We start from the raw sequence: 56,234 nt of genomic DNA on the forward strand, positions 1-56,234 counted from the left end.
ACTTGAAAAAGTAACAATCGGTAAACGTCAGGATGGGTAAGCAGGCTGCCTGTAATGGCAGAGCGTGCTATCTTATAAGCCTTTATTTTTACGAGGATACGGAGCCCGTATGGCTGCCAAACGAATTCTGCTCGGCATCACCGGTGGCATTGCCGCTTATAAAAGTGCAGAACTGGTTCGTCTGTTGAAAAAGGCCGGTCATAGCGTGCGGGTGGTGATGACCCGGGGCGCGGAGGCCTTTGTGACGCCACTGACGTTCCAGGCGCTCAGCGGCGAGCCGGTGCGCACCTCCTTGCTGGATCCGGAGGCCGAAGCGGGTATGGGGCACATTGAGCTGGCGAAATGGGCCGATCAGGTGGTCATTGCGCCGGCCTCCGCCGATTTCATTGCCCGCCTTGCCCAGGGCATGGCCGATGATCTTCTCACAACCCTGTGCTGTGCCACCGAGGCGCCGATTGCCGTGGCCCCGGCGATGAATCAGGCGATGTGGGGCAATCACCGCACCCGGCGGAACATCCGGCTGCTGCAGGAGGACCCTCAGATCACTCTGTGGGGGCCGGATCAGGGCGAGCAGGCCTGTGGTGATACCGGCCCGGGCAGAATGCTGGAGCCCCTGGTGCTGGCCGGACTCATAAACAGCGACGGGCGCGATGGTCCACTGGCGGGAAAGCGGGTGGTGATCACCGCCGGCCCGACCCGCGAGCCGATCGACCCGGTGCGTTACATCAGCAATCACAGTTCTGGCCGGATGGGCTACGCCCTGGCTGCAGCGGCCCGGGATGCCGGCGCTGCGGTGGTGCTGGTCAGCGGGCCGGTGACAATTCCGGTACCGCCGGGTATTCAGGTTCGCAACGTGGTCACGGCCGAGGACATGTTGCGTGAATCCTCTGCCGCCGTTGATGAGGGTTGCGACGTGTTTATCGCCAGTGCGGCGGTGGCTGACTATCGCCCGGAAACCTGTGCCGGCGACAAGATCAAGAAGTCCAGTGACCAGATGGTGTTGCCCCTGGTGCGCAACCCCGACACGCTGGCGACGATTGCCGCGCGGACGGACGCGCCTTTCGCCGTTGGTTTTGCCGCGGAAACGACCGATGTGGCCCGGTACGCGCGAGATAAAATGCAGCGTAAGAAGCTCCGAATGATCGTGGCCAATGACGTGTCGGTCCCGGGACTGGGTTTCAACAGCGAAAATAATGCGGTCACCGTATTCTGGCCGGAAGGCCAGACATCGATCGGGCCGGAAAGCAAGCAACAGATCGCCGATCGCCTGGTGGCGTTGATCGGTGAGCATCTCGACAGGGCGGCGGACTGACCGATGTTCGCGGCCCGCCTATGCGATAAAGGATGATTCATGACCAGAAAAAAACTGCAGGTGCGGGTCCTTGATGACCGCATCGGACAACAGATTGCGTTTCCGGAATACGCCACCGATGGCTCTGCCGGTCTGGATCTCCGGGCCTGCCTGGACGAGCCACTGACCCTGGAGCCGGGCCAGACGCAACTGATCCGGACCGGACTGTCCATTCACATTGGCGATCCTGGTCTGGCGGCCATGATTCTTCCGCGCAGCGGCCTGGGCCATAAACACGGCATCGTCCTTGGAAACCTGGTCGGGCTCATCGACTCGGATTATCAGGGCGAACTGATGGTGTCCTGCTGGAATCGAGGGCAAACCACCTTCACCGTGGAGGTCGGAGAACGCATCGCCCAGCTGGTGCTGGTGCCGGTTGTGCAGGCTGACCTCGAAGTGGTCTCCGAGTTTGATAGCAGCGACCGTGGCGAAGGCGGTTTTGGTTCAACGGGCACCCACTGAGCCGGCTCTGGCCGAGACGACGGCTATACTTTGCAAAAAATCCTTGTCCAGGATGAAAAAATACAACTGCAGGATGGACTATGAAGCTGGGTAAGAAGAAGACGTCCGACGCGTCCGGTGATGAAAAGCCAACGAAAAAGAAGGCCGCGAAAACTGGCAGGAAAAAGGCGTTGGGCGGGTCAGGGCTCAAGCGCCTCGATTCTGTTGCGACGACCCAGGCTCTGGTTGTCATCCTCGCCGGCGTTGTTGCGGCGGCCCTGATCCACTTCTTCGCCGTTCAGCCTGCGGCAACGGAACGGTTCGCAGCCCAGAAAGCCGTGGAAGCCGATGCGGCGGCGCTGCGGCTGAACCAGTATCTGGAACTGATGCAGGCCAGTGTCAATGGTCTCGCCACCCGGCCGGATGTTCTTGCCGCGTTGACCGGACCCGGTGGCAATGCTGAAGCCGAAGCGAGCCTGGCCGCGGCCCTGCCCGGTATTCAGGCCGTGCATCTGTTCCCCTACGGTGACATACCCCGGACCGCCAGCAACGAAGGCTTGCTGGGGTTCGCCGGACTGGAACTGGCCCGACGGGCGGAAACCGGCAAGCCGCTTCATCCGGATGCCTTTCCCCGCGACAACCGCTGGTTGCTCCAGATGGCCACGCCGGTCCGAAATCTGGCCAATAACGCGGTGGTCGGCAGCCTGCTGGTGATTTTTGAGGCTACCCGACTGCAACCTCTGCTGACGGTCGTCAATTCAGACCTCGGCGGTCAGCTGGCACTCACCCAGAGTGTGGGCGGTGCGGCTCGGACTGTGGTCAGTCAGGGCAGTGCCTCGGGCCCAGCGGAAACCCGGTCGCTGAACAATCCGGACTGGTCGGTGGCCTACACCCCGGCGAGGGGCGCGACTGCGCCGGTGGACCTGGTGATGGTGGCCGCGCTGGTGGGGGGGCCTGTACTGGTTGCGGCTATTCTGGTCTGGCTTCTGCTCGGCGGCGCCCAACGCGGGCTCCGGCAGGACATTGCTGCCCTGATCCAGTGGGCGCACAAGGTGTTCGGGGGCGAACGGGTTAAGTTGCCTGCCTTCAAGTGGGACATGGTGGCGTCCACCGGCGAGGTCCTGTTCCGGTTGTCTCAGCTCGTCGACCGGCGCATTGTCAAAGCGGTGGAAGCGGCCCGGCCGAAGAAGACAGCCGGCCAGAAACCGGCGAAGGCACCGGCGGACGAGCCGTTATTTCAGGACAAGGACATGCCGGATATCGACATGTTGGATGGGGACGAAGATGTTCTCGGTTTTGGCAGTGGCGACAACACCGTGTTTGGCTCCAATGCGCCGGAGGTGGAAGAAACTGCGGGGCCGGCCTTGGAGCTTTCACCGGATATTTTCCGGGCTTACGACATCCGGGGCATTGTCGGTGACACCCTGACGGCCGACGGTGTTCAGGTGATCGGCCGGGCCATCGGTTCGGAAGCCAGCGAGCGCGGAATCAATGCCATCTGCGTCGGTTACGATGGCCGCCATTCCAGTCCCGAGCTTGCGGATGCCCTGGCACGCGGGATCATGGCAAGCGGCTGCGACGTGATCCACGTCGGGGCGGTGCCGACTCCGGTGCTCTACTTCGCCACCCACGAGCTCCAGACCGGCTCCGGCGTAATGGTTACCGGCAGCCACAATCCCGCCAATTACAATGGCCTGAAGATCATGCTCGGTGGCGAAACCCTGTCGGGTGAAGCGATTCAGAAACTGTATCAGCGTATCCGGACGGGGAATTTCGCCAGTGGTCAGGGTGGCCAGTCCACTGAGGACGTCCGCCGGGCCTATCTCGACCGGATCGTCGGTGACATCGCCGTGGCTGCTCCGCTCAAGGTGGTGGTGGATGCCGGCAACGGCATCGCCGGTGAGTTGGCGCCGATGCTGGTAGAGGAGCTGGGGTGTGAGGTGACCCCGCTCTATTGTGAGGTGGACGGTGATTTCCCGAATCATCATCCTGATCCGGGCAAACCGGCCAACCTGGCGGACCTGATTGCCCGGGTGAAGCAGGAAGGGGCGGACATTGGCCTGGCTTTCGACGGCGACGGCGACCGTCTCGGCGTGGTCACCAACTCCGGCAAGATCATCTGGCCGGACCGCCTGCTCATGCTGTTCGCCCGGGACGTGGTGTCCCGCAACCCCGGGGCCGATGTGCTTTACGACGTCAAGTGCAGCCGGCGCCTCGCCGGTGTGATCTCGGAGGCGGGTGGTCGTCCGATCATGTGGAAAACCGGCCATTCCCTGATGAAGGCCAAGATGAAGGAGACCGGTGCCCTGCTGGCCGGAGAGATGAGCGGTCACATCTTCTTCGGTGAACGCTGGTACGGTTTCGATGACGGTCTGTACTCGGCGGCCCGCTTACTGGAGATCTTGGGCATTGAAGACCGGCACAGCGATGAGGTGTTCGAGGATTTCCCGGAAGATATCAGCACGCCGGAGCTGAATGTCGAGGTGACCGAAAGCAGCAAATTCGCGATCATTGAACGTCTTGGTCAGGAAGGCGACTTCGGCGACGGAAACATCAGTACCATAGACGGTATCCGTGTCGATTACGCCGACGGCTGGGGGTTGTGCCGGGCCTCCAACACGACACCGGTACTGGTTCTGCGATTTGAAGCGGAAACCGAACAGGGTCTGGAGCGGATCAAGGGGATTTTCCGGGAGCAGCTGCACAAGGCGGCCCCGGACGTCACAGCGGATTTCTGAACGCTGCCCAGACAACGTTTAACTAAGGATCAATAGGCAACAAGATGGCGTTGGATCGTGATACAGCAATGCAAGTGGCGTCGGTTCTGAGTCGGGGCCTGCCGTATATTCAACGGTTTACCGGAAAAACGGTGGTGATCAAGTACGGCGGTAACGCCATGGAGAATGAGGAACTGAAAAGCAGCTTTGCCCGGGATGTGGTGCTGATGAAGCTGGTCGGAATCAACCCCATCGTTGTCCACGGCGGCGGGCCCCAGATTGGTGAACTGCTGGAGCGCCTGAATATCAAGTCCCGCTTCGTGAACGGCATGCGGGTCACCGATGCCGAAACCATGGATGTCGTGGAGATGGTCCTCGGTGGCCAGGTCAACAAGGAAATTGTGTCGCTGATCAACGCCCAGGGCGGCACTGCCGTGGGTCTGACCGGAAAGGACGCCAACCTGATCCGCGCCCGGAAACTGGAGGTGGTCGACCGTTCTCCCGAACTGGAACGTCCGGAAATCATTGATATCGGGCACGTGGGCGAGGTCGCCAGCGTCAACGTCGATGTCATCGACATGCTCACCCGCAGTAACGTGATCCCGGTGATCGCGCCGATCGGGGTTGGCCCGGACGGTGCCTCCTACAACATCAATGCCGACCTGGTTGCCGGCAAGGTTGCCGAGGCGATGAAGGCGGAGAAGCTGATCCTCCTGACTAACGTGTCCGGACTGAAGAGCAAGGAAGACAAGGTGTTGACCGGCCTGACCGCTCAACAGGTCAATGACCTGATTGAAGACGGCACCATTCATGGTGGCATGTTGCCAAAAATCCGCTGCGCCCTGAACGCGGTCGAGAACGGCGTTCGAACCTCACACATCATCGACGGCCGTGTTGCCCACGCGTGTCTGCTGGAAATCTTCACCGACGAGGGTGTCGGTACCCTGATTTCCCGCAACTGATGCCATTGCCTTAGGAGTCTTGGGATGAAGCGCCTGTTCACGTTGCTGGTCCTTGTGGGCCTGGTTGGTTTTGTGGCCTTCAAGGGCGCGGTCTGGTGGTTGGCAGATCAGCGCCTGGCTGAGATGCGAACCGCACTGGAATCCTACGGGGTGCTTGAGCGGGGAACCATGAGCTCGGGGGTGGACGGGCGCCTGGTGCTTTCCGGCAGCAGCTGGCAGGACTTCCGCCTGACCCGTGCCCTGGAGATCGGTCGGGTGGAGCTGGATGCGGGCTCACCGGTCGATCTCGTCATGGCGCTGGCGGATCCCGCGTCGTTATCCGGGAGCTGGTCGTTGCAGGCCGAAGGGATCGGTCTCGTGCTTGAGGCGACCATGTTCCGCAACTGGGTAACCGCCGAGGGTGAGAACAGCGCCGGTGAGCCGGCCCTGTTCGTCCTGTCCTGTGCGCCGGATCCCCGTCAGCGACTGGGCAGCGGGGATCTCATGCGCATGGGCATTACCGGTCTGGGGGGCGAGTTCCTGCTCCAGCAGCGCGCCAGAGGGCTGTCTATAGAGTTGAATACGGCGGGTACCGGCAGTGTGGAGCTGGACTGGCCCGGTGCCCGGATCAACCTTCTTGATCTCGAAAGTCTGCCAGAGAGCAGCGCCGAGCCGATGACGGTCACGCTTCGCGACGGTGGCCTGATGCGACGGGTCGCGGCCTATTGCGCCCGTGAAGCCGGCCTTGAGCCGCCGGAATGGGCCGGTCGGGTGCTGGCGGCGTTCCGCGAGGGCCTGCAAGCCCGGGGATTGGTCGCCAGTGATCAGTTGCTGGCGCTGTACCGCCAGTGGTTGCTTGAAGGCGGCGAGTTGACGGCAACGCTGGATCCGGCGGCTGAGACCATGGGCATTCCGGTCTACCCGGCCAGTGGCGGGGATGACGGCACCGAGTGGCAGGTGGCCTACAATGGCGCCAGGGTACCGGATGTGTTTCTCCGTGAAGCGCCCTTGATTGCCGAGGCGCCGGCTGACGAGGGAGCCGGGGCGGCCGCCTCGGAAGAGAATCCCGATGTGGAAGGGTGGTATGCTGGCTCCATCAAGACCGCCGGGCAGTGGATTGATCGCAGGGTCCGGGTGACGCTTTCCAACAACAACGTGGTGGAGGGGCGTCTGGTCAGTGTCAGCGACCGTGAGCTGGAAGTTGCCCGGGTGGTCGCCGGAGGAGAAGTGGCCTACCCGATGCTGGTTCGCGCTATCACGGACCTCGAGGTCTGGCGCCGCGGCCGCAAGTAACGACCCTTAAACGGGTCTGAGGAACACCTATGTCTCAGTCTGCAGTCAATACCGCGTCGGTGCCCGGCATTAAGGACATGCTGGCGCGCCTCATATCCCTGCCGTCCATCAGCAGCGCTTCCGCCAACTGGGATCACAGTAACGAGCCGGTGGTCCGGACACTGGCCGAGTGGCTGGAGCCGCTCGGCTTTGCCGTCGAGATCCTGGAAGTGCCGGGTATGCCGGGCAAGTTCAATCTGATCGCGACCCTCGGGAGCGGGCCGGGTGGCCTCGTACTCTCCGGCCACACCGACACTGTGCCCTACGATGACAAGCGCTGGCAGAGTGACCCCTTTACCCTGACCGAACGGGACGACCGCTGGTACGGCCTGGGCACCTGTGACATGAAGGGGTTTTTCGCACTGGCCATTGAGGCCGCCCGGGAGTACGCCGGAATGACCTTGAAGGAGCCGCTGATCATTCTGGCGACCGCCGACGAGGAGAGTTCCATGAACGGCGCCCGGGCGCTTGCCGAGGCTGGCAAGCCCAAGGCCCGCTATGCGGTGATTGGTGAGCCCACCAGCCTGAAACCGGTGCGCATGCACAAGGGCATCATGATGGAGCGCCTGAAGTTCGAAGGCCAGTCCGGCCATTCCTCGAACCCGGCTCTGGGCCGCAATGCCCTCGAAGGCATGCATGAGGCCCTGACCGAGTTACTGGCCCTGCGCAGCCAATGGCAGCAGCAGTACCACAACCCGAACTTTGAAGTTCAGGTGCCAACGCTGAACCTGGGGTGCATCCACGGAGGAGATAATCCCAACCGTATCTGTGCCCAGTGTGAGCTGCACTTTGACCTCCGGCCCTTGCCGGGCATGGACATGGAGGCCCTGAGGCAGGCGATCCTGAACCGGGTTCAGCCGGTTGCCGAACGCCGCGAGCTGGGGATGGTTTTCGAGCCCCTGTTCGACGGCGTGCCTCCCTTTGAAACACCGGCCGATGCGGCCTTGGTGAAGGCCTGTGAAAAACTGACCGGACACACTGCCCATGCCGTGGCGTTCGCAACCGAGGCACCCTGGCTGCAGAAGCTGGGGCTGGAGACGCTGGTTTTGGGGCCGGGATCCATCGACCAGGCTCACCAGCCCGATGAGTTTCTGGAACTGTCCCAGCTGGAGCCGACAGTCCGGATCCTGAAGGGGCTGATCAGACAATTCTGTCTTTAGACTGCCTGTAACGACTGATTTGGAGAGCGGGTTGAAATCGAACGACTGGCTGCACGGGTTCCGCCACTCATCGCCCTACATCAATGCCCACCGGGGTCGGACGGTGGTGTTGACCATTCCGGGTGATGCCATTGAGCACGGCAATTTCATCAACATCATCCATGACATCGTATTGCTGAGCAGTCTGGGTGTGAAACTGGTGGTGGCCTTCGGCGCCCGTCCCCAGATCCAGGCCCGACTTGACGGCGCTGGCGTGGAGTCGACCTTCGCACGGGGGCTGCGGATTACGCCTGAGCAGCACTTGCCCATGGTGATGGAGGCCATCGGCGGCCTCCGGGCCTATCTGGAGAGCCAGCTGTCCATGGGGTTGGTGAATTCGCCCATGCACAACGCCCGGATCCGGGTCAGCAGTGGCAACTACGTTGCAGCCCGACCGGTTGGCGTGCTCGACGGTATTGATTTCGGCCATACCGGCAAAGTCAGGCGGATCGACGTGGCGGGCATTGAAAAACTTCTGGAACTGGGGAACATCGTGCTGCTGCCGCCGCTGGGCTACTCCCCCACCGGCGATGTTTTCAACCTGTCCTACGAAGATGTGGGCAGTCAGGTCGCGGCCGCATTGCAGGCCGAAAAGCTGATCGTCTTCATCGACGATCAGGGCCTGCTCGAGGAAGACGGTTCCCTGATCCGCGAACTTTCGGCACGGCAGGCATCGGAACGCCTCGCCGCCGGCGCCGTGACCGGTCATGATGCGTCGCTGTTGCGGGCGGCCTGTGATGCCTGTGTCAAAGGTGTTCGCCGGGCCCATATCATCAGCTATGTTGATGACGGCGCACTGCTGGAGGAAATGTTCACCCGGGATGGCTCAGGAACCCTGGTCAGCGGAGACAACTACGAGCAGATCCGGCAGGCCCGGGTTGAGGATATCGGCGGTATCCTGGAGCTGATTCAGCCGCTGGAGGAGCAGGGCATTCTGGTCCGCCGGTCCCGGGAAATGCTGGAGACCGAGATCGACCGGTTTGTGGTGGCTGAACGGGACGGCACGATCGTCGGTTGCGCCGCCCTGTACAGCTACCCTGAGGAAGAGAGCGGAGAGCTGTCCTGTTTTGCCGTGGATCCATCCTACCGCCGGGCGGGCCGGGGTGATGAGATTCTGGCCATGGTTGAAAAACTGGCGAGGACGCAGGGCCTCCGTAAACTGTTCGTGCTGACTACCCAAACCGAGCACTGGTTTCGGGAGCGGGGTTTTCAGACATCCACCGTGCAATCCCTGCCGGGACCCAAGCTGGCCTCCTACAACACCCAGCGCAACTCAAAAGTCTTCTACAAACCGCTCTGACAGCGCGGACAGTCGACGTGAGCGCTCGGTTTCCGGGCGCTTGGACAGCGCTTCCACCGCCCGATAGAACGCCTCGAAGTCATGGTTCTGGTCTCTGAGCAACTGACGAAACCCCGGGACATGCTGATTGTATTGCCTGAACAGCGCGAGGTTGGCGTTGTTCAGGCTGGTCGGGTTTTCGCCGAACGGACCGGGCTGGGTCCATTGACTGGATAATTCCAGATAGTCCTGAAGCAGCTGTGCCAGCAACTCGGCTTTTTGTTCGCGCAGGGTCTCCACCGGAAGACGGTCCCGCTGTTGGTAAAGTGACTCCAGTCGTGTGGTGGTCGTTTCCACCAGCGCCAGGGTCTGGTTGCGCTGCTGCAAGCGCTCGAATGCCCGCTGGAACGAGTCGGGATTGCCCTGACGATCAGACCACAGCTTCAGACCCTCGAGTTCGACGGCAGTCGCAAAGCTTTCGTTAAAGGCGGTGTCGTCACCGATGTAAACGACCCGGTGTGCCAGTTCGTGGAACATCAGGGCGACCATCCGGTCGTCGGACATACGGGTAAAGCCGGAATGCAGCGGGTCGTCGAACCAGCCCAGGGTCGAATAGGCCGTCACCCCGCCGATGAAGGTATCGTAGCCGGTTTCCCTGAAGTCGGCCTGTTCTGCCACCGCGTCGTCGAGCTCGAAATAGCCCCGGTAGGCCTGGCATCCAAGCACCGGATAACACCAGCGGTGGGGCTCCAGGGAGAACTCGGGCACCGCCACCAGATTAACCACCACCCATGGACGGTCCAGGGCAACGTAGTCGGTGAAAGCGTCGCCCACCGGCAAGCTAAGGGCATCGCGGGCAAACCGCCGGGCCTGCTGGCTGGTGGTCAGTTTCTGTTTCAGGTCATCGGGTGTGGTGCCGCGGGCAATGAGCCCGTCCACCGAATCCCCGTTCATCATCAGGGACAGGTGACCGCTCACCGCCTGGCTGTAGTAGCCAATGGTCGTACAACCGGTAACGCCGGTCACCAGTAGCAAAAGAAGATATATCTGACTAAGCTGTTTCATGGGTCAGGATATTATAGTGGCATGGGTTACCTGCGGGGGACCAAGCCGATATATTACAGACATGGTTCCCATAGTTGCAGGTGGCATTTGCCACTGAGTCCAGGGATGAAGGCCTGATTCGGTGGCGGCGAGCGCCGGCGAGTGATGGCCATTGCGAATGATCAGGTAGTTCATGGATCCGAGAGAACGTCGTAGTAGTCCCCGTAAACCCATCAAGCTGGCGGCCCAAATTGATCTGGGGAATGGCGAAACCTGGCCCTGTCAGATAGCGGATTTTTGCCCGGAAGGGCTGTTCGTTCGCTATTCGGGCGATACCTCCCGCAAGCTTGATCGGGCGTTGATGTCCGGCAACCCGCCGGAATTGGTCGTGCGTTTCCGGGGTCTCGACGGTCTTCGCCGACACGAGCTGCACGTCAGTATCGTCCGGCGAATCGATGGTGCCATGGGCGTCAACTTCACCCGCTCGAACCCCGCCGCCGTCGATGCCATGCTGCAGCAGTGCGGCAGCTCCCGCAACCAGGACCGAGCCTCGCTCAGAGCCCCCAGTGATCGCGTCCAATATGTCCTGCACCAGTCGGCCAAGGCGGTCATCCAGTTCATTGAACCGCTAATGGACAACTGTTTCGTGCAAATGGTGGCCGGACTCAAGGAGGCGGCCCAGAAAGCTACGAATGACCAGCAGGCTAACGAGTTCATGGATGCCTCCGGGCAACTGCAGGCCCGGCAGCGAGTGATTTGGCACCAGATGGCCCGGACCCTGGAGTCGCCCTTGAAGCCTGCGCCGAAGGGCTTTCCCGGTTCCGAGCTATCCGTGGTGGACAAGGGTGAGTTCGAAGACTGGCTGACCATCCGGGTGATGGTGACCAAGGCCGACACCCAGTATCGCGGCGACCTGCTTCAACTCAAGCTGCGCCTGGACAAGCTGGGCATTGCCAATGCCACTGGCCATCACAATCCGCTCGGGCCCTCGCTGGTCTGTGAGTCGTTCCACGCCGGGCTGAGTCAGCTGAAAGCGACCCGGGAGGTGGAGAAGGTCTGCCTGAAGGTGTTTGAGCAAATCGTGTTGCAGCAACTGGGACCCCTGTATGAGGAGCTCAACAATATCCTGATCCGACAGGGTGTGTTGCCGGACCTCGACCTGAGCAAGTACCTGAGCGACCAAGCCGCCACCCGGCCGGAGTCCAAGCCCGCCGAGGCCCCGGCGCCGAAACCGGAGCAGAAGCAGAAGGTGCAGGTCCCGGAGCAGTCCCGGCCGAAGAAACCGACACCCGGCTCCATCCGCCCCAAGGCCTCCCGCGCCGGCGGCGAGTTCCGCGGCTACGCCCAGGCGGCGCAGACCGCCTTTGCCACAGTCCGCAATCTGCTTAATACCCTGAGCGCCAGCCGGGTTGCCCAGGGCGATGCCGAACCAGTGGCCTTTCCGCCGAATGCCCGGCCACTTTCGACCGGGGAGCTGCACCGGGAGCTGCAGCAGTTGCAGGTGCAGGCCGCCGCTCCCGATGCCGACACGGTGACACTCAAGGAACGGGTGGTGGAAAAGGTGCGGGCCAGTGGCGACAACAGGCTTGATGAGGAGCAGCAGGGCACACTGGATGTGGTCGACCGGTTTTTCCGGTCGGTGGTCGAGAGCCCGAAACTGAGCGAGTACGCCCAGGAACGCATGCGCCAGCTGGAAGTGCCGGTACTCAAGGTGGTGATGCGGGATCCCGCGTTTTTCGACGACCAGGACAGCCCGGTCCGGGGCGTGATGAACCGGTTGGCACAACTCGGTGTGAAAGGTGGCCGGATCAATCCGGTCGTGCAGCGCAGGGTGGATGAGCTGATCCAGCGTATCGCCACGGATTTCGAACAGGATACGGGGGTGTTCGAGCAGACCATGCAGGAGCTCGATGCCCTCATTGATCGCCAGAACCTGGTCTATAGGCGCAATGTCGAACGGGTGACGGCGGCCGCCGAAGGCGCGCAGAAGGTGGCCGAGTCAAAACAGGCCGTTGCCGATGTGCTGAACGAGAAACTGGCCGGTCGCAAGGTCCCCAAGGCCGTCCTCAGCCTACTGGACGGCGGCTGGCGCGACCTGCTTTCACTGACCTGGATCCGTCAGGGGCCGGACAGCCAGCTCTGGCAGGACTATCTGTCGGTTATCGATTCGCTGCTGGCCTTTGCCGTCGACCCCCGCAGCACCATCAACCTCCCGGAGCTGTTGCGGGTGATCCAGGACGGGCTGGCGTCAATCTCCAGCAACCACATGCCGTCGTCCCAGATTCGGGATGAATTGAAGCAGTTTCTGGTGCGCAGCCCCGACAAAGTCCCCGACCTGGTGGAGGTGCCACCGGTACAGCCCGATAAGAAAGACACAAAGGTATTGTCAGAGCGTGAGCAGCGCAGCCTGCAGCGCTGGGTCAACCGGGCTCAGCAGTTACGCACCGGTGACTGGCTCCGGGATCAGGAAAAGCCCGACGAGCCCCAATACATTCGTCTGGTGTGGATTGCCCGGGGATTCAGTCGCTTCGTGTTTGTGAATCACCAGGGCATGCGCGTGGTCGAGTTGGAACTGGACGCGCTGGCCCGCCAGATGCGCAAGGGCATTATCGTTCCGGACAATCAGTATGAGCGGCCCCTGGTGGATGAAAGCATCGACCGGATGGTGCGCAAGGTCTACGACCAGCTGTCCTGGGCTTCCACCCACGACGAGCTGACGGGGTTGCTGGGGCGCCGCGAGTTCGAGCGCATGCTGGATCAGCAACTGGCCCGGCGGGAAGACGAGCGGACGCTGGTCCGGCTGGACCTGCGCCGGTTCCGTTTGCTCAATGATACCGCCGGCTATCAGGCGGGCGACGCGACCCTGAAAATGGTGGCGGATCTCCTGGGGCGGGCCGTGGAAGATGGTATGCCCCTGGCACGCCTGGCGGGCAATGAGTTCGCCCTTCTGGTGCCCGCTGAAAACGCCTTGCAGATGGCTCGTGACCTGGTCAGCTCGATCGAAGCCGCAGAGTTCAGCTTTGATGGCCGTACCTACCGTTTGTCGGCGAGTGCGGGTGTGGTTCCGGAGTTGCCTGCACTGGCCAGCGCCGAGCGCTGGCTGAGGGCGTCGGAGCAGGCGCTGGCGGCAGCCAAGCAAGGAGGGCACGGCAAGGTTGCGGAATATTCGCTGGATGCCGGCGATCAGGCCCGTCAGGAGCAGATCGCCGCCAAGGTGGCGGGTCTGAGTGATCTCAACGAGGAGCGTATGCTGTTGCGCTGCCAGAAGATCATACCCCTGCATGCCCAGGCGTCGATGTCGCCCCAGTACGAAGTACTGATCAGCATGTACGACGATGCCGGCACCCTGATTACCGGCCGCGATTTCGTGCGCATGGCGGAACGGTATGACCGCATGCAGGCGGTGGATCGCTGGGTGGTCGGGCACATGCTGGACTGGTTGCAGGCGAAAGCCCCGGATCCCCGGCACATGGGAGGGATTTGCATCAACCTGTCCGGCTACTCCCTCAATGACCAGTCGTTGCTGGAGTTCATTTACGAGAAACTGAGCCAGAAGGACGCGCCCATCGAGCGGCTCTGGTTCGAGCTCACCGAGGCGTCAGCCATCAACGATGTCGAGGCGGTGGCGGATTTCATGCTGGAGATGAAGGAGCTGGGGTGCCGCTTCTGCCTGGGCAATTTCGGCAGTGGCCCGAGTTCGTTCCAGTTCATGCGCTCGCTGCCGGTGGACCTGATCAAGATCGACAGCACCTTTACCGGCCAGCTCAACTCGAGTGAGACCGATCGGGCGATGGTGCAGTCGATGGTTGAAATGGCGCATTACATGAAGCGGGAAGTTATTGCCTCCCAGGTTGAATCCCGTGACATTCTGGATATGCTGGCACAGCTGGGCGTCGATTACGCTCAGGGCTTCGTCGTCGAGAAACCCCGTCTGCTCGACAGTCTCATCTGATTTCCGGACCCAATCTGTATGTCCAAGCGCCACCCGATTATTGCTGTTACCGGTTCTTCCGGTGCCGGAACCACCACAACCGGCCAGATCTTCAATCGCATGTTTGCCAGCGAGGGACTGAGTGCGGCGATGGTCAGTGGCGACAGCTTTCACCGGTATAACCGGGAGCAGATGGCCCGGCTCGCCGCCAAGGGCCAGTTTGGCGAGCGCAACCACTTCGCGCTGGCGGCCAATCACATCGACAAACTCGAAGCCCTGTTTTATGACTACGCCCACACCGGCAATGGCCGGTATCGTCAGTATGTGCACGATGAAGACCGGGAGCTGATGGCCGCCGGTCACAAGCCGGGCACGTTCACTCCCTGGGGGCCGCTGCCCGCCGACACCGATCTGTTGTTCTACGAGGGGTTGCACGGAGGCGTGGTCAGCGATGCCTACAACATCGCCCAGTACGTGGACCTGTTGATTGGCGTGGTGCCGATTGTGAACCTGGAGTGGATCCAGAAGATTCGCCGGGACACCAACAAGCGGGGCTATAGCCAGGAAGCGGTGGTGGAGACCATCATCAACCGGATGGACGACTACGTTCACGACATCGTGCCGCAGTTTTCCCAGACCCACATCAACTTCCAGCGGATTCCGCTGGTGGACACGTCCAATCCCTTTGTCGTGCGGGATGTGCCGACCGAGGACGAAAGCATGCTGGTGATCCGGTTCCGGGATCCGTCCGAGGTGGATTTTCCGTACCTGCTGCAGGTCATCGCCAACAGCAGCCTGTCCCGTCACGACACCCTGGTGATACCGGGAACAAAAATGGCGCTGGCCATGGATCTGCTGGTGCGACCCATGGTTCAGCGCCTGATGGCCCGTAAGCCCTTCGCCTGAGGCTCGTCAGGCCGTCAGTCGGCCGTCCCGGAAGTCCTGCAGCGCCTGTTCGATCTCCTCGCGCGTGTTCATCACAAACGGGCCATACTGCACTACCGGCTCACCGATGGGCTTACCGGCAATCAGCAGCAGCCTGGCGCCGTGTGTGCCCCCGGCGATGGAAATCCGGTCACCGTCCCCGAGCACACTGGCTGCGTTGCGTTGCAGGCTCTCACTGCCCAGGCTGGCCTCGCCGTCGTAAAGGTACAGCAGGCCGTTGTGGGTTGCCGGCACCGGCAGGGTTACACGGGCGTTGCTATCCAGGTGAATGTCCGCGTAGACCGGCTGGGTGCTTCGCCCTGTCACGGCACCGTGCCGGGTGGCACCTCCAATCTCCATCGTTCCGGCAATGAGTTTCAGTCGGCCACCGTCAAAGTCAATGTCGGGAATGTCCTCGGGCTGGATGTCACGGTAGCCGGCTTCGATCATCTTTTCCGACGCCGGCAGGTTCAGCCAGAGCTGGAAGCCGCGCATCACGCCTTCCTCCTGCTGAGGCATTTCCGAGTGGATGATGCCGCGCCCGGCGGTCATCCATTGCACGCCGCCATTGCGCAAATCGCCTCGGTTGCCCAGATGGTCCTCGTGCAGCATGTGACCCTCGATCATGTAGGTCACCGTTTCGAAGCCGCGGTGCGGGTGCGACGGAAACCCGGCAATGTAATCCGCGGCCTCCGCAGATCCGAATTCGTCCAGCATCAGGAAGGGATCCAGACGCAACGAGGGCTGTTGGCCCAGTGAGCGCTTGATCCGAACCCCGGCGCCATCGGATGTCTCGGCGCCCGGTATGATCTGCCTGAGAGTGCGTTCAGTCATGACTGACCTCCTCCGATTATGGAATAGTTGCCGGTTCAGGCGGTCAGGGTCTCGATAGCCCGACTGGCCTGGTTCAGGGCCGTCTTTTTCTGGTCATCGCCCATGTTCAGACCTTCAGCGTAAACAAAGTGCAGATCCTTCAGGCCAAGAAAACCGAGGAACGAACGCAGGTAAGGCGTCTGCGAGTCATTCGGCGTGCCGGCATAGATGCCACCGCGGGCTGCCAGGATATAAACCGGGCGATCCTCAAGCAGACCAACCGGGCCATTCTCAGTGTAGCGGAAGGTAACGCCGGCACGGGCAATGTGATCAAAATAGGCCTTCAGGACGGACGGAATGCCGAAGTTGTACATGGGCACCCCCATGACCACCACGTCGGCCTGGTTGAGCTCATTGATCAGTGAATCTGAATAATTGACCACCCGCTGCTGGTTGTCGCTGCGGTCGTCCTGTCCGGTCAGGAATGCGCCGAACCGGGAGGCATCCAGATGCGGAACCGGCTCTTGGGCCAGATCGCGATGGGTGGTGCGGATCTCGCCATGGGTCTGTTTCAGCTGTTGCAGAGTATGCTCTACCAGCTGGGAGGACTGACCGTCCTGGCCGAAGATGCTTGCGGTGATGACAAGTACGTTTTTCATGTTCAATCCCTCCGAGGGTGATCCGAATGGTATGGAGGTATTGAACTGCGTCGGGGGCAAAGATGAAATCGGAGAATCTTGGAAGGTTTGTTCAGAAATTTTGACGATTGGACCGCGCGCCCTTGAGGGCGCGCCCGGCCCGGTATGAGGCGCGTTATTCCACGTTCCGGGAGTAAAAGATCTCCAGCATTTCCCGGCGCAGCCGGTCTTCGATGGATTGCGCTTCTCCTGGCTCAAGATCGCTGGCGTTAACGCCGAACACGTAGTTATCGAGCTTGAAGTTCTTGAGCATCATCTTGGTGTGGAACAGGTTTTCCTGGTACACGTTGACATCAATCATCTGGTAGGCGTTCTGGGTGTCTTCCGTCAGATAATTCTGGATCGAGTTGATGTCATGGTCGATGTAGTGCTTGGTGCCATCAACGTCGCGGGTAAAGCCGCGAACCCGGTAATCCACGGTGACCACGTCAGAGTCGAAGCTGTGGATCAGGTAGTTCAGCACCTTGAGCGGGGAAATCAGGCCGCAGGTGGACACGTCGATGTCGGCCCGAAAGGTGCTCACGCCATCGTGGGGGTGACTCTCCGGGTAGGTGTGCACCGTCACGTGGCTCTTGTCCAGGTGGGCGACAATGGCGTCCGGCAGCGGACCGGGCGATTCTTCGTTATCCGGTTCTTCCCCGTTGGTCAGCTCGTGCTCGGCAATCAGCATGGTAACCGAGGCGCCATGGGGCTCATAGTCCTGACGGGCTATGTTGAGCACATTGGCGCCGATGATCTTGACGACGTCGGTCAGGATCTGGGTCAGCCGTTCAGCGTTGTACATCTCGTCGATGTAATCTATGTACGCCGCGCGCTGTTCTTCGGTCTGCGCATAACAGATATCGTAGATGTTAAAGCTCAAGGATTTGGTCAGGTTGTTGAAACCGTGCAGCTGGAGTTTGGTTTCCATGCTCAGCCCCTCCGTAGAATGGAGATGAATGACTGCAGAAATGCTTTAGTGCGTTCTGCCGAGGCCGCCACCGACTACTGACCCGGTTGTATACCTTTTGCGCAGACCGGCGGAGAGGGTGCGTATTATGCACACCGCGAGTGACGTTGAATAGTCTTGGTGCATCATTTTAGCATCCGTGATTGCCGATGCATCCGGACCGGTGCGCAATGCCCGCGGCCGGTCCTCTGGCAGCCGGTCAGGGGGATTCCCGAACCGGGTTATTCGGCCTCGCGGATTTCATGACTGTGAGTGATTTCAACACCGGCCTGCTCGAGCATGATCGAAGCGGAACAGTACTTTTCAGCGGACAGGCTGACGGCGCGTTTTACCAGGTTTTCCTTCAGGCCGTGCCCGGTGACGACGAAGTGCAGGTGGATCTTCGTGAAGACAGCGGGGACGGCGTCAGCGCGCTCGGCGTCGAGCTCGGCGTGACAGGCCGTCACATCCTGCCGGCTTTTCTGCAGAATGCTCATGACGTCAAAGGACGAGCACCCTCCGAGGCCCATCAGCAGCATTTCCATCGGGCGCGGGCCGAGGTTTTCGCCGCCATGATCAGGCGGACCATCCAGCTGAACACTGTGGCCGCTGCCACTGGTGACTTTGAAGCTGGCATTTCCGGTCCAGTCAACGCTTGCTTTCATTGCGGGTACTCTCCGTTCCATCAGGCTGGTGTGCCGGTCGGCCCGGCAGTCAAAGTTGGTATAGTTGGCCGGATGCTAGCATAGTCCCAGGTTCGGGGCAGCCGGGTAGAAATTGACCGAATACAACTTGTGGACGGTTTCCGGTTGCCCAAATCAGGCCTTCTTGTTATAAGTTGCGCTGTTTTTGAATAAAAATGAACGAACCCGCAGGGAAAGCCGGGTGCATAACAAACATCGGGACCCGCCAGTTTTTGAGGAGGCACGACTCGCATTATGGCCACTATCGTCAAGCCGGTTGAGCAGAAAACCAAACATCTCGACTATTTCCTTTCGCAGTGCCACCGCCGCCGTTACCCAGCCAAGAGCACGATTATCTATGCGGGTGACAAGAGCGACTCCCTGTTTTACATCGTCAAGGGTTCCGTGACAGTCATCATCGAGGACGATGACGGCCGGGAAATGATCATGGCCTACCTCAATGCCGGTGACTTTTTTGGCGAAATGGGTCTGTTCGACAACATGGATTCGCGCAGTGCCTGGGTGAAGGCCAAGACCGAGTGCGAAGTGGCGGAGATCTCCTACACCAAGTTCCGGGAAATCGCCCAGCAGGATCCCCGGGTGCTGTACTTCATTGGCGAACAGATGGCGTCACGCCTGCGTCAGACCACGCGTAAGGTCGGCGATCTGGCGTTCCTGGATGTGACCGGTCGGGTGGCGCGCACGCTGCTGGACCTGTGTAAGGAACCGGACGCCATGACCCATCCGGACGGCATGCAGATCAAGATCACCCGTCAGGAGATTGGTCGCATCGTGGGGTGTTCCCGGGAAATGGTGGGCCGGGTCCTGAAGACCCTGGAAGATCAGGGACTGGTGCGGGTCAAGGGCAAAACCATGGTGGTTTACGGTACCCGCTGATCGGCGAGTGCATGCCCTGTAAGGCCGGGTTCCGTTCTGGGTTGCCCGGCCAGCGACCGACCTCCCGAGTGGTAGCTGACAAGCTCCCGCACCGCGTCAGCTTCCCCTCCCTTGCACCAACTGATCGAACAGCTCACCGCCCCCATAATTGTCCCGGTCCGGCGCGTCAGTCGACGATGGCCACGGACTTGACCTGCATCCAGACGCTCTGACCGGTTTCAAGTTTGAGGGTGTGCACGGCCCGGCTGGTCAGGCGGGCCAGGAAAGGTGTTTGACCGGCCAGAAGCCGAATCATGGTGGTGCCCGGAGTCAATTCCGAGGCAACCTCGTCAATGACCGCCGGAACGAGATTCTGGATGCTCTGCTCGGTCTGTTCGGCAAGCGCCAGGCTGATATCCCGCGCCAACACCTGAAGCCGAATGGCCTGGCCAATAACCAGGTTGTCTTCGGCCCGGAGCCACAGGCGTCCACCCGGGAAGTCGGCGCGGCACAGGTGCCATTGCTCGTCCCGGGCCCCGATGTGGGCATCGATAATGACCCCGGCGTCCTGTTCCAGGCCAAACGGCTGGTCGGTTCGCGCCAGTGTTTCCTGCAAAGGGCCCTGGGCAATGATCCGGCCCCGGTCCATCATCACGATGTGGTCCGCAAGCCGCGCCACTTCGGCGGTGGAATGGGAAACGTAGAGGATGGGGATGGCCAGTTTGTCCCTCAGGGCTTCGAGGTAGGGCATGATGTCCTGTTTGCTGGGTCGGTCCAGCGCCGACAGAGGTTCGTCCATCAGCAGCAGCTCAGGGCTGGTCAGAAGCGCGCGGGCAATGGCCACCCGCTGGCGTTCGCCGCCGGACAGGCCCTCCGGCATCCGGTCCAGCAGGTGTGACAGCCCCAGCCACTCGGTCGCCTCCTCAAAGCTGATCCGTCGCTGCGCCGCGGGTATGCGCCGGTAACCGTATCCAAGGTTGCGACGTACGTTGAGGTGTGGGAACAGGGACGTATCCTGGAATACGTAAGCCAGCGGGCGTTGGTGAACCGGGCGCAAGCCAGTCCGGCTTTGCCATTGATCACCGTTGACAATCACGCTGCCGTCGGCGGGCTGTAGGCCCGCAATACAGCGCAAAAGCGTGGTTTTGCCGCACCCCGAGTGTCCAAAAAGTGCGGTAAGGCCGGTCCCGGGCAGGTCCAGGTCGACTTCCAGCTCGAAGCCTTCCAGCCGGCACTGCAATTGCACCTGAATGCCTTTGCCAGACGTCATTTCACCACTCCCGGCTGCAACCGCCCGTTCAGGGAATACAACGCCACCAGAACCACGAAGGAGAAGGCAACCATGCCAGCGGCGAGCCAATGGGCCTGGGTGTATTCCAGGGCTTCGACATGATCGTAGATGGCGACAGAGAGTACCTTGGTCTCCCCCGGAATATTACCGCCAATCATCAGCACCACGCCGAACTCGCCGATGGTGTGGGCAAACGTGAGCACGCCGGCCGTCAGGAATCCCGGCCTGGCCAGGGGAAGCGCCACCGAGAAAAAGCGGTCCATGGGTGAAGCCCGGAGTGTTCCGGCAACATCCAGCAGTTGCTGGTTGACCGCCTGGAAGGCGTTCTGGAGCGGCTGCACGGTAAATGGCAGGGAATAGATCATGGACGCAACAACCAGACCCTCGAAGGTGAAAGGCAGGAGCCCCAGCCCAAGCTCCCCGGTCAGCTTGCCTACGATGCCCTCCGGTCCCATCAGGATCAGCAGGTAAAACCCGAGGACCGTGGGGGGCAACACCAGAGGCAGCGCGACAATGGCGGCAACCGGCTGTCTCGCCCAGTGACGGCTTCGGGCCAGCCACCAGGCAATGGGGGTCCCGGCCACCAGGAGAAGCAGGGTGGTCAGGCTGGCCAGTTTCAGTGTGAGCCACACAGGCTCCCAATATGTGTCCATGTTGTTGACCGGGTTACTGCTCAGTTGCGGGTGTCATAGCCATAGCGTTCGATGATGCTCCGGGCTGTCTCGCTGCGGAGGAATTCGAGCCACTGACGTGCAGCGGGATTCCGCTCGCCGCGGGTCAGAAGGATAGCCTGTTGATTGATGGGGGAATAGTAGGCCGACGGGATCCGCCACAGCGAACCTTCATTTTCGTTCCATGCGCGGATCTGGGAGAGCGCGACGAAGCCCGCCTGGGCGTTGGCGGTGGCAACAAACTGGAAAGTCTGGGCAATGGAGTCGCCACGAACCAGGCGTTGTTGCAAGGGCGCCCAGAGGTCGAGCCTGATCAGCACTTCCCTGGCTGCCATCCCGTAGGGCGCGGTTTTGGGATTGGCGATGGCCAGGCGGGTAAAGTCTTTCGATGCCAGCCAGGTTTCCGGCGCCTCAAGCAGGCCGGATTGAGGGCTCCACAACACCAGTTGGCCCCGGGCATAGGTAAACCGGGTTCCCTTCACACCGAGGCCGTTGTCCTCAAGCAGTTCCGGGCGGCGGCGATCGGCCGCCATGAAAACGTCGAACGGTGCACCGTGGCGGATCTGGGCATAAAGCTTGCCGGTGGAACCGTAACTAGCGGATGCCTGCCGGCCAGTGGCTTCGGCGAATGCCGCAATCAGTTCATTGCCGGTATCGGTGAAGTTCGCCGCAACCGCCAGGCGCACGTCCGCGCCCCGGGCTGTGCCGCACAGGGCCAGCCACAGGGCCAGCCCGGCGATGACGGCAAATCGTTGGTTCTGGCCTGGCACTCGCCAACTCCCCGGTCGTGAGGTGGATCAAATGGGTTCCGGCAGGGTGTCTCCGGCTGACGCCTTATCATGCCGGTCAGGCACCGGGCGACACAAGGACAGAATGTAGTCGCGGACCTCTTCTGCATTGATTTCATTCAGCATCTCATGGCGGCCGCGATCGAACAGGCGGAGGGTTACCCGGTGAATGCCCTCATTGCGGATGGCCTGGAAGTGACGGGTGATGCCCTTGCCCATTTCCCCGACCGGGTCGTCGGTGCCGGCAAAGAGGTGCACCGGGAGGTCCTTGCGCCAGTTCGCCGGTGAAATCGCCAGCATGCCCCGGATGAAGTCGGACCAGAGGCCGGCAGTGCACTCGAAACCGCACAGTGGGTCGGCAACGTAGGCGTCGACCTGGGCGGCGTCACGACTGAGCCAGTCGCTGCTTGTGCGGTTGGGGCGGAACTGGCGGTTGAACTTGCCAAAGGTCATCCTGGCAATGCTTGGGCTGCGATGGCGGGCGCCGAATGCCTTGCGGATCAACGCAATTACCAGGGCGGAAACCAGCAGGTGCGGCCGATGGATGCGGTTGGTGGCGCTCAGGATCAGGGCATCCAGGGCCTCGCCGTGTTGTTGCGCGCAGCTCTGGGCAATAAAGGACCCCATGCTGTGGCCCAGAAGTGTAAGCGGCAGGCCGGGAAAGAGCTCACGGGTATGCCGCAGCACCCGATATAGGTCGTCGGTGACCTTGTCCCAGCCATCGCGGTCGCCGTAGTGGCCGCGCCGGGACTCAGGACAGGCTGGACCGTGCCCGCGGTGGTCGTAGGTCACCACGGCCACCTGCCGGGCGCCCAGCCAGCGGGCGAAATCCGTATAGCGGCCGGCGTGTTCGGCCATGCCGTGGGCGATCACCAGGACCGAGGCTGGATGCTCGGGCCGGAAAACGGTGCCGGTGATCAGGTGGTCATCCCGACTGGTCAGTGTTAACGGGTGTTCTTGCATGCGGGGTCCCTGCGTCTGACGATGCCGGACGTTCCCACTCCGGCGGATTCCAAAGGTGTTTGAGTCGAGACAATAAGCTGCCTGGCCGTGCCATGTCGCGGAACAGGTCCACGTATTCGTGGGTCCAGAGTACGAACAGGTTATTGGACGTTACCGGACGGGTGATGCCGTAGTCGGGTGGGTCCTTGGCATCCTCATCCACAAAGGAGCCGAACAGCCGATCCCAGATGATCAGGGTGCCGCCGTAGTTGCGGTCGATGTAGCCCGGATTGCGGCCGTGGTGCACCCGATGATGGCTGGGTGTGTTGAAGACCAGCTCGATCCAGCCGGGCAGACGACCCACCAGGGTGGTGTGGATGAAGAACTGATAGACCAGGGACAAAGCATAGGCAATCCCGATCCAGACCGGATTGAAACCCAGGAGGGCCATGGGCAGGTAAAACACCCACATGCCGTTGAAGATGTTGGTGGCGTTCTGGCGCATGGCGGTGGAAAAGTTCATTCGCTCCGAGGAGTGATGGACCACGTGGGCGGCCCAGAACCAGCGCATGCGGTGGCTGGCGCGGTGCATCCAGTAAAAGCAGAAATCGACTCCCAGAAAGGTGAGGACCCCGGTCAGCCAGGTCAGCTCCAGTTCGAAGACACGATAGTGGTAACACAGGGCATAGGCGGGAAAGGCGATAATCCCGGCGAACAGCAGCTCCGTGGTTTGGTAGCCCGCACCCAGGGCAAAGTTCCTCACCGCTTCCCGGGCGTCCATCAGCGCGGGATTGTGCCGGATTTTCAGGTACTCCCAGAGCGCAACCCCAATAAATACCGGGGTGGCAAAAACAAAAATCAGCTGCCGTTCGTCCAGAGCCAGCCAGGGCGACACCGCCTCCCACAGCGGGCGGAGCCCGCTCTCCTCGAGCACCGCGAGCAACATGTCAGTCAAAGCCATAGCGAGTCAGCCAGCGTTGTTATTATTCAGCGTCTATTCTGGCATGAATGCGGGCGCTGGCCGTTGTCGGTTTCCGACACAACGGCTGGCGATTTACGACAACACCAACGGTGATCAGTCGGGTTTCCGGTGGTTTTCGTAAACCCTGGACAGTACGTCGATCTGGGGCTGCCACTGATCCAGCCAGGCCTTGATATCCCGGGGGATTTTTCCGGGCTTTGGCCAAGGCACCGGGTATTCGGCAGGCTGGAACATGGGCGCAAAGATCGCGGCTGCGGTCAGGTCGGCGCGGGAAAACGCGTCGCCGGCGAGGTACGGGCGTGTGCCATAGGCGTCCGTCAGATCCTTCAGCAGCTCTTCCATCACCAGGCGTGACTTTTCTGAGGTTTTCTCGTTGATCTTCATCCACTTGCGCATGATCTCATCGACCCGGCTGAAGGTCAGGCTCAGCAAAAACCGATTGTAGAAGGGGGTGCCTGCCGCCAGCATGGGGACCACCACTTTCGGCCGCTGCAGGAAATGGTGGTAGGAGTAACAGCGAACCGCCGGGCCGGCTTCTTCATCCAGCCGCTTTTCCCAGGCCAGCGCCTGCGCCCGGACCTCCGGATCTGCTGGCGTCAACGGCCGCTCCGGGAAGGTCTGGTCCAGGTAGTCTATGATCGCGGCTGATCCCTGCACGATATGTCCGTCATGGTCCAGCACCGGCACCGATGTGTCCTTGCCGCCAGTGAGCTTCCGGATGGTTTTTATGTGCTGGCCGGGAAGCAGGGTGGCGGTCTCGTAATTGAGGCCTTTGTAATCCAGTGCCCAGCGGATTTTTTCGCAGTAGTGGGAAATGGCGAACTGGTAGAGCTTGAGAGCCATGATGTATCTCCTTGTTTGAGCCCCTAGCATAATCAGGAAGTGGCCGGATAAGAAGCCTGAATGCCGGGGCTCGATGGCCTAAAGGACGCCGGGGTTTTACACTGTCGCCCTGGGTTTGAGTAACCAAGGAAACTGACCATGTCCCCCATGCGAATTCTGGCCGTGCCCGTTGCGGTTGCCGGCCTTGTGTTGTCTGCCTGTTCCACAACCCCGGGGCCGGAACGCCCGGCGGTTGGCAGCTATGCCTGTGGCCAACTCGATATCCAGGTCTCCGCCGACCCGGATAGCCGGCTGTTGAGCGTCGATTACTTGGATAAACGGCTGCAGCTCGAGCCCGCCGAGTCTGCCTCTGGCGCGTTATATCAGGCTCCGGGGGACGACAGCACCCGGTTCTGGAGCAAGGGCGAACGGGCCATGCTCACCATCAGTGGCCAGAACTATCCCGAATGCCTGAAGCCCGGAGCGCTGGAGCGGCCATTCATCGCCCTGGGCAACGAGCCTTTCTGGCGTGCCAAGGTGCAGGGCGGCATGCTGGAGGTGACCCGTCCCCACGAGCAAGACGCGACCATGAGCATCCTTGTGGACTTGAAAAGCGAAGACCGCGATGGTCGGAGATTTATCGGTGAAGACGACGGCGTACGGGCCACCCTGAAGGTGGCCACGCAGTTGTGTCAGGACACCATGTCCGGTGTCCAGTTTCCCTATCAGGCCCGACTGACGATCAACGGTGACGTTTTCGAGGGCTGTGGCGGCGATCCTCTGCGCCTGTTCCAGGGCGCAGAATGGGTGGTGGATGATCTGACGGGCAAGGGAATAATTGACCGTTCACGCATGTCCCTGCAGTTCCGGGAGGACAACCGGGTTTCCGGAAGGGCGTCCTGCAATCGCTTTACCGGCCGCTACGAGTTTACTGGCGAGGGCAGCCTGACGTTCAGCCAACTGGCGACCACACGTATGGCCTGTGCGCCGGCGCTGATGAATCAGGAAGACCGTTTTCTTGACGTGATGGGGCGGGTGTCCCGGGGCCGGATCGGGCAGCACGGAGAGCTGTTGTTGTCGACGCCGGAAGGAGAAACGATCAAGGCCTTTCAGTCTGACCACGACAGCCCATAGCGGGCCAGGATCTCCTGGAGTCGCCCGGACTGCCGAAGGTTGCGGACACCCTCGCTTAGCAGGGCGGCCAGGTCTGGCGACTCGGGATTGGCCGGGGAAAAGGCAATGTAGGCCCGCATCTCCTGAAGCTGTACGACCTGACGCAGGGCGGGCGGGTTCTCCATGTGTGCCAGGGTCCACTGCATCACCTGCAAGTCCTCGGGCAGCACATCGGTACGTTCCTGTCCCAGCAGTTCGATGGCCCGGTCCAGGGGGGACGGACCGGAAATGATCCACACTCGCTCAGGGTTACCTTTGTTGGTCTCGATGTAGCCGTCGAGTTCCGGTGAGTAGGAGTAGCCGTTGATGGCGATCAGTTTAAGCTGTTTCAGGGAATCGATGTTCTGGTAGGACCAGTCACTGTCGGCGTGGGCGAACAGGACCGTTCTGGCATGGCCGATGGCCTCATCTGGAAACACGAAACTCGGCGCATCGCTGACGAAAGCCCCAACAACAGCGTCGACATAACCCTCTTTGGCCTGGGCCAGTGCCCGGGCCCAGCTCATGTTGACGTACCTGACCTTGAGCCGCGCAGGCGCGAACGCCTCCCTTGCGATCTCGACCATGTAGCCTTCGCGTTCGGAACCGGCCTCGCAGTTGTGCGGGCACCACGGGTCCGCTGCAATGGTTATCGTACGCCACTGGTCGGATTTGTGACCTTCAGGAAAAACGGCGGCCTCGGAAAATTCGGTTTCCGGCACCACGGAGGGAGGGTCTTCCGACGGCGAACACGCCGCCAGAAAGACAAGGGAACTCAGGAGTAACGCTCTCAGCATGGTGGTATGGTCTGCCGTCAGTACGACTTAACCTGAATAATACGCCCTAGCTGGAGCTTTGTAACCAAAGAGGCCCTAGTTGGCCCTGTTGTCCCTTTCCGCCGAGGCCGCCGTCGGCACCAGTGCCCTGGTCAGATCCTTCATGGTCAGCGTGCCCACCTGCTCACCTTCCCGCACGACGCGGAAGGTCAGCGACGTGTCACCCTGGGACCGGGACAGTACCGTCTCGAGATTGTCCTTTTCGGAGATATCGCCGGCGTACTCGATATTGCCCTGTTCCGGTTCGGTCATGATCGAACGTACCCGAAGGACCCGGGCACGATTGATATCGCTTATGAAATCAATGATGTACGGATCGTTCGGGTTGAGCAGGATTTCCTGGGGGTCGCCCTGCTGGATTACCTCGCCGTCCTTGAGTATGACGAGGTGGTCGGCCAGCTTCAGGGCCTCGTCCAGATCGTGGGTAATGAAAACGATGGTTTTCTTAAGCTCTTCCTGCAACTCCAGCAGCAGGTCCTGCATGTCGGAGCGGATCAGCGGATCGAGCGCCGAGAAGGCTTCGTCCATCAGCATGACGGGGGAGTTGGACACCAGTGCGCGGGCAATGCCCACCCGCTGCTGCATGCCCCCGGACAGCTCGTGGGGGTACTGGTTTTCATTGCCTTCCAGTCCCACCCGGGCCAGCCATTTGCGGGCCTCGCCCTCGAAGTCAGAGGTGCTGTAGCCACGCACGTCCATGGTCATGCCCGCGTTCTCCAGCACTGTTTTGTGCGGCAGCAGGGCGAATTTCTGGAACACCATCGACATCCGCTCCCGACGAAGCTTGCGCAGGTCGGCTTCGTCGTAGCTGAGCACGTTTTCACCGTCGAACAGGATCTGGCCTGCCGTCGGCTCAATCAACCGGTTCAGGTGTCGGATCAGCGTGGATTTGCCAGAACCGGACAGTCCCATGATGACAGTGATCTCGCCATCGCGTATATCGACATTGATGTCGCGCAGGCCGAGTACGTGATTCTGCTTTTCCAGCAGTTCGGCCTTGCCCATGCCACGCTGGACGTATTCGAGTCCGACTTCTGGATTCGGGCCGAAGATCTTGTACAGATTCTTGATGGAAATCTTGATATCTCTTGCCACGTTTCTGTCCTCACTGCTTTTGGGCGGCATTGATGCGTGCCAGAGAAGCCTTGGTAACCCGGTCCAGGATAACGGCCAGGATGACGATGCCGAGACCGGCGACAAGACCAACGCCCAGTTCCAGATTTCGGATGCCCCTCAGAACGAGAACGCCAAGCCCCGGAGCCGAGACCAGCGAGGCAATGACGACCATGGCCAGGCTCATCATGATGGTCTGGTTGACGCCCGCCATGATGTTGGGCAGCGCCAGCGGAATCTGGACCTTGAACAGCTTCTGCTTGGGCGTCATCCCGAAAGCGTCGGCGGCCTCAATCACATCCTTGTCCACCAGCCGGATCCCTAGGTTGGTCAAGCGGATCACCGGGACGATCGCGTACAGGATGATGGCAATGCCATAGAGCTTGGACTCGGTCACGCTGAACAGGAAGATCAGCGGGATCAGGTACACGAACGGCGGCAGGGTCTGCAGCATGTCCAGGATGGGAATGGTCAGTCGCTGCATCATGTTGCTACGGGACATCGCTATGCCTATGGGAACCCCTAACAGGACACACAGGAAGGCACACACGAAGATGATGGCGAGGGTCTGCATGGCGTATTCGTAGTAATCAATGAACGCCAGCGTAACGAAACTGATGGCGACGAAAGACACCAGCTTCCAGGATTTGCTGACCACGAATACCACCGCCAACAGGATCGGAATTACGATCCACCAGGGGGTAGACAGCATGGCGTAAAGCGTGCTGTCCAGTGCCCAGCTCAAGGGCTGGGTAATCGGGTCAAGGACGACGCTGAGGCTGTCCTTGATCGAGAGAAAGCCTTCCTCAAGTCCCTTGGTCAGTTCCCGGGACTGGGGGAAGGCCGGGCATGCTTTGTTGAGAGCGTCCATCGAAGGGAACGGCAACTCCCAGATGGAGGTTTCGGTGGTCTCTTCGCCTTTTGTTTTCGACAGCAGCTGAGCCATGGACATCGGGGCGTCACTCTTGCCCCCGGAACACCAGTCATCCAGACCGAGTGATGAAAAAACAAAGTCGTAAGTAGCCATGATGTGTCAGGTTCCTGCGCGCATTTCCGCCAGGTGAACGGACGTTGGGTTTATGGAGGAGGTAAGCAGACGGGGCCACTGGGGCCCCGTCTCAACGGGAGCTGATTAGTTGCTCAGGATCGCCGCGAGTTTTTCACGCGCGGAATCGTTGAGCCAGTCTTTCCAGGTATTTGAGTTGTTGCTCAGGAAGTAGACGGCGGCCTCTTCTGCGGAGGCGTTGTTGTCGCTCTTCCAGGCCAGCACCTGGCTCATGACATCGGTTTCGAAGGTCATTTCGCTGAGCATCTCGGCTACTTCAGGCTCCTGATCCCGGAAGGCCGTGGTGACGGAGGTCAGCACGGGGGCGGCCGGGAAATCGGAGATCTTCGGATTGTCGTTGTCCTGATTCTGGTTGGCCGAGTGAGCGGCTTCATCGTATTCACCGAGATCCACGCGGGTCATGTCGAACTTGCCGAGTGGCACGGTTGGGCCCCAGTAGTAGCCGAACCAGGGCTCTTTGCTGCCGACTGCAGAGGCCATGGACGATGCCAGGGTTTCACCAGAGCCATGGTTGAAGACCTCAATACCGGACGCTTCCAGATCCAGGGCCTTGATCAGGTTGTCGTTAACGATCCGGCAGCCCCAGCCGTCCGGACAGTTATTGAACCGGGATTCCACCAGCTCCGGGTTGGCCATAATACCTTCGATGGTCTTCAGCTCGGGATGGGCTTCGACCAGATAGGTCGGAATCCACCAGCCTTCAACGCCGCCCGGGGTCAGAACCTTGCCCAGACGCTCGATCTTGCCTTCTTCTTCCAGGCGCGTGTAGGCCTCGCCGGCGGAATTCAACCACAGCTCGGTCACGATATCGGGTTCGCCGTTCTCGGCAACAGAGGTAACGGCTGGAACGGTGTCGGACGGCACGACGCTGACGTCACAGCCGTAGCCCTGTTCCATGATGAACTTGGCAACATTGGTCACAACAGAGGCGGACGCCCAGTTCATCTCGGTAATTGAGACTTCACCACATTCGTTCGCCTGGGCGAGCCCCGGCGCGACGGCAGCGCACAGTAAAATAGCGGAAGTAATCTTACGCATAGTCACTTCTCCTTTTCAGGTCGGTGATTCATTTGGTCGTTCGTGGGGGACAGATTCAAAACTACGAGGTCGCGACCATTACAGATCGGATTGGGATTGTTCTTTGTGGTATCGCTGGTATCAATCAAACCGTCGGATCTCGAACAACTGGCCTTTTTAGGATAAGGATCCTGAGAAGAGTTACAAGTCTGTTAGCTAAATGCGTCTATTTTGTCGGCGTATTTGCGGGGTGTCGGCCGGGACCTGTCAACCAACTGTAGCATTGAGGCAGTAGGCTCCAACCGTTTAAGAGGAGCACGCCATGACCGAATTGCGGACACTGACACCTCACGCTGCCATTCCGTCGGAGCAGGCCACTCGGGACGGACGTCAGCGCCGACTGCTGCGAACCTTCCTGCCGGAAATGGTCCAATTGGAACGTCTGCTGGCGGAGGCGCCGCGGACCGTCACCACCGATGTTGTTGAACGAATCTCCGTGGCAGAACTGTCCTTGCCGATCTATCGGGTGGACCTCGGCAGTGAGCGGCCCGACGCGCCCGCCATCCTGCTGGTCGGTGGCGTACATGGCCTCGAGCGGATTGGCAGTCAGGTGGTCATGGCGTGGCTGGCTTCGGTGCTGGCGCGATTGCGCTGGGACGAGCGGTTTCGGCAGTTGCTCCAGACTGTTCGGCTTACCATTCTGCCCATCCTCAATCCCGGTGGGATGTTCCTGAACCAGCGCAGCAATCCCAATGGCGTCGACCTGATGCGCAATGCGCCAATTGTCGCCCAGGAACGCAGTGCCTTCATGCTGGGCGGTCAGCGGATTTCGAGTAAGCTCCCCTGGTACATCGGTGATCCGGAGCAGGGTATGGAGCCGGAGAACCGGGCGCTGGAAGCGGTCATCAGCAAACTGATCCCGGGACGCCCGTTCAGCGTCGCCCTGGACTGCCATTCCGGTTTCGGCTGGAAGGACCAGATCTGGTTTCCCTACGCCTACCGGCGCCGCCCCATGCGCCGCATTGCGTCGGTCATGGCGTTGAAACTGATCTGGGAGCAGACCTACCCCAACCACGATTATCGGTTCGAGCCCCAGTCCCGTCATTACCTGACCCACGGCGATCTCTGGGACTATTTCTACAAACAGGTCAACCGTAACAGCGCGGGTGTTTTCCTGCCCCTGACCCTGGAAATGGGGTCCTGGCGCTGGATTCGAAAGCGGCCTCGGCAGTTGCTCAGGCTGGACGGTTTCTTCAATCCCCTCGTGCCCCACCGACACAAGCGGGTCTTGCGCAGCCATCTAACCTGGATGGACTTTCTGCTGAGCGCGGCAGCCAGCCACGAAAGCTGGTTGCCGGCCCGGGAAGAGGAGTCCATGCTTAGAGAGGCAGCCATCATGCACTGGTATCGGGATTCTCAATAACATGGACTGGATTCTGTTGCGGGGTTTGACCCGGGAACAGGGCCACTGGGGTGACTTTCCCCGGCGCCTGCAAGCGGCGTTTCCGGATCAGCGTTTCCATGCCGTGGACCTACCCGGCACCGGTGTGCATTTTCGCGAATCCAGCCCGGACACCATCACCGGTATTCGGGAAGCGGTGCGTCGACAGGTTCGTCATATTCCCAAGCCCTTCAGCATCCTGGCCCTCTCCATGGGGGGAATGGTGGCACTGGACTGGGCACAACATGCACCGGAGGGGGAAATCCAGAACCTGGTGCTGATCAATACCAGTTCAGGCTTCAGCCCGTTCTGGCATCGCCTGCGTCCCGGGATTTGGCCGCGCCTGCTGCGTCTGCTTACCCGGCGGGAGCTGTTCTACCGGGAGCGCGATCTCCTGCGGTTGACCTCCAACCGGCAGGTGCCTCTGGAACTGGTCAAGCAGTGGTACCGGATACAGCGACAGCGACCGGTCAGCACCCGAAATGCGATCCGACAACTGACTGCCGCTGCCAGCTATCGCCCGGGTCGAAAGCGCCCGCTGCCGGATGCCCTGCTATTGGCCAGTCTCGGCGACCGACTGGTCCACTGGAAGTGCAGTTCGGTGCTTGAGCAACGCTGGCAGTGGACCCTGAGGGTGCACCATGACGCCGGTCATGACCTGGTCATCGACGAGCCCGATTGGATTCTGCGGCAGCTGGAGGCGTGGCTGGTCCGTTAACGTTGGTTGCTTGACGCAACTCTTTGTTCGGGGCAGGCTCTCGGTTTGTCTTTCAGTTGTATAAACCTGTCACCTGTTCGGAACGGAGCCAACAATAATGAAGATCTTCGAGACCAAAACCGCCCCCAATCCCCGCCGGGTCCGCATGTTCATGGCCGAAAAAGGGCTGCTGGATCAGGCCGAATTCGTCCAGATCGATCTTGAGAAGGGCGAGAACCTGACGCCGGAATACACCGCCCGAAACCCGATGAGGAAGGTGCCGGTGATGGAGCTGGACGACGGTACCTGCATTGCCGAAACCATGGCCATCTGCCGCTACTTCGAGGAAAGCTACCCGGACACCCCGAGCCTGCTCGGTGAGACGCCCCTGGAAAAGGCCCAGCTGGAACAGTGGCTACGCTGGATCGAGCTGTTCTTCTTCATGCCCACCGGCATGTGTTTCCAGCACACCAGCGGCTACTTCAAGGACCGGATGAATCCGATCAAGGAGTGGGGTGAGGAGTGCGGCCAGCAGGTTGAGAAGTTTATGGACTTTCTCGACAAGCACCTGGAGGGCAAGGAGTATATCTGCTGCGACCGCTTCACTGCCGCGGATATCAACGCCTTCACCACGGTTGCCTTTGCCCGGGTCGTGAACATCCGGATCAAGCCGGAGCAGACCAATCTGCAGGCCTGGTATGATCGCATCAAGGCCCGCCCCTCGGCCCAGGTTTAACAAAATACCGTTGCCCATTACCGGCAGGAGAATGCCTTGATAGATCTCTATACCGCACCAACCCCGAACGGCCATAAGGTTTCTGTGTTGCTCGAAGAGCTGGGGGTCGAGTACAACCTGATCCCCGTCGATCTGTCCAAGGGAGAGCAGAAAACGCCGGAGTTTCTGGCGATGAATCCCAACGGCCGGATTCCGGTGATCGTGGACCGGGACAACGACGATTTTGTCGTGTTCGAGTCCGGCGCCATCATGATCTACCTGGCCGAAAAGTATGACCGGTTTTACCCCCGTGACCCCAAGGTTCGGTCCCGGGCCCTGCAGTGGCTGATGTTCCAGATGGGGGGCGTGGGGCCGATGATGGGGCAGGCCAACGTGTTCTACCGGTATTTCCCGGAAAAAATCCAGCCGGCCATCGACCGTTACCAGCACGAGTGCCGCCGGCTGTTCGAGGTTCTGGACCGTCGCCTGGCGGAGTCACGTTATTTGGCCGGCGACGAGATCACCATTGCCGATTTCGCCAACTGGGCGTGGGTGCGTACCTACAATTGGTCGGGGGTGTCCGTGGACGGCCTGGATCACCTGAAGCGCTGGGTCGATGAGCTTTATGAGCGCCCAGGCTGCGCGGCCGGCATTCGGAAACCGGAGCGGCCGGACAATACCGACGATTTGGTCAAAAGTGCCCAGACCATGGTGACCCGGTAAGGCCGGTGGTACCCTGAGCCCTCTTTGACTGACAGGAGTTAGGCATGACCGCCTCAGCACCATTGACCTGTGCACTGGAGACTATTGATCGCGCCAATCGCGCCGATCCGAACCGGGAAACCGTCGATGGCGAATCACTGCCGAGGGAGTTTGCCTACAGTCTGCACATGACCCGCTGGCTGTTTGCACTTGAGGCGGCCCCCTCCGAACGGATGCAGATTGCCTGCCGGGCCCAGCACATTGAACGCTGGACCATGCCCCGGAGTGGCTATCCGGAAGGCCGGAAAGCCTATTACCAGTGGCGCCAGGCCTGCGGGCGGATGCACGGGCAGCGGGCGGCCGAGATCATGGCCGGGTGCGGCTACGATCCGTCCGAGTGCGAGAAGGTGGAAACCATCCTCACCAAGCGCGAGCTGCGCCACGATGCCGACACCCAGCTGCTCGAGGATGTTGCCTGCATGGTTTTCCTGGAGCGGTATTTCGCGGAGTTCTTCGAGCAGAAAGCGGATTACGATCGCGAGAAATGGCTGAGAATCGTACGTCGGACCTGGGGCAAGATGTCACCACGGGCCCACGAAGCTGCGCTCAAGCTGGCGGAGGGCATGCCGGCGCACTTGCTGGAATTGCTGCAGGAGGCCCTGGCGGAACCGGAGAGTTGATTGGAGCATGCAAGTCAGCTTGAGAGAGTTAGTCCCCGGGGAAGAACAGCTCCTGTAACTTCTGGCCGGGCTCATCGGCGCGCATGAACGACTCGCCCACCAGGAAGCCGTAAATGCCCCGGGACGTCATGGTATCCACGTCACTCCGGGTCATGATGCCGCTTTCGGTGACCGTCAGTCGGCCTGTCCCGATACGCTGATGCAGGTCGAACGTGGTGTCGAGTGACACGTCGAAGGTGTGCAGATTGCGGTTGTTGATGCCGACCAGAGGGGTCGTCAGGGTCAGCGCGTCGTCCATCTCCTCGCCGTTATGCACCTCCACCAGGACATCCAGCCCGATCTCGTGGGCGATGCCCTCCATTTCCTGCATCTGGTCTTTGGTCAGGCAGGCGGCGATCAGCAGAATGCAGTCGGCGCCGATGGCCCGGCTCTCATAGACCTGATACGGGTCGACCATGAAATCCTTGCGAATAACCGGCAGGCTGCAGGCGTTTCGGGCGGCGATGAGGTAGGTTTCGCTGCCCTGGAAAAAGTCCCTGTCGGTCAGCACGCTCAGGCAGGCGGCCCCACCTTTTGCGTAACTCTCGGCGATGATGGCCGGCTCGAACGGATCCCGGAGAATGCCCTTGCTCGGGGACGCTTTCTTGATTTCGGCAATGACCGCCGGTTGCTGCCGTTCGATGCGCTGGCGCATGGCGGCGGCAAACCCTCGGGCCGGTGGCTGGTCGCCAGCCCTGGCCTTGAGTTCGGCCAGCGGTGCGCCGGGCCGGCGTTCGGCAATTTCTTCCCATTTCCGTTCAACAATCTTGCGCAGGATGGTGGGAGTTCGGTCGTTGTGTCGGTCAGTCATTGTCGGTGTCGCTCAGAAGCACTGGGAAAAGTCGGCCAGCTCGGACATCTTGCCGGCTGCCAGACCGGAGCCGATGGCGTCCAGGGCCAGTTCGACGCCGGCTTTCGGCGTGTCCGCCAGCCCGGCCACGTAGATGGCCGCTCCTGCATTCAGGGCGATCAGGTCGCGGGCCTTTTCCGCCATCTCGTCGTGGCCACGGCCGAAGGCGGCGCGGATCAGCTTCAGGGAATCCTCTGAGGATTCCACGGCCAGGCCGACGAGGGACTGGCTCTTCACGCCCAGATCCTCGGGTGTGATGTCGTATTCGGTGATCTCGCCATTCTTCAGTTCCGCGACATGGGTGGCGCTGGCGAGGCTGATCTCATCCAGGCCATCCTTCGAGCAGACCACCATGATGTGCTCGGAACCCAGGCGTTGGAGGACTTCCGCCACGGGGCGGCATAGCTCCCGGGTGAATACGCCCAGCAACTGACGCTTGACGCCGGCCGGGTTGGTCATTGGCCCGAGGATGTTGAAGATGGTGCGGCAACCGAGCTCCTTGCGCGGACCGATGGCATGCTTCATCGCGCCGTGATGGGCCGGGGCGAACATGAAACCGACACCGATCTGCTCGATGCAGCGGGCAACTTGCTCCGGTGTCATGTTGAGGTTGATGCCGGCCTTCTCGATCAGGTCGGCGCTGCCGCTCTTGGAGGACACGCCGCGGTTGCCATGCTTGGCCACGTAGCCACCCGCCGCGGCAACCACAAAAGCGGAAGCAGAGGACACGTTAAACAGGTTGGCGCCGTCGCCACCGGTGCCAACAATGTCCACCAGCGGCTCGGCCTTGACCGTCACGCCGGTGGCCAGCTCGCGCATGACCTCGGTGGCCCCGGTGATCTCGTCGATGGTTTCACTCTTGAGTCGCAGACCCATGAGGAAAGCCCCGATCTGCGCGTCGGTGGCCTCGCCATTCATCACGATGCGCATGACCTGTTTCATCTCTTCCCGGGACAGGTCCAGGTTGGAGGCAATCCGGTTCAGAGCTTCTTTCATGTCCATGTTATGCGGCCTCTCGATTGTTATTGGCTGATTCAGCTTCGCAGGAAGTTGCGCAGCAGTTCGTGCCCCTGTTCGGTCATAATAGACTCGGGATGGAACTGCACACCTTCGATGGGCAGGGTCTTGTGGCGAACCCCCATGATTTCTTCCACCGAACCGTCGTCGTTGCGGGTCCAGGCAGTGACTTCCAGGCACTCCGGCAGGGTGGTCTGGTCAATGACCAGGCTGTGGTAGCGGGTGGCCTGGAGTGGATTGTTCAGGCCCCGGAAAACACCCGTATCCCGATGGTAAACCGGAGACACCTTGCCGTGCATCACGCGCCCGGCGCGGATCACGTCGCCGCCGTAGACCTGACCGATGGCCTGATGGCCCAGGCAGATGCCAAGGATCGGCAGTTTGCCGGCAAAGTGTCGAATGGCCGCCATGGAAATGCCCGCCTCGTTGGGCGTGCACGGGCCCGGTGATATCACCAGCCGTTCCGGCTTCAGGGCCTCGATTTCTTCCACGGTGATCTCGTCGTTCCGATAGACCTGGACGTCGGCACCCAGTTCTGCCAGATACTGCACCACGTTGTAGGTGAAGGAATCGTAGTTATCGATCATCAGCAACATAATCTTTCCTCCGCCTCAGTGGTCGAAATCGTTGTAGGTCATGGCCACCGCGCGAAAGATTGCGCGACCCTTGTTCATGGTTTCCTTCCACTCGAGGCGGGGCACCGAATCCGCCACCACACCGGCGCCAGCCTGGATGTGCAGCGTCTTGTCCTTGATCACCGCGGTCCGGATGGCGATCGCCGTGTCCATGTTGCCGTTGAAGGAGAGGTAGCCGACCGCGCCGCCATAGACGCCGCGTTTGACCGGCTCCAGCTCGTCAATGATTTCCATGGCGCGGATCTTGGGCGCGCCGCTGAGGGTGCCGGCGGGCAGAGTGGCGCGAAGCACGTCCAGGCAACTGGTGTCGGGGTTCAGGCGCCCGGTGACGTTGGAGACGATGTGCATCACGTGGGAATAGCGCTCCACGATCATCTTGTCTGTCAGCCGGACGGTGCCGGTTTCCGAGACCCGGCCGGCATCGTTGCGGCCAAGGTCGATCAGCATGAGGTGCTCGGCGATTTCCTTCGGATCGGCCAGCAGCTCGGTTTCCAGGGCCTTGTCCTCGGCATCGGTGGCGCCCCGCTTGCGGGTACCGGCAATCGGACGCACGGTTACTTCCTGGTCTTCCACCCGGGCCAGGATTTCCGGCGAGGAGCCGACGATGTGGAATTCGTCCAGATCCAGGAAATACATGTAGGGCGAGGGGTTGAGCACTCGCAGTGACCGGTACAGGTTCAGCGGCGGCGCCTCGAAGGGGATCGACATGCGCTGGGAGATAACGGTCTGCATGACGTCGCCGTCCAGCACGTATTCCTTGATCTTGCCGACCGCGGCCTCGAACTTGTCCTGGCTGAAGCCGGAAACAAAATCGCTTTCGTCCACAGCCTTGCCACGGAGGTGCTCGGGGGTACGAGGCGCGTCGGCCGTCTTCCGGTGCAGTTGATTTTCCAGCTCATCAATCCGGGCCTGGGCGTTGTCGTATGCGCCCTCGTCCGCTGGATCCACGTGCACGATCAGGTGCAGCTTGCCCCGGAGGTTGTCGAAGACGACGATCTCGTCCGAGACCATCAGCAGAATGTCCGGTGTGCCAATCTTGTCGGGCGGGCAGCTCTCACGCAGGCGCTTCTCGATGTAGCGCACGGTGTCGTAGCCGAAGTAGCCCACAAGGCCGCCGTTGAATCGTGGCAACTCTTCCAGGTCCGGCGCGTTGAACCGGGCCTGATACTGCTCCACGAATGCCAGCGGGTCGTCGACCTCGGTCGTTTCCACCAGTTTGCCGCCGCGGCTCACCTCGACCCGGTGATCGAAGACTTTCATTACTTCATGGCTGGGCAGGCCGATGATGGAGTAGCGTCCCCATTTCTCGCCGCCCTGGACGGACTCGAAGAGGTAGGAATAGGGACCGCTGGCCAGTTTCAGATAGGTACTCAGAGGTGTGTCCAGATCCGCGAGTACCTCGCGGTAGACGGGAATACGGTTAAAGCCGGCTTGGGCGAGCTCGGAGAATTGCTCGGGTGTCATGTTTCGTTCCTGAAGTCTGATCTGCTTTCGGGTGGCACGGATTCACAACCGGGCCAGCCAGATGGGTGCGGCCGGGCGGTTAAACGCCAGTCAGCCGCCGGGCCTTTTCAGCCGGTGCGCCATCGCCACCATCGTGTCGCGCGGGTGCTGAGGACGCCCCGCGTTGCAGTCAGATTCAGTCCCTGCACGGCAGGAATCTCCCGAATTGGAATGATCAACGTAACGTCCTTGTGAGATTACAAAAGCTCGTCCAGTGAATCAACAACCGCGTCGGCGCCGAGGGCATCAACCGGCCGGCCAAAATTGTACCCGTAACGGACCGCCACGCAGGGCATGCCGGCTGCCAGAGCCGCATCGATGTCGGCGGCGGAGTCGCCGACCATTACCGTCGTGCCCCGGGTGCCGCCAAGGGCTTCCATGGCATGCAGCAACGGTGTGGGGTTGGGTTTCTTAACACTCAGGGTGTCCCCGCCGATGCTGATGTCGAACCAGTGTCCCAGCCCCATCTGCTTCAGCAGCGGTTCGACAAACTGCTCCGGTTTGTTGGTCACCACGCCGAGCTTGCAGCCGTGTTGCTTCAGGTGCCGAAGGCAGGCTTCTACCCCTGAGTACACCACCGAGTGCCGGCCATTGATCTGACCGTAGGCGTGATAAAAAATTGCCAGGGCGTCCTTGAACAGGACGTCGTCTTTCGGTCGAACCGGTTCCCAGTCGCTCTGGCCAGCCAACGCACGACGCACCAGGATGCTGGCGCCGTTGCCCACCCAGTCACGGACGCGGTCAAGGCCCGCCGGTGACCGTCCAAGGTGTTCCAGCATCTGGTCCACGGCGGCTGCGAGGTCCGGGGCGCTGTCGACCAGAGTGCCGTCCAGGTCAAACAGGGCAACACCGGGCCAGCGGGGGCTGAACAGTCCCGTCAGACTCATTGGCCAAGCACCTTGCGCGCCTGCTCAAGTTCTTCGCGCATGGCATCGATGGTGGTCTTGTAATCGTCGGTATTGAAAATGGCGGAGCCGGCGACAAACGTATCTGCGCCCGCCTCGGCAATCTCCCGGATGTTTTCGGTTTTCACGCCACCGTCGATTTCCAGGCGAATGTTGAAGTTGCTGGCGTCGATGCGCCTGCGGGCCTCCCGCAGCTTGTCCAGGGTGCCCGGAATGAACTTCTGACCACCGAAGCCCGGGTTGACCGACATCATCAGCACCATGTCGAGCTTGTCCATGACATGGTCCATGTAGTGCAGCGGGGTGGCCGGGTTGAAGACCAGTCCGGCCTTGCAGCCGCCGTCGCGGATCAGTTGCAGGGAGCGGTCGATGTGATTGCTGGCTTCGGGGTGGAAGGTAATGTAGCTGGCTCCGGCATCGATGAACATGCGGATCAGGTCGTCCACCGGCGACACCATCAGGTGGACATCAATCGGCGCGGTCACGCCGTGCTTGCGCAGGGCTTCACAGACCATCGGGCCAATGGTCAGGTTCGGCACGTAGTGATTGTCCATCACGTCGAAATGAACAACGTCCGCACCGGCGGCCAGTACATTATCGACTTCTTCCCCCAGGCGGGCAAAGTCGGCCGACAGGATGGATGGGGCAATCAGGTATGGGTTCATGATGGCTCTCTCAATTACTTTGCGCGCAAAAACGCTGATAATGGCGTGGCCTGCGGTCCCTGCCGCCCGTGAAAAACGAGTGCTAGTCTAACAGTTCGGAACGTTTTTTTCGCAGTCAAAGAGTCAGGATCTGTGCTTAGAATCGGTAGTGGTGTCCTAAAACAGTTGCTTTCTATGCTCCCGATCGTGCTGTGGCTCGCGGGTACCCTGGTCATGGCCGACGAGGATTCGCCAGCGGCGCCTGCCCCGGACCGGTCCGGGTTCACCACCGGGCTGGGCGAAATGGAGCTGAGCCAGAGCTTTCCGGGTGCAGCGATCTGGCTCGAGCTGGAGGACGGTGATCGGGCGCTGGGCTTGTTCTATCCGGAGCGGGAGCCGCCGGCCGAGGGTGCGCTGGTCCTTCTGGCCGATGTGGGGGGCAATGCCGCTTCCGGGCTCGTCGGCGGGTTGCGTGCGCAACTCATCAAGCGCGGTTGGGCGGTGTTGGCCGTTGGGCTGCCGGCGCCCTCCCCGAAGCTGCAACAAGCGATGGAAGCGAGTCCCGACGACGGAGAACCGGCGTCAGACGATGACGGCGACGTGTCAGCGGTGATGATTGACGTGATGGCGTCTCCGGACGGGGAGTCGCCGGAGCAGAGGTACCGACGCCGCGTGCAGCAGAGCCTGGAAGCCGCGGTCGACATCCTGGCGAGCCGGGGCTATGACCGGCCAGTTCTGCTGGGGGTTGGTCGTGCCAGCGGTCACCTGGTGGCCGTACAGCAGTCACTGCCGAATCCCGGGCGGATGATCTGGGTGGCGCCGGCGTTCTACCCCCGGGATGCGGCTACGCTCACGGAGGATCTGGCGGTCGGTGGCCCGGGTATTCTGGAACTCTATGCTTCGCGTCGTGGTTCCGATGATGAGGTCCCGCGGCGCTGGACGGACCTGCGCCGGGCTGGCGTCGGTGCCTATGAGCGCCAACCCGTCAGCCTGCAGCAGCCACCGTCGGCGCAGGATGCGCCGGCCGTCGCAGGTCGGATCGATGCCTGGCTCAGATCCCGGTAGCTGCCGGGCTCACCGCGGGGGCCTGTGGCGCCGCTTGACCAGCTCCCACGCCTGCTGATAGCTCAACAGGCGTTCCTTGGCCAGAGCCTCCTCCTCGGTGCTGACCTGTTGCTGGGCCAGCTTGTCCGGGTGGCAGCCGGAAACTCTTTTCTTGTATGCCCGCTTGATGATGTCCAGGGAATCCCGGCGGGTCACCCCAAGCAGTTCGCAGGCCTGCTCGTAACTGACCGGTCTGGCCAGGTTCTCGGCGTGACGGATCCAGACCTTGCTGGCGTAGCTGTCAAAAATGTCATCGCTGATGATGACCGGAAGTCCGATCTGGTCGATTGCATCTTCGCAGCGGTAGCGGCGAGGCTTGGTCGGGCGCCCTTTCAATTGCGTGGCATGGCACAGGCAGATCGCCACCGTCAGGGCTGGCCCCGGCCAGATCCGATGGGTGAGGCGCAGCGACAGGCCCTTTAACGAGGGTAGCTGTTCCGCGGACTTTCCCTGCTGGAACCAGTTGATGGCTCGGCGGCGTTGTCGTTGGGAAAGTTTGAGCGCCTTGATCAGCGCCTCGGCGTAGCGGATGTCAGCTTCACTGACCCGGCCCTCGGCCTTGGCGATGTACCCGAGGAAGAAGAACAGCGGCGCGCGGCACCAGTTGGGAAGCTGGGCCCGGTCCAGCAGTGTCGCGGTCTGGTGTCCGCAGGCGGACAGCTCGTGAAGCAGGCTGGCGAACTCTGCCTCAACCCGGCTGGGTAGCGCCGGCTGTCGCGTGCTTTCGGCCATGGCGTCAGAGCTCCCTGCCCAGCAGTGTCTGGTCCAGTTCCCGAAGCCGGTCCGGGGTGCCAACATCAACCCACTTCCCGGGGTGCTCAACGCCCCGGACCCGTCCCTGACGCATCGCCTGGCGCAATACCGGGCCGAGCTTTCCGGACTGATCGTCCAGCCCCTGGAACAGGCGGCGATGCAGCAGGCTGATGCCGGTGAAGGTTAGCTTGTTGGCTCCGTCTTCCGTCACGGTGCCATCGGCCTGCAGATGGAAGTCGCCGTGCGGATGGTGAGGCGGATTGCGGGTCAGTACCAGCAGGGCATCTGCCTGTGCCGGTGGCGTCAGGCCGGACAGGTCGAAATCACTCCAGATATCGCCGTTGATGACGAGGAACCAGTCGGAGCCGTTCTCGGTCAGCATCGGCAGCGCGCGGACAATTCCGCCCGCGGTTTCCAGGGGCTCGCCTTCCCGGGAATAGATCAGCGATAGGCCAAAACGGTCGCCTGAGCCGAGAGTGGCCTCAATCTGCTCGCCCAGCCAGGCGTGGTTGATCACCACCGAGCGAAATCCGGCCCGGCGCAGGTGGTCGAGATGATGCTCGATCAGGGGCTTGCCGCCAGCTTCCAGCAGTGGCTTGGGCGTGGTCAGGGTCAGAGGCCGCATGCGTTCGCCCTTGCCGGCGGCCAGGATCATCGCCTTCACTGGGATTTTCGCTCCTGCCCCGGCGCAGTCCCGATCCGACTTTCAATTTCCGGCATGACCACGTCAGCCAGCCACTCGTGGAAACAGCGTAGGGCCGGCTGTCGGGCGCTGGCCGTGATGAGGTAGTTGACCGTTCGGGGAATGTCGTCCAGATAGCCGTGTTTGCCATCCCGAATGGCGAGCCGGGCGAAAATGCCCGCTGCCTTCAGGTGCCGCTGCATGCCCATCAGCTCAAACCACTGGCGAAAGGTTTCCCGGTCCGCCCGGTGCAGGCCGGCCGCGGCGCTGCGTTCACGGAAGAATTCGAGCCAGTCGCAGAGTGTCTGTTCCGGCCAGCTGATGTAACAGTCCTTCAGCAGCGATACCGCATCGTAGGTGACCGGCCCGGAGACCGCATCCTGAAAGTCGATCACGCCGGGGCGGTTGGTGCCCGGACGCACCAGCAGATTTCGGGAGTGATAGTCCCGATGCACGGTCACTTCCGGTTGCGCCAGGGCGCTTTCCCTGAGGAAGGCGAAGGTCGTCTCCAGCAAGGCGCGTTCACTGTTACCCAGTGCCATGCCAAGGTGTTGTTCCAGCAACCAGTCCGGAAACAGCGCCATTTCCCGGTCCAGCAGGGCTGCGTCGTAGGCCGGTAGCTGATAGTCCTCCGGTGCTGCCAGCTGCTGGATGCCGACCAGTTCGGTCAATGCGCCCCGATAGAGCGAATCCGCCGTGGTGTCATTGAGTTGCCCCAACATCAGGTTGTCACCGAAATCTTCCAGCAACAGGAAACCCTGTTCCAGATCGGCTTGCAGGATGTCGGGAACGTTAATGCCGTGGCGGTGCCAGTGACGGGCAATGGCCAGGAAGGGTACGCAGTCCTCGTGTTCGGGCGGCGCATCCATCACGATCAGCGGGGTCGGCGGGCCGGCGTCGCTGGTCTGCCAAACCCGGAAATACCGGCGAAAGCTGGCATCGCCGGAGACCGGCTCGGCCACGGCCTGTTCCAGGCCGGTGAACTGTCTGACCCAGTTGGTCAGCAACTGCAGACGGGGATCCATGGTACGGACGGCTATCCTGAAAAAATGGGTGATCGCTGACAGCGAAAGTTAGCAGAGGAGTATAAAGAGGGTAAAACGGTTTTGCAGTGGAGTTTCCGTTAACAACCCTCAAGGGCACGTGTAAACTAGGCGCCTGTTATCCACCCCGGTCCAACCATTCACCAGCAACAGGAACCTGTCACTGTGCCGATTTCCGATTGCCATCTGCAGATGCCTGCGTTCCGGATAGGCGGGTGTGCGGTGGCCGTGTTCATCGGATTGGCTTCGGCTCAGGCGAGCGCCGAGTCGGTTCCGACGGCAGCGGAGATTGATTGGCGGCCGAGGGCGCAGTTGCCGGAATCGGCGCGCGCGCAGTTGCCGGTGTTCTGTGAGGGCGGCTATCTGCCATCCGGCTCTGGCCAGGGTGTTGGCAGTGTGGTCAGCGGTGGTGACGGGCAGCAGGCGCCAGTGGAGGCCAGCGGCCTGAATGCCCGCTACGAGATTGACCGCGTCCTGTACCTTGAGGGCCAAGTTCGGGTCAGGCAGGGCGCGTTCGAGGTAAGCGGTTCCGAGGCGCGCTACAACCAGGCCGAAAGCCGGGTGTCGGTACAGGGACCACTGGTCAGCCGGGGGAAAGGCTTCCTGCTGACGGGCGAGAATGCCCAGTACAATGTTGACTCCGGGCGCTTTGACATCAACACCGCGACTTTCCTGATTCATGGCCCGGAAATGCGGGGCAATGCCGGCAGCCTGACCCGGTTGGCGGACAATCAGGTGGAGATCCGCGACGGCATGTTAACCACTTGTGGCCCCGGGCAGAATGACTGGGCGATTGTGGCTTCAGACATTCACCTGGATCAGGCCGAGGGATTTGGCACCGCCAAGCACGTGCGCCTTGAGGTCCTTGATGTGCCGGTTTTTTACTGGCCGTGGGCAAGCTTCCCGATCGACGACCAGCGCAAGACAGGTTTTCTCTACCCGCAGTTCGGTTCCTCGAGTGCCGGCAGCGGTGCCTTTGTCTCGGTGCCCTACTACCTGAACCTGGCGCCTCACTACGATGCCACGCTGACGCCCCAGTACATCCATGGCCGGGGCCTGTTCAACGAGGTGGAGGGGCGTTACCTCAGCCCGCTGGGTCAGACCGTCCTTCAGGTGGGGTACATCGGCGATGACTCCGCCTACAAGGAGGAAAATCCGGGTGAAAGCGGCGAGCGTTGGGCTCTGGACGCCTCCACGCTGGCCCGGTTCGGTGGCGGTTGGACCGGCTACGGTGACTACTCCGTGGTCAGTGACGAGGATTACCTGAGCGACCTGAACCGCAGCCTGGAGATTAACCAGGCGACCCACCTGCAGCGCCGCGGTGGTTTCCGTTACCGGGATCGCCATCAGTATTTCGAGACCTACCTCAACGATTACCAGACGATCAGCGATCGCATTGCCGACGTCAATAAACCCTACGCCCAGCTTCCGGAAGTTCTGTATGGCACCACCCGTCAGCACGGCTGGCTGGAAACCGGCCTGGAAAGTCAGTACACCGTGTTTTACCGGGATAACGACAACCTGACCGGACTGGATCGGGCCAATGGCCAGCGACTGCGGGCGATACCGGAGCTGGCGGTACCGATGCGAACACTCTGGGGGTTCAGCCGGCCGTCGGTCAGTGTGGATTACACCCGTTACGAGCTGGATGACTACACCCTGGGTAACGGCAGCTTCGACCGGACCGTGCCTGTGGCCGAGTGGGACAACGGGTTGTATTTCGATCGTCAGTCCAGTCTCTTTGATGTGCCTTACAACCAGACGCTCGAGCCGAGGCTCTATTATGCCTGGGCTGACGCCGATGCGGATCAGAACGACATTCCGGATTTCGATACCGACATCCAGACCTTCCGTTTTGACCAGCTGTTCCAGCCCGACCGATTCACCGGCGGTGACCGGGTGGGCGATGCCAACCAGTTGACCGTGGCTCTGACCAGCCGTTTTAATGACCTGCTCACCGGGGCGGAGCGGGCCCGGTTCAGTATCGGCCAGGTCCAGTACTTCCAGGATCGGGAGGTCACCCTGTTTGGCACCGGGGCAGGGACCCGGAGTCGTTCGCCGCTGGCCGGAGAGGTGGTCCTGAATCCCCTCGACTCGTTGGAAATCCGCTCCTCCGGGCTCTGGGATCCCGAGTCGGGGGAAACTGAGGAGGGCCGCAGTCAGTTGGTGTTTCACTCCGAGGACTATCGGTACCTCGCCAGCCTTGGCCATACTTACAGCAAGGATGAAATCGAACAGTCGGATGTCGCTGCAGTTTTCCCGGTCAGTGATCGTGTTAGCCTGATCGGTCGCTGGGTTTATGATTCCCGGCTGGATCGAACGGTGGGATCACTGGCGGGCCTGGAGTACAACAACTGTTGCTGGAGCGTCCAGGCCGTGCATCAGAATTACCTGACCGATGACCGCGAGCTTGAGAGTCGGATATTGTTCCAGGTTCAGCTCAAGGGGCTGGGCGGAAGTGGTGGCTCATCCACCCGGATCGCCGAGGCCATTTACGGATTTGATGAGCGGGAACGTCGCCGGTTCGGAACTCCCTGAGCCAGATGATGACTAAGCCCGGATATCGTGCCCGCAGCTCACTTACTACCAAGAGGTGTTTATGAAGGCGACCCTTCGCCACGCTGTAAAGACTTTGCTGTTGATGGCAGCCGTCACCCTGTCACTGACGGTGCAGGCGGAGCGCAAATTGCTCGATCAGGTGGTTGCGATCGTCGACGACGACGTCATCCTGCAGACCGAACTCGACGCCCGCATCAATACCATCACTGGCCGCCTGAGTGCCCAGGGTACCGGCCTGCCGCCCAGGGCCATTCTTGAGGACCGGGTTCTGGAACAGTTGATTACCGAATCCATCCAGCTTCAGATGGCTGAGAAAATGGGCATGCGGATCAGCGACAACGAGCTGAACGAGACCATGGATAACATCGCCGAGCGCAATGGCATGACCATGGCCCAGTTCGAGCAGCAGCTGGCGTCCGAGGGTGTCAGTTTCCGCCAGGCGCGGGAACAGATCCGTAATGAAATGCTGACCAGCCGGGTTCAGCAGCGGCAGGTGGGCAACCGGGTCCGGGTGACCGACCGTGAGGTCGAAAATTACCTGCAGGCCGTTGAGGCCCGCGGCGGTGATACCGCCGAATATCGCCTCGCCTACATCTTCATTGAGGTCGAGGATCCGACCAGCGAGGCGTCGGTTGCTGTGGCCCGCGAGCAGGCGGAAAGCCTGCGGCAGGAGATTGTCGACGGCCGCGATTTCCGGGAAGTGGCGGTGGCGGAATCCGATGCCAGCAACGCTCTGGAAGGCGGTGACATGGGGTGGCGTACGGAAAGCCAGTTACCCTCCCTGGTAGCGCCGGTGGTGCCGCAACTTGCCGTTGATGAACCTTCCCCGGTGCTTGAAAACAACAGCGGTTTCCACCTGGTGATGGTGATGGACAAGCGCGGTGGCGGACAGAAACAGGTCATCCAGCAGCACCGGGTACGGCACATCCTGATTCGTCCATCGGAGGCATTGACGGATGCCCAGGCCGAGGCCAGAATCCGCGACATTTACCAGCAGCTTCAGGAAGGCGCAGACTTCGCCGAGCTTGCCCGGGAATTTTCGGATGACCCGGTCTCGGGTTCCGATGGCGGCAATCTCGGCTGGGTCAGCCGGGGTCAGATGGTTCCGGCGTTCGAGCAGGCCATGCTGGAAGCGAATCTCGGTGAACTCCGGGGACCGTTCCGCTCGCAATTCGGCTGGCACATCCTGCAGGTGGAGGAGCGTCGCCAAAAGGATATCAGCGGGGACGTCAAAAATGCCGAAGCCCGTCAGGCCATCTACCGTCGCAAGTTCGAGACCGAGTTACAGAACTGGCTGCGGGAGATCCGGGACGAGGCCTTTATCGAATTCAAGGGGGAGTACGCCCGTGACGACACCGGTACGGAAGCGAACGGCGAGTCATGAGTGCTCCGGCGATCCTTGCGCTGACGGCCGGTGAACCGGCGGGCATTGGCCCGGAACTTTGCCTGCAACTGGCAGAGGAAGGCCGGGAGGCCGGCATCGTGGTGATAGCCAGCAAAGCCCTGCTGGCCGCTCGTGCGCAACTGCTCGGACGTGAGGTGACACTGCACGACTGGCAGCCGGGCCAGACCCCGGTCACAGCTCCGGGGCATCTGTCGGTGTTCGAGGTCGGGGGCTGTGCCAGTTCCGATGCCGGCGTGCTTGACCCGGCTAACAGCGCCTATGTCCTCGATACGCTTCGAACGGCTGCCGAGGGGTGTCTGCGGGGCGACTTTGACGGCATGGTGACCGCCCCGGTGCACAAGGGCGTAATCAATGACGCCGGGATGGCATTCAGCGGCCATACCGAGTTTCTGCAGGAGCTCTGTGGAGTCGAACGGGTGGTCATGATGCTCGCCACGGAGGCTTTGCGAGTGGCGCTGGTAACTACCCACTTACCGCTGAAGGAGGTTGCCGCGGCCATCACGCCGGAGCGACTGGGTCAGGTTACCCGAATTCTCAACGCTGATCTGAAGGCGTTCTTCGGGATTGAGCACCCCCGCATTCTCGTGGCGGGCCTGAATCCCCATGCCGGGGAGGGTGGCCATCTCGGCCGGGAGGAGATCGAGATTATCGAGCCGACTCTGGAGCAGCTCAGGAGTGAGGGCATCCATCTGACCGGCCCCCTTCCGGCCGATACCCTGTTTACCCCGCACTGGCTGGACAACGCCGACGCGGTGCTGGCCATGTACCATGATCAGGGCCTGCCGGTGCTCAAATACCAGGGCTTCGGCCGCGCGGTCAATATTACCCTGGGGTTGCCTATTGTTCGCACCTCCGTTGACCACGGCACCGCCCTGGACCTCGCCGGCAGCGGCCGGGCCGATGCCGGTAGCCTGCAAACGGCTATCCGGGTTGGCGCGCACATGGCCCGCTGTCGGAAAGCCGCTAACCAAGAGACACGCTCGTGAGTAACAAACCCGGCCACCAGGCCAGAAAGCGATTTGGCCAGAATTTCCTGCACGATCCCGGCGTGATCGAGCGGATCGTTCGCGCCATCAATCCCAAACCCGATGATGCCATCGTCGAGATCGGGCCGGGTCTCGGAGCGATTACCGAAGAAATCCTCGCGGTGAATCCCAGGCTCCAGGTGGTGGAACTGGACCGTGACCTGATTCCGGTGCTGCGCACCAAGTTTTTCAATTACCCGGAATTCCGGATCCACGAGGCGGATGCGCTGAAGTTCGACTTCAGCCAGCTGGTTGAGGGAGGTAACCGACTGCGCATCATCGGCAACCTGCCGTACAACATTTCCACGCCTTTGATCTTCCATCTGCTTGGGCAGGCGGGCGTGGTAAAGGACATGCATTTCATGCTGCAGAAGGAAGTGGTCCAGCGTCTGGCGGCGGTTCCGGGTGACAACAATTATGGCCGGCTGGGGATCATGGCCCAGTATTTCTGCAAGGTTCAGCCGTTGTTCGAAGTGGGGCCGGGCGCGTTCCGGCCGGCACCGAAAGTGGACTCCGCCATCGTGCGGCTTGTGCCCCATGATACCCTGCCACACCCGGCCAAGGATCTGGGAACCCTGCAGGCCGTGGTCCGTACCGCGTTTAATGCGCGTCGAAAGACGCTTCGCAAGGCGCTGGGCGGGATGATTTCCGTTGAGCAGTTGCACAGTCTGGGGATCAACGACGGCCTGCGTCCGGAAAACCTCAGCCTTGCCGATTACGTATTGATAGCAGACCTGTTGGCTGACGAGAAAGCCGATGGGCGCGATTCCCATGAGGTAAGTAATGACTGACTACGCCATTGGCGATATTCAGGGCTGTTACGACCGGTTGCGGGATGTCCTGGCGCGGGTCTCGTTTTCACCGTCCCGGGACCGTTTGTGGGTCGCCGGAGACCTGATCAATCGTGGACCCTCCTCGCTGGAAACCCTGCGTTACATTGAGAGTCTGGGCAGTTCCGCGGTGGTGGTCCTGGGCAATCACGACCTGCACCTGCTGGCGGTCGCATTGGGTGGTCACCCGCCGCGCCGGAAAGACACCCTGGCGGATATCCTGGAAGCGCCGGATCATGATCGGTTGGTTGCCTGGTTGAGACAGCAGAACCTGTGCGTCCGGGACAGGACCCGAAATCTGGTCATGGTCCATGCCGGTGTGCCCCACATCTGGAGTGCCGGGCAGGCAGAAGCCTATGCCCGGGAAGTGGAGGCTATCATTCGCGGTGACGATGCCGGCGAGTACTTTACCCACATGTATGGCAACGAGCCGCACTGCTGGGACGAAAATCTCCGTGGTATGGACCGCTGGCGGGTGATCACCAACTACTTTACCCGCATGCGGTTCATCGCCCAGGATGGCACGCTGGAACTGGCCACCAAGGAAGCGGCGGCCAGCGCTCCGAACGGTTACAAACCCTGGTTTGAGTACTCCCGGGAGGACGATGTCCGGGTGGTGTTTGGACACTGGGCGGCGCTTGAGGGCCAGACCGGCAGCAACCAGTTTATTGGCCTCGATACGGGCTGTGTCTGGGGCGGTTTGCTGACCATGATGAATCTGGACACCGGGGAAAAGATCCACTGTGACTGCTGAGCGCGTAGATCCGGGGTGCCAGGGTGTCATGCGCCTGCCTCTGGTTGTCGGCGCCTGCTGCGCCCTGGTTGGGGTGATGGCCGGTGCCTTTGGCGCCCATGGCCTGCGTGGTATCGTCAGTGAACGTGGGCTGGAGGTGTTTCAGACCGCCGTGACCTACCAGATGTACCACGCCATTGCTCTGGTGATGTTGTCGGTACTGTCGGTGGCCGGGTTGAACCGCAGGCTGCTGTCTGTGGCGGCCGGGTTTTTCCTTGCGGGCATACTGTTGTTCAGTGGCAGTCTTTATACGCTGGTGCTGACGGATATTCGCTGGATCGGTCCTGTCACACCCCTCGGTGGTGTGTGTTTCATGGTTGCCTGGACGTTGCTGGCGGTGGCCGGGTTGCGCCGCCCAGGGTCGGGGCAGGGTAAGGAACAGAGGTAAGAAGGCCTATGCAAGTTGAGGTGAATGGCGATGCGATGGAGCTGCCGGTCGGCGCTACCGTCCTGACCCTGGTCGAGAGTATGGCCCTGGCGGGAAAACGCCTGGCTGTAGAGGTTAATGAGGACATTGTCCCTCGGAGCCAGCACGGGGAATTCGTTCTCAGTGAGGGTGATCGGGTGGAGGTGGTCCACGCGATTGGTGGTGGCTGATCGTTTATTCCATGACAATTTAACAACCGCAGGAAGGTTATGAGCGAGACTCCCGAGATTCTGCTTCCCGAAGACAAACCCCTGGAAATTGCGGGCCGGATTTACCAATCGCGCTTGCTGGTGGGCACCGGGAAGTACCGAGACCTGATGGAAACCGGCCATGCCATCGAGGCCAGCGGTGCCGAGATCGTGACTGTGGCCGTGCGCCGGACCAATCTGGGGCAAAACCCCGACGAGCCCAACCTTCTGGATGTCATTTCTCCGGAACACTACACGATCCTGCCCAACACCGCCGGTTGCTACACCGCCAAAGACGCGGTCCGCACCTGCAAGCTGGCCCGGGAGCTCCTGGACGGACACGACCTCGTGAAGCTGGAGGTGCTTGGGGAGGAGAAAACCCTTTACCCGAACATGACCGAAACCCTGGACGCGGCGGAGACGCTGATCAAGGACGGCTTCAAGGTGATGGTCTATTGTTCCGACGACCCGCTGCTGGCGAAACGTCTGGAAGACATGGGCTGTGTTGCCATCATGCCCCTGGGCGCTCCCATCGGCTCCGGCCTGGGCATCCAGAACCGCTATAACATCCGGCTGATTGTCGAAAATGCGAAGGTCCCCGTGCTGGTGGACGCCGGCGTGGGCACCGCCTCCGACGCCACCATTGCCATGGAGCTGGGGTGCGACGGTGTGTTGATGAATACCGCCATTGCCCAGGCAAAGGATCCGATCAAGATGGCCAACGCCATGCGTCTGGCGATTGAGGCTGGCCGTGAAGCCTACCTGGCCGGTCGCATGCCCAAGAAGCTGTATGCCAGTGCATCGTCGCCCATTGATGGCACCTTTTTCTGATCTGGGGCACAATCCCCATTACAAATAAACGAGGGCTGGCGCCAAATGACCGGCCCCGATAACGACAAAACAGAGCGCTGCAGTCCTGTCATGACCGATCAGAAACCGAGTCGCCGTGAGGCGATCCTTCACGCCCTCGTGGAGCTCCTGGAAACAGACCCGGGGGCCCGCATTACCACTGCGGGCCTCGCCAAATCCGTCGGCGTCACCGAGGCCGCCCTCTATCGCCACTTCCCCAGCAAGCGCAAAATGTTCGAGGCTCTCATCGAGTTTGCCGAGGAGGCGGTGTTCTCCCGCTGCCAGGTGATCCTGCAGGAGCAGGAGGATGTCCGGGTGCGCCTGCAGCAGTTGGTGCATCTGGTGCTGGTGTTTGCTGAGCGCAATTCCGGCCTGTGCTGTGTGCTGACGGGGGACGCCCTGATGGGTGAGAACGAGGCCCTGCGCAAGCGGGCGTCCCAGTTCTTCGAGCGCCTGGAAACCCAGGTGCGTCAGGCACTCAAGGAAGGGGAAATCCGCCAGGGCCTTCGCCCTCGTACCAGCGCCGCCCGTGGCGCCGATTTCGTGCTGGTGTTCGTTGAAGGCCGGGTCCAGCGTTTCGTTCGGTCTTCCTTTGCCCGACTACCGTCGGCCGACTTTGAAGAGAGCTGGTCCCTGGTGGCTGAGGGTGTCTGGGCCTGAACGGTCAATCGTAGCCCGAGGCTTTCCGGAGAATCTCACGAACCGGTGCCCAGATTGCCGGTGCCGAAATCAGGATGTCGCGACCGTAGAGGTCGGCGGGGTAGCCTTCCGGTACGCTCCCGAAGTGCCCGGCGGTAGCGCCGGCTTCCAGGGCAATCAGGCGCCCGGCAGCAAAGTCCCAGGGGCTGACGTTTTCGTAGTAGATATCGAGGCGGCCACAGGCAACCCAACAGATGTCGAGGGCGGCGGAGCCAATTCGCCTCAGGTCCCGGCACTGGCGGATCATGGCGTCGAGCCTTGCCACCAGGGGTTCCAGGTGGTCCTTGGTGTACGGGAATCCCGTGGCGAACAGGGCATCCCGCGGTGCCTGGGCATCGCTGTGCCGGATCGCCTTGCCGTTGAGGGTTGCCCCTTCGCCCTCAGTGCCCCGAAAGGTTTCGTCGGAAAATGGGGCGTGGACAATGCCAGCGCGCACCCGGCCTTGCTCAGCATAGGCTATGGAGACTGCAACCTGTGGGTGACCGTAGGCGTAATTGACGGTGCCATCGATGGGATCCACGATCCATAACGGAGTATCCAGTTGCTCGGCCTGACTCAGGTCCGGCATGGTTTCTTCGGACAGGATGCGGTGGTCGGGGAAGCGCTCGCGGATCGCACCGGTAATAAACTTGTCGGCCATCACATCGGCGTGGGTGACCAGTTCCGATTGCGCCTTGTAATCCGTCCGCAGGGTGTTTTCATCCCGCTCCCGCCGGATCAGCTCACCGGCCTCCCGGGCCAGTTGTTCGGCAAAGTCGGTAATCGTCTGGAGAGAAACGGTATCGGACACGGCGCCCCCATGGCTATCTCGGAGAATGAGGGCGCCAGTTTAACACGTCGCGATCAGAGGCTGCTGAGCCAGGCTTCCATCTTGTCCATGGCCTTGACCAGACGGGGGCAGGCCTGCTCGACGAACCCATCCCCCAGATCGTGATCGGCGTAGTCGCCGCCCGCCAGCTTCAGGGCCTCGGCACCGTCGAAGTCGACAAACGCGAGGCGAGCGCCCAGATGATCCGGTACGAAGCCGAAGTCGCTGGCGGGCAGAATGGCCACCCCGGTGTTTTCAAGCAGGGACGTACAGAACGCCTGGCTGGTCTTGATGTCCCGTTTCGAAAGCCGGTCGCGGAAGGCCGAGAAATCCGGGAACAGGTAGAACGCCCCTTCGGGTTTCTGGGCCACGGCACCCATGTCGGTCAGGCGCCGGTGGACATACTCGCCGATGACCTTGAGCACCCGGCGGGACTGCACCAGGTATTCATCGATGTCGTCGCCGCCATTGAACGCCGAGATCGCCGCGTACTGGATCGGGGCGCTGGTGGAGGTGAAGGTTTCACTGGCGATGATGGCCATGGCATCCAGCAATGGCCGCAGCTCGGTTGGAAAGATGAACGTGCCAAGACGCCAGCCGCCGGCACCGGCCCACTTGCTCAGGCCCGTGCTGATGATGGTCCCCTCCGGGTAGTAGCGGGCAATGGACTTGTGCTTGCCCTCGAAGTGGACCTCGCCGTAAATCTCGTCCGACAGCAGGATCAGTTTGTACTTGCGGGCGACATTGGCAATCGCCAGCAACTGATCGTCGGTGTAGGTGCAGCCTGTCGGGTTGGACGGGTAGTTCATAATCAGGATGCGCGGCCGGGAGGGGTCGTCCCGGCAGATGATGTCCAGTTCCTCGGCGGTAAGCTGCCAGTTGTTTTCGGCGTGGGTGGGCAGCCAGTGCACCGACCGGCCGATGATCCGCGCTTGCGGTGCGTAGGACACCCAGCTCGGGCGCGGAATCAGCAGGTCTCCGTAGTACGCCAGCTGCAGAAGGAACAACAGCTCCTTTGAGCCGGGGCCGATGAGCACGTCTTCCCAGGTGAAACGCATGCGTTCGCTGCGATTGATGTACCCGGCGATGCTTTCACGCAACCCCTTCAGGCCCTTGACCGGCAGGTAGTCCTTCTCGTGGGCATGCGCCTTCAACGCCTCAACCACACGGTCAGGCACCGGAAACGGAGACTGTCCAAGTCCCAGTTTAATGATGTCCTTGCCGTCGGCCTTGAGCTGGTTGCTCAGCTCATTGATGCGCAGGGTGGATGAGGGTTGGATGCCTCGAACGTTCAGGTTTATCGCATAGCGGTGATCGGATTGTATGTCCATTGGCCCAGTCTGTGGTTTGGAAATGACACCGCCAGTATAGGAAACCCAAACATACCTGTGACCGTAGGCAGGATAGGTGATTGCCGAATTCGGGGGTGGGACTTTAGTCGGAATCGCCCAAATCGAGTTGGTTCAGCATCCGGTTGAAGTCCGACCGGAGTTGTTCGGCATCCGGTCTTTGCCGGGAAAACGCCGCCCGGAAATAACGTTCCTCGCCAACCGTTCCAGGGATAGCGATGACGCGGGAGAGTTCCGGATAACGCGCCCGGTATTTTTGAATCAGATAGTTGCAGGCGGTTTCCTCACAGATAAAAAGATCCACCCGGTCCAGCGCAACCATGCGCAGGCCCGCCAGATCGGGCTGTTCCTGGCTCATAGTCATCACCCGGGCCAGGTCTTTAGCAAGCCAGTCCATAAACTCCTGATTGTAACTGTACGATGCGGATACGCCCAGGCGCAGGCCGGCTAGGTCGTTGTAGGTGGTCCAGGAGATATCCGCACCTTTACGGGCGTAGAAGACGTCCCGGGCAGTGCTGATCGGATCGGTGAACAGATAGTAGCGCTCGCGTTGCGGCGACGCGGTCAGCGAGAACAGCAGGTCGGCGTCGCCGTTTCGGACCATCAGTTCGGCGCGGGCCCAGGGCAGCAGCCTGATTCTCGGCACAAAGCCCATTCGTTCGACAACGGTCCGGACGGTCTCGACGTCCTGCCCCCGAACGGTACCGTTCTCGACATACTCGAATGGAGGATACTGAGTGGTAACCACGTCCAGGACCGGGGCGGTATCCGACAACACCGGCATGGTTGCCCACACTATCAGAATGCTGACAAAGCCCCGGATCAGCATAGGTTTGGTCTCCGCTCGCGTTTCTGCATCCCCTTGACCTGAAGTCTAGCCGACTTACCGGGTATTTTCGGGCGCTCAGCGGGAACGTACCCAGACCTCCACCCGGCCATTGCGTTGCTGGCCGCTGTCACCGCCGGCCATACCAACAGGCATGTAATGTCCGTAGCCGGTGTAGGCGATATCACCGACGCCAAGGTCCGAGAGCGCCTTGCGTACCGACAGGGCGCGAAGTTCGGAAATCATCTGGGCGCGCAGTTCGTTGCTCTGCTGGTCTGCGAAGCCGATGAGCATTATGTCGTCGGGGCTGCGGTTGTTCCGGCTCATAAAATCGGAAACGCGTTTGAGGTCCCGTCGGGCTTTATTGTCCAGCCGGGTTCGGCCTTCGGAAAACCGGAAGTTGACGGTCAGCCGCTGATAATTCTCGGTCAGTCGCCGGAAGGTTTGCGGGGTGCTGTTGTCCAGTTCCGGTTTGACGGCGATCGGGTTCTGGGAAATGAAGCCGGACCGGGACACAATCGCCTGACCCTCCTCTCCCAATACGAAGTCAATGAAACTTGCCGCCAGGGGCGTCGTTGCCTTCCCGGGCGTATACATGAACAGGCGCCGGGCAAGCGGGTAATCCTCGCTGGCGACCGTTAACTGATTGGGTTTGAGCGCCGGCGCGTCGCCATCGGAGATCGCGAGTACCTTGCTGTCACGAACCGAGGCCAGCCCGGCAAAGCCGATGCCCGACGGATCACGGCTGACATCGTCAGAGAGCCGGTCGTTGGATTCGTACCGACGGGCGGACGAGGCCAGGGTATAGGCCTTGCCCAGCACCAGCGTCCTGAACGTGTCCCAGGTGCCGGACCGATCATCCCGGGCGTACAGGTGGATGGTCTGGTTGTCGCCCCCCAGCTCGGACCAGTTACGGATCTCCCCGGCAAAGATCCTGCCCAGGGTTTCGATACTGAGCTGGCTTACCGGATTGGACGGGTGCACCAGCACCGCCAGGCCGTCGATGGCAATCACGTGCTCGCTGTCGAGGTCGTTCAGGTTTGCCCGCCCGGCCATCTCCGCCACTTCCTGAGCTTTGGCGGGCCGGGACGACGCCCAGATATTGGCCGTGCCATTGTTGAGCGCCCTGAACCCGGTGCTTGAGCCGTGGGCGGCAACCAGGGCGCGGACCGTGGCGCCGGCGTGCTTGCCCGTCAGTACTTTTTCGTTGTCCTTGCCGTTGCTGCGGA

The 56,234-nt window shown here is 61.2% G+C and carries 54 protein-coding genes (1 of these 54 cut by a window edge); 26 read left to right on the forward strand and 28 right to left on the reverse strand.

Annotated elements, in window-relative coordinates:
• Nucleotides 1-109: 109 nt before the first annotated feature.
• From coaBC to argA, 7 genes are all read left to right on the forward strand, one after another.
• Nucleotides 110-1,312 carry a bifunctional phosphopantothenoylcysteine decarboxylase/phosphopantothenate--cysteine ligase CoaBC gene (gene coaBC, locus QQF73_RS01865; protein WP_285367035.1) on the forward strand — a complete coding sequence of 401 codons (1,203 nt, stop codon included), beginning with the start codon at nt 110-112 and terminating at the stop codon, nt 1,310-1,312.
• Nucleotides 1,313-1,351: 39 nt separating this feature from the next.
• Entirely contained in the window at nt 1,352-1,813 is a 462-nt protein-coding gene (gene dut / locus QQF73_RS01870; RefSeq protein WP_219867117.1) for a dUTP diphosphatase, read from the forward strand.
• Nucleotides 1,814-1,893: 80 nt separating this feature from the next.
• Nucleotides 1,894-4,530 (forward strand): phosphomannomutase/phosphoglucomutase, encoded by a 2,637-nt coding sequence (locus QQF73_RS01875; RefSeq protein ID WP_285367036.1) that lies wholly within the window; start codon nt 1,894-1,896, stop codon nt 4,528-4,530.
• A 44-nt stretch (nt 4,531-4,574) separates the two neighbouring features.
• A complete protein-coding gene (gene argB, locus QQF73_RS01880) occupies nt 4,575-5,471 on the forward strand; it encodes an acetylglutamate kinase (protein WP_219867116.1) in 897 nt (298 codons plus the stop codon).
• 24 nt (nt 5,472-5,495) lie between these two features.
• Nucleotides 5,496-6,743, forward strand: a complete 1,248-nt coding sequence (locus QQF73_RS01885) for an acetylornithine deacetylase (RefSeq protein WP_285367037.1) — start codon at nt 5,496-5,498, stop codon at nt 6,741-6,743.
• A 29-nt stretch (nt 6,744-6,772) separates the two neighbouring features.
• Nucleotides 6,773-7,942, forward strand: coding sequence for an acetylornithine deacetylase (gene argE / locus QQF73_RS01890; protein WP_285367038.1), 1,170 nt, complete (start codon nt 6,773-6,775; stop codon nt 7,940-7,942).
• A gap of 31 nt (nt 7,943-7,973) precedes the next feature.
• Complete coding sequence (gene argA / locus QQF73_RS01895) at nt 7,974-9,281, forward strand: amino-acid N-acetyltransferase (protein ID WP_285367039.1); 1,308 nt, start codon at nt 7,974-7,976, stop codon at nt 9,279-9,281.
• On the opposite strand, the gene QQF73_RS01900 is transcribed toward argA, so the two are convergent.
• Nucleotides 9,255-10,325 (reverse strand): aminopeptidase, encoded by a 1,071-nt coding sequence (locus QQF73_RS01900; protein ID WP_219867112.1) that lies wholly within the window; start codon nt 10,323-10,325, stop codon nt 9,255-9,257. The two genes, argA and QQF73_RS01900, sit on opposite strands and share 27 nt — an antisense overlap.
• Before the next feature lie 172 nt (nt 10,326-10,497).
• On the opposite strand from QQF73_RS01900, the gene QQF73_RS01905 reads away from it, so the two are divergent.
• Nucleotides 10,498-14,256: a DUF1631 family protein gene (locus tag QQF73_RS01905; protein WP_219867111.1), complete on the forward strand. Its 3,759-nt coding sequence runs from the start codon at nt 10,498-10,500 to the stop codon at nt 14,254-14,256.
• An 18-nt stretch (nt 14,257-14,274) separates the two neighbouring features.
• Nucleotides 14,275-15,141 (forward strand): phosphoribulokinase, encoded by an 867-nt coding sequence (locus QQF73_RS01910; RefSeq protein WP_219867110.1) that lies wholly within the window; start codon nt 14,275-14,277, stop codon nt 15,139-15,141.
• A gap of 6 nt (nt 15,142-15,147) precedes the next feature.
• On the opposite strand, the gene QQF73_RS01915 is transcribed toward QQF73_RS01910, so the two are convergent.
• The 4 genes from QQF73_RS01915 to QQF73_RS01930 all read right to left on the reverse strand — a co-directional run bounded on the left by QQF73_RS01915 (nt 15,148) and on the right by QQF73_RS01930 (nt 18,263).
• Nucleotides 15,148-15,993, reverse strand: coding sequence for a pirin family protein (locus QQF73_RS01915; protein ID WP_219867109.1), 846 nt, complete (start codon nt 15,991-15,993; stop codon nt 15,148-15,150).
• Nucleotides 15,994-16,028: 35 nt separating this feature from the next.
• Nucleotides 16,029-16,631, reverse strand: a complete 603-nt coding sequence (locus QQF73_RS01920) for an FMN-dependent NADH-azoreductase (protein ID WP_219867108.1) — start codon at nt 16,629-16,631, stop codon at nt 16,029-16,031.
• 154 nt (nt 16,632-16,785) lie between these two features.
• Nucleotides 16,786-17,580: an adenosylmethionine decarboxylase gene (gene speD / locus QQF73_RS01925; protein ID WP_219867107.1), complete on the reverse strand. Its 795-nt coding sequence runs from the start codon at nt 17,578-17,580 to the stop codon at nt 16,786-16,788.
• Between the two features lie 260 nt (nt 17,581-17,840).
• Nucleotides 17,841-18,263: an OsmC family protein gene (locus tag QQF73_RS01930; RefSeq protein ID WP_219867106.1), complete on the reverse strand. Its 423-nt coding sequence runs from the start codon at nt 18,261-18,263 to the stop codon at nt 17,841-17,843.
• Nucleotides 18,264-18,536: 273 nt separating this feature from the next.
• On the opposite strand from QQF73_RS01930, the gene crp reads away from it, so the two are divergent.
• Nucleotides 18,537-19,178 (forward strand): cAMP-activated global transcriptional regulator CRP, encoded by a 642-nt coding sequence (gene crp / locus QQF73_RS01935; RefSeq protein ID WP_007153756.1) that lies wholly within the window; start codon nt 18,537-18,539, stop codon nt 19,176-19,178.
• 166 nt (nt 19,179-19,344) lie between these two features.
• Here the strand turns inward: crp and modC are convergent, their stop codons facing one another.
• The 6 genes from modC to QQF73_RS01965 form a co-directional block, all read right to left on the reverse strand.
• A complete protein-coding gene (gene modC, locus QQF73_RS01940; RefSeq protein ID WP_219867105.1) occupies nt 19,345-20,427 on the reverse strand; it encodes a molybdenum ABC transporter ATP-binding protein in 1,083 nt (360 codons plus the stop codon).
• Nucleotides 20,424-21,101 (reverse strand): molybdate ABC transporter permease subunit, encoded by a 678-nt coding sequence (gene modB / locus QQF73_RS01945; protein ID WP_219867104.1) that lies wholly within the window; start codon nt 21,099-21,101, stop codon nt 20,424-20,426. Before modB ends, modC begins: the two co-directional genes overlap by 4 nt.
• 20 nt (nt 21,102-21,121) lie before the next feature.
• A complete protein-coding gene (modA, locus tag QQF73_RS01950; RefSeq protein ID WP_219867103.1) occupies nt 21,122-21,889 on the reverse strand; it encodes a molybdate ABC transporter substrate-binding protein in 768 nt (255 codons plus the stop codon).
• A 27-nt stretch (nt 21,890-21,916) separates the two neighbouring features.
• The gene (locus tag QQF73_RS01955) at nt 21,917-22,870 is read right to left on the reverse strand and encodes an alpha/beta fold hydrolase (RefSeq protein WP_219867102.1); all 954 of its coding nucleotides are present in this window, start codon (nt 22,868-22,870) and stop codon (nt 21,917-21,919) included.
• Entirely contained in the window at nt 22,833-23,810 is a 978-nt protein-coding gene (locus QQF73_RS01960; protein WP_285367047.1) for a sterol desaturase family protein, read from the reverse strand. Before QQF73_RS01960 ends, QQF73_RS01955 begins: the two co-directional genes overlap by 38 nt.
• A gap of 114 nt (nt 23,811-23,924) precedes the next feature.
• Nucleotides 23,925-24,674 (reverse strand): glutathione S-transferase family protein, encoded by a 750-nt coding sequence (locus tag QQF73_RS01965; protein ID WP_219867100.1) that lies wholly within the window; start codon nt 24,672-24,674, stop codon nt 23,925-23,927.
• Nucleotides 24,675-24,812: 138 nt separating this feature from the next.
• On the opposite strand from QQF73_RS01965, the gene QQF73_RS01970 reads away from it, so the two are divergent.
• Nucleotides 24,813-25,787: an META domain-containing protein gene (locus QQF73_RS01970; protein ID WP_285367050.1), complete on the forward strand. Its 975-nt coding sequence runs from the start codon at nt 24,813-24,815 to the stop codon at nt 25,785-25,787.
• Here QQF73_RS01970 and QQF73_RS01975 read toward each other — a convergent pair.
• From QQF73_RS01975 to QQF73_RS01990, 4 genes are all read right to left on the reverse strand, one after another.
• On the reverse strand, nt 25,763-26,602 hold the full coding sequence (locus tag QQF73_RS01975) for a substrate-binding periplasmic protein (protein WP_219867099.1): 840 nt from the start codon (nt 26,600-26,602) through the stop codon (nt 25,763-25,765). The genes QQF73_RS01970 and QQF73_RS01975 overlap by 25 nt on opposite strands.
• A gap of 75 nt (nt 26,603-26,677) precedes the next feature.
• Entirely contained in the window at nt 26,678-27,736 is a 1,059-nt protein-coding gene (locus QQF73_RS01980) for a quaternary amine ABC transporter ATP-binding protein (protein ID WP_219867098.1), read from the reverse strand.
• Nucleotides 27,737-27,746: 10 nt separating this feature from the next.
• Entirely contained in the window at nt 27,747-28,781 is a 1,035-nt protein-coding gene (locus QQF73_RS01985; RefSeq protein WP_219867097.1) for an ABC transporter permease, read from the reverse strand.
• Between the two features lie 105 nt (nt 28,782-28,886).
• Nucleotides 28,887-29,858, reverse strand: a complete 972-nt coding sequence (locus QQF73_RS01990; RefSeq protein ID WP_219867096.1) for an ABC transporter substrate-binding protein — start codon at nt 29,856-29,858, stop codon at nt 28,887-28,889.
• Between the two features lie 301 nt (nt 29,859-30,159).
• On the opposite strand from QQF73_RS01990, the gene QQF73_RS01995 reads away from it, so the two are divergent.
• From QQF73_RS01995 to QQF73_RS02015, 5 genes are all read left to right on the forward strand, one after another.
• Nucleotides 30,160-31,260: a M14 family zinc carboxypeptidase gene (locus tag QQF73_RS01995; protein ID WP_219867095.1), complete on the forward strand. Its 1,101-nt coding sequence runs from the start codon at nt 30,160-30,162 to the stop codon at nt 31,258-31,260.
• Nucleotide 31,261: 1 nt separating this feature from the next.
• Entirely contained in the window at nt 31,262-31,996 is a 735-nt protein-coding gene (locus QQF73_RS02000; protein ID WP_219867094.1) for an alpha/beta fold hydrolase, read from the forward strand.
• A 97-nt stretch (nt 31,997-32,093) separates the two neighbouring features.
• Entirely contained in the window at nt 32,094-32,711 is a 618-nt protein-coding gene (locus QQF73_RS02005) for a glutathione S-transferase family protein (protein ID WP_219867093.1), read from the forward strand.
• 36 nt (nt 32,712-32,747) lie between these two features.
• Nucleotides 32,748-33,413, forward strand: a complete 666-nt coding sequence (locus tag QQF73_RS02010) for a glutathione S-transferase family protein (RefSeq protein ID WP_219867092.1) — start codon at nt 32,748-32,750, stop codon at nt 33,411-33,413.
• A gap of 44 nt (nt 33,414-33,457) precedes the next feature.
• Nucleotides 33,458-34,072: a DUF4202 domain-containing protein gene (locus QQF73_RS02015; RefSeq protein WP_219867091.1), complete on the forward strand. Its 615-nt coding sequence runs from the start codon at nt 33,458-33,460 to the stop codon at nt 34,070-34,072.
• A gap of 28 nt (nt 34,073-34,100) precedes the next feature.
• On the opposite strand, the gene trpC is transcribed toward QQF73_RS02015, so the two are convergent.
• The 6 genes from trpC to rpe form a co-directional block, all read right to left on the reverse strand.
• A complete protein-coding gene (gene trpC, locus QQF73_RS02020; protein WP_219867090.1) occupies nt 34,101-34,922 on the reverse strand; it encodes an indole-3-glycerol phosphate synthase TrpC in 822 nt (273 codons plus the stop codon).
• A gap of 12 nt (nt 34,923-34,934) precedes the next feature.
• Nucleotides 34,935-35,963: an anthranilate phosphoribosyltransferase gene (gene trpD / locus QQF73_RS02025; protein ID WP_219867089.1), complete on the reverse strand. Its 1,029-nt coding sequence runs from the start codon at nt 35,961-35,963 to the stop codon at nt 34,935-34,937.
• A gap of 32 nt (nt 35,964-35,995) precedes the next feature.
• A complete protein-coding gene (locus QQF73_RS02030; RefSeq protein ID WP_219867088.1) occupies nt 35,996-36,574 on the reverse strand; it encodes an aminodeoxychorismate/anthranilate synthase component II in 579 nt (192 codons plus the stop codon).
• A gap of 15 nt (nt 36,575-36,589) precedes the next feature.
• On the reverse strand, nt 36,590-38,077 hold the full coding sequence (trpE, locus tag QQF73_RS02035) for an anthranilate synthase component I (RefSeq protein ID WP_219867087.1): 1,488 nt from the start codon (nt 38,075-38,077) through the stop codon (nt 36,590-36,592).
• A gap of 236 nt (nt 38,078-38,313) precedes the next feature.
• Nucleotides 38,314-39,003, reverse strand: a complete 690-nt coding sequence (locus QQF73_RS02040) for a phosphoglycolate phosphatase (protein ID WP_219867086.1) — start codon at nt 39,001-39,003, stop codon at nt 38,314-38,316.
• Nucleotides 39,000-39,686, reverse strand: a complete 687-nt coding sequence (gene rpe, locus QQF73_RS02045; RefSeq protein WP_219867085.1) for a ribulose-phosphate 3-epimerase — start codon at nt 39,684-39,686, stop codon at nt 39,000-39,002. Before rpe ends, QQF73_RS02040 begins: the two co-directional genes overlap by 4 nt.
• 174 nt (nt 39,687-39,860) lie before the next feature.
• Here rpe and QQF73_RS02050 point away from each other — a divergent pair, with 174 nt between their 5' ends.
• Nucleotides 39,861-40,730 carry a DUF3530 family protein gene (locus tag QQF73_RS02050; RefSeq protein WP_285367060.1) on the forward strand — a complete coding sequence of 290 codons (870 nt, stop codon included), beginning with the start codon at nt 39,861-39,863 and terminating at the stop codon, nt 40,728-40,730.
• A 9-nt stretch (nt 40,731-40,739) separates the two neighbouring features.
• On the opposite strand, the gene QQF73_RS02055 is transcribed toward QQF73_RS02050, so the two are convergent.
• Genes QQF73_RS02055 through QQF73_RS02065 form a run of 3 tightly spaced genes read right to left on the reverse strand, consistent with a single transcriptional unit; the run spans nt 40,740 to nt 43,229 of the window.
• Entirely contained in the window at nt 40,740-41,501 is a 762-nt protein-coding gene (locus QQF73_RS02055) for a co-chaperone DjlA (protein ID WP_219867083.1), read from the reverse strand.
• Between the two features lie 4 nt (nt 41,502-41,505).
• Nucleotides 41,506-42,186: an N-acetylmuramate alpha-1-phosphate uridylyltransferase MurU gene (gene murU, locus QQF73_RS02060; RefSeq protein WP_285367063.1), complete on the reverse strand. Its 681-nt coding sequence runs from the start codon at nt 42,184-42,186 to the stop codon at nt 41,506-41,508.
• A complete protein-coding gene (locus QQF73_RS02065; RefSeq protein WP_219867081.1) occupies nt 42,183-43,229 on the reverse strand; it encodes an aminoglycoside phosphotransferase family protein in 1,047 nt (348 codons plus the stop codon). Before QQF73_RS02065 ends, murU begins: the two co-directional genes overlap by 4 nt.
• Before the next feature lie 183 nt (nt 43,230-43,412).
• On the opposite strand from QQF73_RS02065, the gene QQF73_RS02070 reads away from it, so the two are divergent.
• The 9 genes from QQF73_RS02070 to slmA all read left to right on the forward strand — a co-directional run bounded on the left by QQF73_RS02070 (nt 43,413) and on the right by slmA (nt 51,983).
• On the forward strand, nt 43,413-45,785 hold the full coding sequence (locus QQF73_RS02070) for an LPS-assembly protein LptD (RefSeq protein ID WP_425607945.1): 2,373 nt from the start codon (nt 43,413-43,415) through the stop codon (nt 45,783-45,785).
• A 61-nt stretch (nt 45,786-45,846) separates the two neighbouring features.
• On the forward strand, nt 45,847-47,190 hold the full coding sequence (locus QQF73_RS02075; RefSeq protein WP_219867080.1) for a peptidylprolyl isomerase: 1,344 nt from the start codon (nt 45,847-45,849) through the stop codon (nt 47,188-47,190).
• The gene (gene pdxA, locus QQF73_RS02080; RefSeq protein ID WP_219867079.1) at nt 47,187-48,197 is read left to right on the forward strand and encodes a 4-hydroxythreonine-4-phosphate dehydrogenase PdxA; all 1,011 of its coding nucleotides are present in this window, start codon (nt 47,187-47,189) and stop codon (nt 48,195-48,197) included. The genes QQF73_RS02075 and pdxA overlap by 4 nt, the downstream gene beginning before the upstream one ends.
• Nucleotides 48,194-49,027, forward strand: a complete 834-nt coding sequence (rsmA, locus tag QQF73_RS02085; protein ID WP_285367068.1) for a 16S rRNA (adenine(1518)-N(6)/adenine(1519)-N(6))-dimethyltransferase RsmA — start codon at nt 48,194-48,196, stop codon at nt 49,025-49,027. The genes pdxA and rsmA overlap by 4 nt, the downstream gene beginning before the upstream one ends.
• The gene (locus QQF73_RS02090; protein WP_285367070.1) at nt 49,020-49,820 is read left to right on the forward strand and encodes a symmetrical bis(5'-nucleosyl)-tetraphosphatase; all 801 of its coding nucleotides are present in this window, start codon (nt 49,020-49,022) and stop codon (nt 49,818-49,820) included. Before rsmA ends, QQF73_RS02090 begins: the two co-directional genes overlap by 8 nt.
• A gap of 28 nt (nt 49,821-49,848) precedes the next feature.
• Entirely contained in the window at nt 49,849-50,247 is a 399-nt protein-coding gene (locus QQF73_RS02095; protein ID WP_219868085.1) for a DUF423 domain-containing protein, read from the forward strand.
• An 8-nt stretch (nt 50,248-50,255) separates the two neighbouring features.
• Nucleotides 50,256-50,456: a sulfur carrier protein ThiS gene (gene thiS, locus QQF73_RS02100; protein WP_219867076.1), complete on the forward strand. Its 201-nt coding sequence runs from the start codon at nt 50,256-50,258 to the stop codon at nt 50,454-50,456.
• Between the two features lie 39 nt (nt 50,457-50,495).
• Complete coding sequence (locus QQF73_RS02105; RefSeq protein WP_285367073.1) at nt 50,496-51,305, forward strand: thiazole synthase; 810 nt, start codon at nt 50,496-50,498, stop codon at nt 51,303-51,305.
• Nucleotides 51,306-51,395: 90 nt separating this feature from the next.
• Nucleotides 51,396-51,983 (forward strand): nucleoid occlusion factor SlmA, encoded by a 588-nt coding sequence (slmA, locus tag QQF73_RS02110; protein ID WP_219867074.1) that lies wholly within the window; start codon nt 51,396-51,398, stop codon nt 51,981-51,983.
• 4 nt (nt 51,984-51,987) lie between these two features.
• On the opposite strand, the gene QQF73_RS02115 is transcribed toward slmA, so the two are convergent.
• The 4 genes from QQF73_RS02115 to QQF73_RS02130 form a co-directional block, all read right to left on the reverse strand.
• On the reverse strand, nt 51,988-52,812 hold the full coding sequence (locus tag QQF73_RS02115; RefSeq protein WP_219867073.1) for an inositol monophosphatase family protein: 825 nt from the start codon (nt 52,810-52,812) through the stop codon (nt 51,988-51,990).
• 53 nt (nt 52,813-52,865) lie between these two features.
• On the reverse strand, nt 52,866-54,161 hold the full coding sequence (locus tag QQF73_RS02120) for a pyridoxal phosphate-dependent aminotransferase (RefSeq protein ID WP_219867072.1): 1,296 nt from the start codon (nt 54,159-54,161) through the stop codon (nt 52,866-52,868).
• A gap of 103 nt (nt 54,162-54,264) precedes the next feature.
• Nucleotides 54,265-55,008, reverse strand: a complete 744-nt coding sequence (locus QQF73_RS02125) for a substrate-binding periplasmic protein (protein ID WP_285367075.1) — start codon at nt 55,006-55,008, stop codon at nt 54,265-54,267.
• Nucleotides 55,009-55,083: 75 nt separating this feature from the next.
• Nucleotides 55,084-56,234, reverse strand: partial view of a substrate-binding domain-containing protein gene (locus QQF73_RS02130; RefSeq protein ID WP_285367076.1) — the 3' portion only. The gene runs 187 nt beyond the window's last position; 1,151 of the gene's 1,338 nt are visible here — the last part of the coding sequence; its start codon lies off the right edge, out of view — the gene reads right to left on this strand; it ends in the stop codon at nt 55,084-55,086.

The sequence above is a fragment of the Marinobacter albus genome (assembly GCF_030238305.1).
GTDB lineage: Bacteria > Pseudomonadota > Gammaproteobacteria > Pseudomonadales > Oleiphilaceae > Marinobacter > Marinobacter albus.

Excerpts from the sequence above, each read along its gene's own strand:
- QQF73_RS01930 (WP_219867106.1), bottom strand. The coding sequence starts at position 18,263 with ATGAAAGCAAGCGTTGACTGGACCGGAAATGCCAGCTTCAAAGTCACC.
- pdxA (WP_219867079.1), top strand. The coding sequence starts at position 47,187 with ATGAGTGCTCCGGCGATCCTTGCGCTGACGGCCGGTGAACCGGCGGGC.
- modB (WP_219867104.1), bottom strand. The coding sequence starts at position 21,101 with ATGGACACATATTGGGAGCCTGTGTGGCTCACACTGAAACTGGCCAGC.
- QQF73_RS02095 (WP_219868085.1), top strand. The coding sequence starts at position 49,849 with ATGCGCCTGCCTCTGGTTGTCGGCGCCTGCTGCGCCCTGGTTGGGGTG.
- QQF73_RS02055 (WP_219867083.1), bottom strand. The coding sequence starts at position 41,501 with ATGGCCGAAAGCACGCGACAGCCGGCGCTACCCAGCCGGGTTGAGGCA.
- QQF73_RS02065 (WP_219867081.1), bottom strand. The coding sequence starts at position 43,229 with ATGGATCCCCGTCTGCAGTTGCTGACCAACTGGGTCAGACAGTTCACC.
- QQF73_RS01920 (WP_219867108.1), bottom strand. The coding sequence starts at position 16,631 with ATGAAAAACGTACTTGTCATCACCGCAAGCATCTTCGGCCAGGACGGT.
- QQF73_RS02105 (WP_285367073.1), top strand. The coding sequence starts at position 50,496 with ATGAGCGAGACTCCCGAGATTCTGCTTCCCGAAGACAAACCCCTGGAA.
- speD (WP_219867107.1), bottom strand. The coding sequence starts at position 17,580 with ATGGAAACCAAACTCCAGCTGCACGGTTTCAACAACCTGACCAAATCC.
- QQF73_RS02050 (WP_285367060.1), top strand. The coding sequence starts at position 39,861 with ATGCTCCCGATCGTGCTGTGGCTCGCGGGTACCCTGGTCATGGCCGAC.
- QQF73_RS01970 (WP_285367050.1), top strand. The coding sequence starts at position 24,813 with ATGTCCCCCATGCGAATTCTGGCCGTGCCCGTTGCGGTTGCCGGCCTT.
- argE (WP_285367038.1), top strand. The coding sequence starts at position 6,773 with ATGTCTCAGTCTGCAGTCAATACCGCGTCGGTGCCCGGCATTAAGGAC.
- QQF73_RS02030 (WP_219867088.1), bottom strand. The coding sequence starts at position 36,574 with ATGTTGCTGATGATCGATAACTACGATTCCTTCACCTACAACGTGGTG.
- slmA (WP_219867074.1), top strand. The coding sequence starts at position 51,396 with ATGACCGATCAGAAACCGAGTCGCCGTGAGGCGATCCTTCACGCCCTC.
- QQF73_RS01885 (WP_285367037.1), top strand. The coding sequence starts at position 5,496 with ATGAAGCGCCTGTTCACGTTGCTGGTCCTTGTGGGCCTGGTTGGTTTT.
- QQF73_RS02005 (WP_219867093.1), top strand. The coding sequence starts at position 32,094 with ATGAAGATCTTCGAGACCAAAACCGCCCCCAATCCCCGCCGGGTCCGC.
- crp (WP_007153756.1), top strand. The coding sequence starts at position 18,537 with ATGGCCACTATCGTCAAGCCGGTTGAGCAGAAAACCAAACATCTCGAC.
- QQF73_RS01965 (WP_219867100.1), bottom strand. The coding sequence starts at position 24,674 with ATGGCTCTCAAGCTCTACCAGTTCGCCATTTCCCACTACTGCGAAAAA.
- QQF73_RS01910 (WP_219867110.1), top strand. The coding sequence starts at position 14,275 with ATGTCCAAGCGCCACCCGATTATTGCTGTTACCGGTTCTTCCGGTGCC.
- coaBC (WP_285367035.1), top strand. The coding sequence starts at position 110 with ATGGCTGCCAAACGAATTCTGCTCGGCATCACCGGTGGCATTGCCGCT.
- QQF73_RS01900 (WP_219867112.1), bottom strand. The coding sequence starts at position 10,325 with ATGAAACAGCTTAGTCAGATATATCTTCTTTTGCTACTGGTGACCGGC.
- QQF73_RS01915 (WP_219867109.1), bottom strand. The coding sequence starts at position 15,993 with ATGACTGAACGCACTCTCAGGCAGATCATACCGGGCGCCGAGACATCC.
- dut (WP_219867117.1), top strand. The coding sequence starts at position 1,352 with ATGACCAGAAAAAAACTGCAGGTGCGGGTCCTTGATGACCGCATCGGA.
- QQF73_RS02120 (WP_219867072.1), bottom strand. The coding sequence starts at position 54,161 with ATGGACATACAATCCGATCACCGCTATGCGATAAACCTGAACGTTCGA.
- QQF73_RS02000 (WP_219867094.1), top strand. The coding sequence starts at position 31,262 with ATGGACTGGATTCTGTTGCGGGGTTTGACCCGGGAACAGGGCCACTGG.
- QQF73_RS02015 (WP_219867091.1), top strand. The coding sequence starts at position 33,458 with ATGACCGCCTCAGCACCATTGACCTGTGCACTGGAGACTATTGATCGC.
- QQF73_RS01875 (WP_285367036.1), top strand. The coding sequence starts at position 1,894 with ATGAAGCTGGGTAAGAAGAAGACGTCCGACGCGTCCGGTGATGAAAAG.
- thiS (WP_219867076.1), top strand. The coding sequence starts at position 50,256 with ATGCAAGTTGAGGTGAATGGCGATGCGATGGAGCTGCCGGTCGGCGCT.
- QQF73_RS01985 (WP_219867097.1), bottom strand. The coding sequence starts at position 28,781 with ATGGCTACTTACGACTTTGTTTTTTCATCACTCGGTCTGGATGACTGG.
- QQF73_RS02090 (WP_285367070.1), top strand. The coding sequence starts at position 49,020 with ATGACTGACTACGCCATTGGCGATATTCAGGGCTGTTACGACCGGTTG.
- QQF73_RS02040 (WP_219867086.1), bottom strand. The coding sequence starts at position 39,003 with ATGAGTCTGACGGGACTGTTCAGCCCCCGCTGGCCCGGTGTTGCCCTG.
- QQF73_RS01995 (WP_219867095.1), top strand. The coding sequence starts at position 30,160 with ATGACCGAATTGCGGACACTGACACCTCACGCTGCCATTCCGTCGGAG.
- QQF73_RS01955 (WP_219867102.1), bottom strand. The coding sequence starts at position 22,870 with ATGCAAGAACACCCGTTAACACTGACCAGTCGGGATGACCACCTGATC.
- rpe (WP_219867085.1), bottom strand. The coding sequence starts at position 39,686 with ATGAACCCATACCTGATTGCCCCATCCATCCTGTCGGCCGACTTTGCC.
- argB (WP_219867116.1), top strand. The coding sequence starts at position 4,575 with ATGGCGTTGGATCGTGATACAGCAATGCAAGTGGCGTCGGTTCTGAGT.
- QQF73_RS01975 (WP_219867099.1), bottom strand. The coding sequence starts at position 26,602 with ATGCTGAGAGCGTTACTCCTGAGTTCCCTTGTCTTTCTGGCGGCGTGT.
- QQF73_RS01990 (WP_219867096.1), bottom strand. The coding sequence starts at position 29,858 with ATGCGTAAGATTACTTCCGCTATTTTACTGTGCGCTGCCGTCGCGCCG.
- QQF73_RS01905 (WP_219867111.1), top strand. The coding sequence starts at position 10,498 with ATGGATCCGAGAGAACGTCGTAGTAGTCCCCGTAAACCCATCAAGCTG.
- modC (WP_219867105.1), bottom strand. The coding sequence starts at position 20,427 with ATGACGTCTGGCAAAGGCATTCAGGTGCAATTGCAGTGCCGGCTGGAA.
- QQF73_RS02075 (WP_219867080.1), top strand. The coding sequence starts at position 45,847 with ATGAAGGCGACCCTTCGCCACGCTGTAAAGACTTTGCTGTTGATGGCA.
- QQF73_RS01960 (WP_285367047.1), bottom strand. The coding sequence starts at position 23,810 with ATGGCTTTGACTGACATGTTGCTCGCGGTGCTCGAGGAGAGCGGGCTC.
- trpC (WP_219867090.1), bottom strand. The coding sequence starts at position 34,922 with ATGACTGACCGACACAACGACCGAACTCCCACCATCCTGCGCAAGATT.
- trpE (WP_219867087.1), bottom strand. The coding sequence starts at position 38,077 with ATGACACCCGAGCAATTCTCCGAGCTCGCCCAAGCCGGCTTTAACCGT.
- trpD (WP_219867089.1), bottom strand. The coding sequence starts at position 35,963 with ATGGACATGAAAGAAGCTCTGAACCGGATTGCCTCCAACCTGGACCTG.
- QQF73_RS02125 (WP_285367075.1), bottom strand. The coding sequence starts at position 55,008 with ATGCTGATCCGGGGCTTTGTCAGCATTCTGATAGTGTGGGCAACCATG.